This window comes from Acinetobacter sp. ANC 4218 (assembly GCF_002135245.1).
GTDB lineage: Bacteria > Pseudomonadota > Gammaproteobacteria > Pseudomonadales > Moraxellaceae > Acinetobacter.
In genome coordinates this window covers 1-57,671 of sequence record NZ_NEGD01000013.1, presented here as the reverse complement: position 1 = coordinate 57,671, position 57,671 = coordinate 1, and the positions used below count along the sequence as shown (strand labels likewise).

At 41.8% G+C, this 57,671-nt stretch carries 53 protein-coding genes (1 of these 53 running past the window's edge); 42 read left to right on the top strand and 11 right to left on the bottom strand.

Going from position 1 to position 57,671, the window contains the following annotated elements; genetic code table 11:
• From B9T38_RS13090 to B9T38_RS13045, 10 genes are all read left to right on the top strand, one after another.
• Nucleotides 1-442 carry the 3' end of a sulfate ABC transporter substrate-binding protein gene (locus B9T38_RS13090; RefSeq protein ID WP_086197218.1) on the top strand. The gene continues 560 nt to the left of window position 1, outside the view, so 442 of the gene's 1,002 nt are visible here — the last part of the coding sequence; its start codon lies off the left edge, out of view; its stop codon occupies nucleotides 440-442.
• 239 nt (nucleotides 443-681) lie between these two features.
• Nucleotides 682-1,701 carry a sulfate ABC transporter substrate-binding protein gene (locus B9T38_RS13085; protein ID WP_086197258.1) on the top strand — a complete coding sequence of 340 codons (1,020 nt, stop codon included), beginning with the start codon at nucleotides 682-684 and terminating at the stop codon, nucleotides 1,699-1,701.
• A gap of 311 nt (nucleotides 1,702-2,012) precedes the next feature.
• Nucleotides 2,013-2,936 (top strand): 16S rRNA (cytosine(1402)-N(4))-methyltransferase RsmH, encoded by a 924-nt coding sequence (rsmH, locus tag B9T38_RS13080; protein ID WP_086197217.1) that lies wholly within the window; start codon nucleotides 2,013-2,015, stop codon nucleotides 2,934-2,936.
• Complete coding sequence (gene ftsL / locus B9T38_RS13075) at nucleotides 2,936-3,268, top strand: cell division protein FtsL (protein WP_086197216.1); 333 nt, start codon at nucleotides 2,936-2,938, stop codon at nucleotides 3,266-3,268. The genes rsmH and ftsL overlap by 1 nt, the downstream gene beginning before the upstream one ends.
• A gap of 14 nt (nucleotides 3,269-3,282) precedes the next feature.
• Complete coding sequence (ftsI, locus tag B9T38_RS13070) at nucleotides 3,283-5,109, top strand: penicillin-binding protein PBP3 (RefSeq protein WP_086197215.1); 1,827 nt, start codon at nucleotides 3,283-3,285, stop codon at nucleotides 5,107-5,109.
• A 10-nt stretch (nucleotides 5,110-5,119) separates the two neighbouring features.
• A complete protein-coding gene (locus tag B9T38_RS13065) occupies nucleotides 5,120-6,616 on the top strand; it encodes a UDP-N-acetylmuramoyl-L-alanyl-D-glutamate--2,6-diaminopimelate ligase (protein ID WP_086197214.1) in 1,497 nt (498 codons plus the stop codon).
• 9 nt (nucleotides 6,617-6,625) lie between these two features.
• The gene (locus tag B9T38_RS13060) at nucleotides 6,626-8,035 is read left to right on the top strand and encodes a UDP-N-acetylmuramoyl-tripeptide--D-alanyl-D-alanine ligase (protein ID WP_086197213.1); all 1,410 of its coding nucleotides are present in this window, start codon (nucleotides 6,626-6,628) and stop codon (nucleotides 8,033-8,035) included.
• Entirely contained in the window at nucleotides 8,036-9,154 is a 1,119-nt protein-coding gene (gene mraY / locus B9T38_RS13055; protein WP_086197212.1) for a phospho-N-acetylmuramoyl-pentapeptide-transferase, read from the top strand.
• Nucleotides 9,155-9,235: 81 nt separating this feature from the next.
• On the top strand, nucleotides 9,236-10,039 hold the full coding sequence (locus tag B9T38_RS13050; protein ID WP_086197211.1) for a putative RNA methyltransferase: 804 nt from the start codon (nucleotides 9,236-9,238) through the stop codon (nucleotides 10,037-10,039).
• Between the two features lie 156 nt (nucleotides 10,040-10,195).
• The gene (locus B9T38_RS13045; RefSeq protein ID WP_086197210.1) at nucleotides 10,196-11,257 is read left to right on the top strand and encodes an RNA-guided endonuclease InsQ/TnpB family protein; all 1,062 of its coding nucleotides are present in this window, start codon (nucleotides 10,196-10,198) and stop codon (nucleotides 11,255-11,257) included.
• Nucleotides 11,258-11,270: 13 nt separating this feature from the next.
• On the opposite strand, the gene ponA is transcribed toward B9T38_RS13045, so the two are convergent.
• Nucleotides 11,271-13,799: a penicillin-binding protein PBP1a gene (gene ponA, locus B9T38_RS13040; protein WP_086197209.1), complete on the bottom strand. Its 2,529-nt coding sequence runs from the start codon at nucleotides 13,797-13,799 to the stop codon at nucleotides 11,271-11,273.
• Nucleotides 13,800-13,964: 165 nt separating this feature from the next.
• Between ponA and B9T38_RS13035 the strand changes: the two genes are divergently transcribed.
• The 14 genes from B9T38_RS13035 to B9T38_RS12970 all read left to right on the top strand — a co-directional run bounded on the left by B9T38_RS13035 (nucleotide 13,965) and on the right by B9T38_RS12970 (nucleotide 31,490).
• Entirely contained in the window at nucleotides 13,965-15,026 is a 1,062-nt protein-coding gene (locus B9T38_RS13035; RefSeq protein WP_086197208.1) for a pilus assembly protein PilM, read from the top strand.
• Nucleotides 15,026-15,679: a PilN domain-containing protein gene (locus B9T38_RS13030; protein WP_086197207.1), complete on the top strand. Its 654-nt coding sequence runs from the start codon at nucleotides 15,026-15,028 to the stop codon at nucleotides 15,677-15,679. The genes B9T38_RS13035 and B9T38_RS13030 overlap by 1 nt, the downstream gene beginning before the upstream one ends.
• On the top strand, nucleotides 15,676-16,410 hold the full coding sequence (locus B9T38_RS13025) for a type IV pilus inner membrane component PilO (protein WP_086197206.1): 735 nt from the start codon (nucleotides 15,676-15,678) through the stop codon (nucleotides 16,408-16,410). Before B9T38_RS13030 ends, B9T38_RS13025 begins: the two co-directional genes overlap by 4 nt.
• Nucleotides 16,411-16,412: 2 nt before the next feature.
• Nucleotides 16,413-16,940, top strand: a complete 528-nt coding sequence (locus B9T38_RS13020) for a pilus assembly protein PilP (RefSeq protein ID WP_086197205.1) — start codon at nucleotides 16,413-16,415, stop codon at nucleotides 16,938-16,940.
• Nucleotides 16,941-17,002: 62 nt separating this feature from the next.
• On the top strand, nucleotides 17,003-19,129 hold the full coding sequence (locus B9T38_RS13015; protein WP_171263240.1) for a type IV pilus secretin PilQ: 2,127 nt from the start codon (nucleotides 17,003-17,005) through the stop codon (nucleotides 19,127-19,129).
• Between the two features lie 36 nt (nucleotides 19,130-19,165).
• Nucleotides 19,166-19,714 (top strand): shikimate kinase AroK, encoded by a 549-nt coding sequence (gene aroK, locus B9T38_RS13010; protein WP_086197203.1) that lies wholly within the window; start codon nucleotides 19,166-19,168, stop codon nucleotides 19,712-19,714.
• A 17-nt stretch (nucleotides 19,715-19,731) separates the two neighbouring features.
• The gene (gene aroB / locus B9T38_RS13005; RefSeq protein WP_086197202.1) at nucleotides 19,732-20,817 is read left to right on the top strand and encodes a 3-dehydroquinate synthase; all 1,086 of its coding nucleotides are present in this window, start codon (nucleotides 19,732-19,734) and stop codon (nucleotides 20,815-20,817) included.
• A 3-nt stretch (nucleotides 20,818-20,820) separates the two neighbouring features.
• A complete protein-coding gene (locus B9T38_RS13000; protein ID WP_086197201.1) occupies nucleotides 20,821-21,666 on the top strand; it encodes a hypothetical protein in 846 nt (281 codons plus the stop codon).
• A 453-nt stretch (nucleotides 21,667-22,119) separates the two neighbouring features.
• A complete protein-coding gene (gene gltB / locus B9T38_RS12995) occupies nucleotides 22,120-26,595 on the top strand; it encodes a glutamate synthase large subunit (RefSeq protein WP_171263241.1) in 4,476 nt (1,491 codons plus the stop codon).
• A 73-nt stretch (nucleotides 26,596-26,668) separates the two neighbouring features.
• A complete protein-coding gene (locus B9T38_RS12990; protein ID WP_086197199.1) occupies nucleotides 26,669-28,090 on the top strand; it encodes a glutamate synthase small subunit GltD family protein in 1,422 nt (473 codons plus the stop codon).
• A 345-nt stretch (nucleotides 28,091-28,435) separates the two neighbouring features.
• Entirely contained in the window at nucleotides 28,436-28,858 is a 423-nt protein-coding gene (locus tag B9T38_RS12985) for a hypothetical protein (RefSeq protein WP_086197198.1), read from the top strand.
• A gap of 395 nt (nucleotides 28,859-29,253) precedes the next feature.
• The gene (locus B9T38_RS12980; RefSeq protein ID WP_086197197.1) at nucleotides 29,254-29,844 is read left to right on the top strand and encodes a LemA family protein; all 591 of its coding nucleotides are present in this window, start codon (nucleotides 29,254-29,256) and stop codon (nucleotides 29,842-29,844) included.
• A gap of 30 nt (nucleotides 29,845-29,874) precedes the next feature.
• Complete coding sequence (locus B9T38_RS12975; protein WP_086197196.1) at nucleotides 29,875-30,939, top strand: TPM domain-containing protein; 1,065 nt, start codon at nucleotides 29,875-29,877, stop codon at nucleotides 30,937-30,939.
• Nucleotides 30,933-31,490 (top strand): TPM domain-containing protein, encoded by a 558-nt coding sequence (locus B9T38_RS12970; RefSeq protein ID WP_086197195.1) that lies wholly within the window; start codon nucleotides 30,933-30,935, stop codon nucleotides 31,488-31,490. The genes B9T38_RS12975 and B9T38_RS12970 overlap by 7 nt, the downstream gene beginning before the upstream one ends.
• A 339-nt stretch (nucleotides 31,491-31,829) precedes the next feature.
• Here B9T38_RS12970 and B9T38_RS17095 read toward each other — a convergent pair whose 3' ends face one another.
• Nucleotides 31,830-32,198 (bottom strand): prepilin-type N-terminal cleavage/methylation domain-containing protein, encoded by a 369-nt coding sequence (locus tag B9T38_RS17095; protein ID WP_086197194.1) that lies wholly within the window; start codon nucleotides 32,196-32,198, stop codon nucleotides 31,830-31,832.
• A 378-nt stretch (nucleotides 32,199-32,576) separates the two neighbouring features.
• Between B9T38_RS17095 and B9T38_RS17030 the strand changes: the two genes are divergently transcribed.
• The 3 genes from B9T38_RS17030 to B9T38_RS12945 all read left to right on the top strand — a co-directional run bounded on the left by B9T38_RS17030 (nucleotide 32,577) and on the right by B9T38_RS12945 (nucleotide 35,462).
• Nucleotides 32,577-32,756 carry a hypothetical protein gene (locus B9T38_RS17030; RefSeq protein WP_086197193.1) on the top strand — a complete coding sequence of 60 codons (180 nt, stop codon included), beginning with the start codon at nucleotides 32,577-32,579 and terminating at the stop codon, nucleotides 32,754-32,756.
• A 227-nt stretch (nucleotides 32,757-32,983) separates the two neighbouring features.
• Entirely contained in the window at nucleotides 32,984-33,718 is a 735-nt protein-coding gene (gene tfpZ, locus B9T38_RS12950) for a TfpX/TfpZ family type IV pilin accessory protein (protein WP_086197192.1), read from the top strand.
• Between the two features lie 109 nt (nucleotides 33,719-33,827).
• Nucleotides 33,828-35,462 carry a PglL family O-oligosaccharyltransferase gene (locus tag B9T38_RS12945; RefSeq protein WP_086197191.1) on the top strand — a complete coding sequence of 545 codons (1,635 nt, stop codon included), beginning with the start codon at nucleotides 33,828-33,830 and terminating at the stop codon, nucleotides 35,460-35,462.
• Between the two features lie 63 nt (nucleotides 35,463-35,525).
• Here the strand turns inward: B9T38_RS12945 and bfr are convergent, their stop codons facing one another.
• The 6 genes from bfr to gmk all read right to left on the bottom strand — a co-directional run bounded on the left by bfr (nucleotide 35,526) and on the right by gmk (nucleotide 40,358).
• Nucleotides 35,526-35,990, bottom strand: coding sequence for a heteropolymeric bacterioferritin subunit Bfr (gene bfr, locus B9T38_RS12940; RefSeq protein WP_086197190.1), 465 nt, complete (start codon nucleotides 35,988-35,990; stop codon nucleotides 35,526-35,528).
• A gap of 249 nt (nucleotides 35,991-36,239) precedes the next feature.
• Nucleotides 36,240-36,434 (bottom strand): bacterioferritin-associated ferredoxin, encoded by a 195-nt coding sequence (locus tag B9T38_RS12935; RefSeq protein WP_086197189.1) that lies wholly within the window; start codon nucleotides 36,432-36,434, stop codon nucleotides 36,240-36,242.
• A gap of 165 nt (nucleotides 36,435-36,599) precedes the next feature.
• The gene (gene ridA, locus B9T38_RS12930) at nucleotides 36,600-36,983 is read right to left on the bottom strand and encodes a deaminase RidA (RefSeq protein WP_086197188.1); all 384 of its coding nucleotides are present in this window, start codon (nucleotides 36,981-36,983) and stop codon (nucleotides 36,600-36,602) included.
• Between the two features lie 69 nt (nucleotides 36,984-37,052).
• On the bottom strand, nucleotides 37,053-39,158 hold the full coding sequence (locus B9T38_RS12925; protein WP_086197187.1) for a RelA/SpoT family protein: 2,106 nt from the start codon (nucleotides 39,156-39,158) through the stop codon (nucleotides 37,053-37,055).
• A 218-nt stretch (nucleotides 39,159-39,376) separates the two neighbouring features.
• Nucleotides 39,377-39,658, bottom strand: a complete 282-nt coding sequence (gene rpoZ, locus B9T38_RS12920; protein ID WP_004896248.1) for a DNA-directed RNA polymerase subunit omega — start codon at nucleotides 39,656-39,658, stop codon at nucleotides 39,377-39,379.
• Nucleotides 39,659-39,734: 76 nt separating this feature from the next.
• A complete protein-coding gene (gene gmk, locus B9T38_RS12915) occupies nucleotides 39,735-40,358 on the bottom strand; it encodes a guanylate kinase (protein WP_086197186.1) in 624 nt (207 codons plus the stop codon).
• A 134-nt stretch (nucleotides 40,359-40,492) separates the two neighbouring features.
• Here gmk and ispH point away from each other — a divergent pair, with 134 nt between their 5' ends.
• The 12 genes from ispH (at nucleotide 40,493) to rplS (ending at nucleotide 51,589) form a co-directional block, all read left to right on the top strand.
• Nucleotides 40,493-41,443: a 4-hydroxy-3-methylbut-2-enyl diphosphate reductase gene (ispH, locus tag B9T38_RS12910; RefSeq protein ID WP_086197185.1), complete on the top strand. Its 951-nt coding sequence runs from the start codon at nucleotides 40,493-40,495 to the stop codon at nucleotides 41,441-41,443.
• A gap of 164 nt (nucleotides 41,444-41,607) precedes the next feature.
• Nucleotides 41,608-42,093, top strand: a complete 486-nt coding sequence (locus B9T38_RS12905) for a GspH/FimT family pseudopilin (protein WP_086197184.1) — start codon at nucleotides 41,608-41,610, stop codon at nucleotides 42,091-42,093.
• Nucleotides 42,093-42,641 carry a type IV pilus modification protein PilV gene (gene pilV, locus B9T38_RS12900; protein WP_086197183.1) on the top strand — a complete coding sequence of 183 codons (549 nt, stop codon included), beginning with the start codon at nucleotides 42,093-42,095 and terminating at the stop codon, nucleotides 42,639-42,641. Before B9T38_RS12905 ends, pilV begins: the two co-directional genes overlap by 1 nt.
• Complete coding sequence (locus B9T38_RS12895) at nucleotides 42,641-43,612, top strand: PilW family protein (protein ID WP_086197182.1); 972 nt, start codon at nucleotides 42,641-42,643, stop codon at nucleotides 43,610-43,612. Before pilV ends, B9T38_RS12895 begins: the two co-directional genes overlap by 1 nt.
• On the top strand, nucleotides 43,613-44,383 hold the full coding sequence (locus B9T38_RS12890; RefSeq protein WP_086197181.1) for a pilus assembly PilX family protein: 771 nt from the start codon (nucleotides 43,613-43,615) through the stop codon (nucleotides 44,381-44,383).
• 18 nt (nucleotides 44,384-44,401) lie between these two features.
• Nucleotides 44,402-48,382, top strand: a complete 3,981-nt coding sequence (locus B9T38_RS12885; protein WP_086197180.1) for a PilC/PilY family type IV pilus protein — start codon at nucleotides 44,402-44,404, stop codon at nucleotides 48,380-48,382.
• A gap of 14 nt (nucleotides 48,383-48,396) precedes the next feature.
• Entirely contained in the window at nucleotides 48,397-48,849 is a 453-nt protein-coding gene (locus B9T38_RS12880; RefSeq protein WP_086197179.1) for a type IV pilin protein, read from the top strand.
• Entirely contained in the window at nucleotides 48,843-49,280 is a 438-nt protein-coding gene (locus tag B9T38_RS12875; RefSeq protein WP_086197178.1) for a type IV pilin protein, read from the top strand. The genes B9T38_RS12880 and B9T38_RS12875 overlap by 7 nt, the downstream gene beginning before the upstream one ends.
• A gap of 143 nt (nucleotides 49,281-49,423) precedes the next feature.
• Nucleotides 49,424-49,681 carry a 30S ribosomal protein S16 gene (gene rpsP / locus B9T38_RS12870; protein ID WP_086197177.1) on the top strand — a complete coding sequence of 86 codons (258 nt, stop codon included), beginning with the start codon at nucleotides 49,424-49,426 and terminating at the stop codon, nucleotides 49,679-49,681.
• A 25-nt stretch (nucleotides 49,682-49,706) separates the two neighbouring features.
• Nucleotides 49,707-50,255, top strand: a complete 549-nt coding sequence (gene rimM, locus B9T38_RS12865) for a ribosome maturation factor RimM (protein ID WP_086197176.1) — start codon at nucleotides 49,707-49,709, stop codon at nucleotides 50,253-50,255.
• A gap of 40 nt (nucleotides 50,256-50,295) precedes the next feature.
• On the top strand, nucleotides 50,296-51,045 hold the full coding sequence (gene trmD, locus B9T38_RS12860) for a tRNA (guanosine(37)-N1)-methyltransferase TrmD (RefSeq protein ID WP_086197175.1): 750 nt from the start codon (nucleotides 50,296-50,298) through the stop codon (nucleotides 51,043-51,045).
• A gap of 169 nt (nucleotides 51,046-51,214) precedes the next feature.
• Nucleotides 51,215-51,589, top strand: a complete 375-nt coding sequence (gene rplS, locus B9T38_RS12855; protein ID WP_086197174.1) for a 50S ribosomal protein L19 — start codon at nucleotides 51,215-51,217, stop codon at nucleotides 51,587-51,589.
• A gap of 67 nt (nucleotides 51,590-51,656) precedes the next feature.
• Here rplS and B9T38_RS12850 read toward each other — a convergent pair whose 3' ends face one another.
• From B9T38_RS12850 to B9T38_RS12840, 3 genes are all read right to left on the bottom strand, one after another.
• On the bottom strand, nucleotides 51,657-52,622 hold the full coding sequence (locus B9T38_RS12850; protein WP_086197173.1) for an esterase/lipase family protein: 966 nt from the start codon (nucleotides 52,620-52,622) through the stop codon (nucleotides 51,657-51,659).
• Between the two features lie 171 nt (nucleotides 52,623-52,793).
• On the bottom strand, nucleotides 52,794-53,777 hold the full coding sequence (locus B9T38_RS12845) for an esterase/lipase family protein (RefSeq protein ID WP_086197172.1): 984 nt from the start codon (nucleotides 53,775-53,777) through the stop codon (nucleotides 52,794-52,796).
• A gap of 89 nt (nucleotides 53,778-53,866) precedes the next feature.
• Nucleotides 53,867-54,898 (bottom strand): lipase secretion chaperone, encoded by a 1,032-nt coding sequence (locus B9T38_RS12840; RefSeq protein WP_086197171.1) that lies wholly within the window; start codon nucleotides 54,896-54,898, stop codon nucleotides 53,867-53,869.
• Nucleotides 54,899-55,047: 149 nt separating this feature from the next.
• Between B9T38_RS12840 and truB the strand changes: the two genes are divergently transcribed.
• The 3 genes from truB to B9T38_RS12825 form a co-directional block, all read left to right on the top strand.
• The gene (gene truB, locus B9T38_RS12835) at nucleotides 55,048-55,956 is read left to right on the top strand and encodes a tRNA pseudouridine(55) synthase TruB (protein ID WP_086197170.1); all 909 of its coding nucleotides are present in this window, start codon (nucleotides 55,048-55,050) and stop codon (nucleotides 55,954-55,956) included.
• Between the two features lie 16 nt (nucleotides 55,957-55,972).
• Nucleotides 55,973-56,740 (top strand): sulfite exporter TauE/SafE family protein, encoded by a 768-nt coding sequence (locus B9T38_RS12830; protein ID WP_086197169.1) that lies wholly within the window; start codon nucleotides 55,973-55,975, stop codon nucleotides 56,738-56,740.
• A gap of 212 nt (nucleotides 56,741-56,952) precedes the next feature.
• On the top strand, nucleotides 56,953-57,671 hold a 719-nt coding region (locus B9T38_RS12825; RefSeq protein WP_086197168.1), incomplete at its 3' end, for an RNA-guided endonuclease InsQ/TnpB family protein.

Below are 57,671 nucleotides of genomic sequence, written 5' to 3'. Positions count from 1 at the left end.
CAAAGTGCTGGATTCTGGCGCACGTGGCTCTTTAACCACTTTTGCAGAACGTGGTATTGGTGATGTGCTATTGTCTTGGGAAAATGAGGCCTTGCTGGCGACTCAAGGCTTGGGCAAAGACAAGTATCAGATTGTCTATCCCTCCATTTCAATTCTGGCTGAGCCATCGGTGGCGATAGTCGATAAAAATGTCGATAAGGATGGCAACCGTAATTTGGCTAAAGGTTATCTCAACTATTTATATTCGCCAAAAGGTCAGGAACTGGCCGCACAGCATTTCTTCCGTCCGCGCAATTCCCAAGCGGCAGCGAAATATGCCGCACAATTTCCCAAAATCAAACTATTTACCATTGGTGATGTGTTTGGTGGATGGGCCAAGGCACAGAAAACCCATTTTGTGAATGGCGCTATTTTTGATCAAATTTATAGTGAAAAGAATTAAGCCAGATTTTCGATAAAAAAGTCAAAACGGATAAATTATTATCCGTTTTTTTCATATCCAATCCATAAAAATCTATATATCTTAAATAAGTATAATGTTATCGTCATTTTTTTATCTAAAACAGTAGATTAAGTAGAAAAACCTTTTATCTTGATCGGTTATGCCTAAGTTTGATGAATTGCAGATTATGACTTTATTTCATATAGTTAGCATTAATGAAGATAATTGATCTGTATGCCATGAAAACTCAATTTAAAGCCTTATTCAGTGCAGTATTGCTTGCTACTGGTATGACTTTTACTCCAACTTCTGCTCAGGCGGCAGAACGTGAATTTTTAAATGTATCTTATGATGCAACGCGTGAATTTTATGAAGAATTTAACAAGTCTTTTGGTGCTTACTGGAAAGAACGTACCGGCCGTACTGTCAATTTTAAACAGTCGCATGGTGGTTCAGGTAAACAGGCACGTTCCGTTGTGGATGGACTAAAAGGTGATGTGGTGACTCTGGCTCTTGCCAATGATATTGAAGAAATCGTCAAGTCTGGCCAGATTCAACGGGGTTGGCAAAAAGAGTTTCCGCATAACTCTGCGCCTTATACTTCCACCATCGTGTTTATGGTGCGTAAAGGTAATCCAAAGCATATTAAAGACTGGTCTGACTTAACCAAACCAGGCGTACAGATTATTACTCCGAACCCGAAAACAGGCGGTTTACCACGCTGGGTATACTTGTCGGCTTGGGGGTATGCGCTGAAACAACCGGGGGGTAATGAGGCCAAAGCCAAAGACTTCGTCGGTAAAATGTACCACAACGTTAAAGTGATGGACTCGGCTGCACGTGCTTCAATGACGACTTTTGCGGAACGTGGTATTGGCGATGTGTTATTGACCTGGGAGAATGAAGCCCTGGTGACGCAAAAAACTTTGGGCAAAAACAAGTTTGAAATTGTCTATCCATCCATGTCTATTTTAACTGAACCATCAGTTGCAATCGTAGATAAAAATGTAGAGAAAGATGGCAATAAGTGGTTAGCCAAAGGTTATATCAATTACTTGTACTCACCATTGGGTCAGGAAATGGCAGCAAAATATTACTACCGTCCGCGTAATCCTGAAGTGTTGGCTAAATATTCTGAGCAATTCCCGAAACTAAAAACCTTTACCATTGATGAGGTATTTGGTGGTTGGGCTAAAGCACAACAGACCCATTTTGTGAATGGTGCGATTTTTGACCAGATTTATAATAGCAAACGTTAATTCTGCGTGATCTAAAAAGCCAATCCTTTGTGATTGGCTTTTTTATTTTGAATGAAGCATAAATTTAAAAAAGATGAGTAATAGTTCTCTATTTTTATTGGTTCAGCAAAGTTTGGCAGATTTTAACAAACAATAAAGAGAAGAATCGGGTTTTTTAAATAATATGCATTTACAACAAAATTTGCTTCAATATCCCCAAAAACGGTTTTCTCTATGAAAAGTAATATTTCCCTACAAAAAGTCGTTTGGAGCTTTGTTAAAACAAGGTAATAATGTGCAGTTACATTTTTCCTAGTATTGATTGAACCCTTATGTCGCATATTTCTGTATTACTTCACGAAACTGTTGATGCCTTGTTGGCAGATCGCAATACAGGAATTTATGTCGATGGGACTTTCGGTCGCGGCGGTCATACCCGTTTATTGCTGTCTAAGTTAGATGAAAATGCACGTGTTTATGCTTTTGATAAAGATCCGCAAGCTTTGCAAACAGCGGCACTTTTGGAACTGGAAGATTCACGTTTCAAGATTATTCATGCCAGCTTTGCCGATTTAAAGCAGGAGCTGGAAGCATTGGGTATCGACCAGGTGGATGGAGTGATGGCAGATTTAGGCGTGTCATCTCCACAACTCGATCAGGCGGAACGTGGCTTTAGTTTTATGAAAGATGGGCCACTGGATATGCGTATGGATAATTCGCAAGGTCCAACGGCGGCCGAGTGGCTGGTGGATATTGAAGAAGAAGCCCTGGCAAATATCATTTTCCAGTATGGTGAAGAACGTTATAGTCGCCGTATTGCCAAAGCTATTAAAGCTGCCGGTTATATTGAAACCACGGCTCAACTGGCAGAGATCGTAAAGGTTGCTCATCCGAAATGGGAAAAAAATAAACATGCGGCAACCCGAACTTTTCAGGCTATCCGTATTGCCATTAATAAAGAATTAGATGATATTGAAGCATTCTTGCCACAGGCTGTGGAAGTTTTAAAACCCGAGGGACGTTTGGCTGTGATCAGTTTCCATTCCCTGGAAGACCGTTTAATTAAACAATTTATTCAAAAAGAATCGACTTTAGCGGAAGACACCAGTTGGGGTTTACCACAAAAACGGGAAGATACCCGTCGTTTAAAGAAAATTTCCCGAGTCCGTGCCAGTGAAGAAGAGGTGAAGGCCAACCCTCGTTCTCGTAGTGCATGGCTTAGAGTTGCAGAGCGCTTAGCTTCAAAAGGCGAATAATGAAAACTGAAGTTGTTGAAAAGAAAACCGACAAAAAACCGATGAAAAAATTCATCAGTTATATCATTTTGCTGCTGTTGGTCTTTGTCAGTGCAATCATGGTGGTATTTCAAGTGTTTGAATATCGTCATGACTACCGCGAACTCAGTTCTTTTATGCGGGAAAGGGATGATCTAAATGCAGAGTGGGGCCGTTTGCTGATTGAACAACAAACTTTTGGTGCGACGGCACAGATTGGCACGCGTGCGGTAACGCAATTGCGTATGTATTCGCCTCCTGCAGCACAGACGGTTGTAATTGCTTTACCAATGACTTCAGAAGATAAAAAATAGGGCTAGCTGTAATTATGGTGGACAAAAGAACAACACAGGCAACACGCAAAAAGCAGCAGCCGATTAGTGAGAAAAATGCCCTCAGTGTAGACATGTGGCGTTTTTATTTGATGTGGAGCGTGGTTTTATTCTGCTTTTTAGCTCTGGTGAGTCGTGCATTTTATGTGCAGGTGATCAATAAGGACTTTTTGCAAAACAAGGCCAATGCCAATATTTTAAGAACTGAAAAAATCAAGGCGATGCGTGGTGTCATCTATGACCGTCATGGTGTACCTCTGGCCATCAGTACGCCAGTAATGAAGGTGGTGATTGATCCGCGTGACTATTTTGAAACCAAAAAACAGTTTGACGAGATTACTGCTGAACTGGCCAAAGATCCCAATAATCGCAAACTGAAACGCCAGTTACCTGATAAAAATCTTAATCTGGATGAGCTTGCCGATGCAGTGGGCATCGACCGTGCCGAGCTGAAAAAGAAAATGAACGACAAACCTCGTTCACGTTATCTGGTGCTGCAAAAAGAAATTCCACCCCAGCAGGCAGAACTGATTGCCAAGCGTGAGTTCCAGGGGGTTTATACTGAGAAAAACTATAAACGTTACTATCCGCAGCCACAGCCCAATGCCCAGATTATTGGTTTAACTAATAGTGAAGGCGTGGGGATTGAAGGTCTGGAGATGCAGCTGAATAAGGCTTTGTCTGGTCATGATGGCGAACAGCAGATTGTGCGTGATAAAAAAGGCAACCGTTTTAAAGACCCTGAAATTATCAAGGAAGTCGAAGCTGGGGAAAATATCACCCTAAGTATCGATTCACGGCTGCAATATATTATGTACCGTGAGTTGACTGCTGCCGGTGTGGCCAATAATGCCCGCTCTGCAACCGCGATTGCGGTAGATGTCAAAACTGGTGAAATTCTGGCCATGACCAGCTGGCCTTCATATAATCCCAATGACAAAAAGAGTCTGGCTAATAAAGATGCCATGCGTAACCGCGGTGCCGTGGACTCGTTTGAGCCGGGTTCTACCATGAAACCGCTCACCGTAGCGATGGCGCTGGAAAGTGGCAAATATACCGCGAACTCTGTCGTCAATACTTCGCCGGGCAGTATGCGTATTGGTAACCATACCATCCGTGATACGCATAACTATGGCGCACTGACCCTGGGCGGTATTATCCAGAAATCTTCCAACGTGGGTGTGGCAAAAATTGCCTTGTCACTGCCTTATGCAACCTTACCGACTTTCTATAAACGCGTAGGTCTGGGACAGCGTTCTGCGGTGAAATTCCCGGGTGAAAGTGCAGGTCTGATTTTGCCGCCAAGCAAATGGAATGTCTCTGAAGTGGGTACTATGGCCTATGGCTATGGCCTGAATGCGACGGTACTGCAAATTGCCGATGCTTATGCCATGATTGCCAATAAAGGAGTCAAAGTCCCTTTAAGCTTATATAAATTAGAACAGCCACCGAAAGGCGAACAGATTATTGATGCAAAAATTGCCGATCAGGTGCTGTTGATGATGGAAGCTGTGACCTTGCCGGGTGGTACAGCACAACAGGCGAATATTCCAGGTTATCGTGTGGCGGGTAAGACCGGTACTGCGCATAAATTGCGTGCGGACCGTAAGGGGTATTCAGATAGTGAATATCGTGCGCTGTTTGCCGGTATGGCGCCGGTCAGTGATCCGCGTTTGGCGATGGTCATTGTGGTGGAAAACCCGAAAGGACAATATTACGGCGGTTTGGTGGCAGCACCGGTATTTGCACGTGTGATGCAGGAATCCTTACGTTTGATGAATGTGCCTTTAGATAAACCTTTAGATACTCCCAAAATCCAGTAACAGGTGATAAATGTCGATTACATTTCAAGATATCTACCATACTGAGAAAACCGCTGGATGGATGAGCAAGCCATTCACTGGCTTTAGTTTAGATAGTCGTAAAGTTGACGCAGGGCAAATTTTTATTGCCCTGACTAGTTTTTCTCAGCCTGAAAAAACCTTGCAGTTTGCCCAATCGGCTTTGGCAAGGGGGGCTCTGGCTGTGGTCAGCGAAACAGATTTAGGTCTGGAAAATAGTATAGTGGTAGCGAATGTCCGTCATTTGATGGGACAGTGGCAAAAACAGTATTTACAAGTGACCCAAGCTGTAAATGCCGCGCGCATTATTGCAGTGACAGGAACCAACGGTAAAACCACCATCTCGCGTTTAATTGCTGAACTGCTGATGTTGCAAGGCAAGAAATGCGCCGTGATGGGAACCACTGGTAACGGTATTTTACCGAATCTGGAAGCCTCTACGCATACTACGCTGGATGCCTTGCAGCTGCAAAATGCCTTACATGAATATGCGCAGGCCGGTGCTGAATTTGCAGCGATTGAAGCCAGCTCGCATGGTCTGGAACAGGGGCGTTTAAATGGCTGCGATATCGAAATTGCGGCATATAGTAACTTGAGTCGCGATCATCTGGATTATCACGGAACGCTTCAAGCTTATGCTGAAGCCAAGTCGCGATTATTTAAATTTTTGACTTTGAAAGTAGCCATTATCAACATTGATGATGAACATGCACAGGTCATGATTGACGCTGCCCAATCAAATCCTGCTCAACCGAAAATCCTTACTTACTCGACCACTCAGACAGCTGACTATCGGGTTGAAAATATTCAATATAGTTTAAACGGTGCCTGCTTTAAACTGATCACTGCGGATGGTGAATTTGAAGTCAATAGCCCATTGCTGGGTCATTTTAACGTAGAAAATCTGGTGGCGAGTCTGATTACTGCACAGCAGGCTGGCTTTAAGCTGACCGATTTGATTGCAGTTGCAGCACAACTGAAAGGTGCGCCGGGTCGTATGCAGGTCATTCGTGATGGTGAGCGCCTGTTTGTGGTGGATTATGCCCATACGCCGGATGCCCTGATCCAGGTGCTGACCACCTTAAAACGCCATGTAGCGAAAAATTTATGGGCAGTCTTTGGCTGTGGTGGCGATCGTGACCGTGGCAAGCGTCCGCTAATGACACAAGCTGCCCTGGACCATGCCAATGTCGTGCTGATCACTTCAGATAATCCGCGCACCGAAGACCCGGAACAGATTTTTGCCGACATGAAAGCAGGTATTGATTTTTCAAAGCATCCAGTACATGAAATTCATGACCGCCGTGAAGCGATCAAATTTGCAGTGAAACAGGCCCAGGCAGCTGATATTGTGGTCATTGCCGGTAAGGGGCATGAAAACTATCAGGAAATTGATGGCGTACGTCATTGGTTCGATGATGTGGTTGAAGTGCAGGCGGCCATTGATGCACAGCATCACTCACCAGATTCAGCTTATCCTGCGCAATAGGAAACCATCATGCATACATCAACTACCAGTACAGTACCTTTAGAACCGTGGACAGCCGTACAGCTTGCTGAAGCCACCCAGGGTTACTGGTTGAATGAGAAAGTGCCTCAAGGCGCAATCAAACGGATTTTGACCGATTCACGCTTTGCGGAAAAAGGCGATGCTTTTCTTGCTTTGCAAGGCGAACGTTTTGATGCGCATGATTTTGTTGCCCAAGTGGTGGCTAAGGGCTGTGAAATCGCAATTGTTAGCCATCCGGTGGATGCTGATATCTGTCAGCTTGTGGTTGCCGATACCCGTCTGGCATTGGGATATCTAGGGGCTTATCGCCGTGCGCAAAATTCACAATTGAAAGTGATTGCCCTAACTGGCAGTAGTGGTAAAACCACTACTAAGGAAATGCTCGGCAGTATCTTGTCACGTCTGGCACCGACCCTTATTACCCGCGGCAATCTGAATAACGATTTGGGCGTACCGATGATGCTGCTTGAGCTACGTGCTGAGCATCAGTATGCCGTGATGGAATTAGGTGCCAGCCATCAGGGTGAAATTGATTACACCTCAAATCTGGTGCAACCGCATGTCGCCGGGATTATCAATATTGGTACTGCACATTTAGGTGAGTTTGGCGGACGCGATGGTATCTGTCGGGCAAAATCGGAAATTTATCGTCATATTGATAAAGCAGGCACCTCAATTGTTCCTGCGGCAGATGATTTTACCGATATGATTCGCCAAGCGGTGCAAACTGAGAAGGTGTTGAGTTTCGGGCAGCATGATGATGTTTTTGCAACAGACATCGAGTTGCAAGCACAATCTTCCCGCTTTACGTTAAATACCCCGCAAGGTGTGCGTCAGATCAATCTGCCATTTGCTGGTGAGCACAATGTGCAGAATGCTACTGCCGCAGCTGCTTTTGCCTTGGCGATTGGTGTTGCGCTGGATGATATTGTGACCGGTTTGGAGCAGGCTAAAGGTGCGAAAGGCCGTTTGAACTTTATTCACACCGCAAAACATCTGTTTATTGATGATACCTACAATGCCAACCCGACGTCCATGCGCGCTGCAGCCGAAGTGCTGGCGCAACAGGAAGGCGTCAAAGTAATGGTGATTGGTGATATTGGTGAATTAGGTGTAAGTGCAGCACAGCAACACTATATGCTGGGGCGTGACCTGGTTTCGGTACCGGGAGTTCACTTCGTGGTTGCCGTGGGTGAATTTGCTCCGGCTACCCAGGAAGGGGCACGCAGTACCCAGTATGGCAAAAAACTGCAGGCCTTCTTGACCCAGGCACAAGCCCTTCCTTTCTTACTTAGTTTAATTGAAACGCATCAACCTCAATCCATGAGTTTCCTGTTCAAAGGTTCTCGTTATACCCACATGGAAACATTGATGGCTGATTTGATGGAGAAACTCTAAATGCTGTTATGGCTATTTGAACATTTGGCGGGCTTTGACAGCACGTTTCAGGTGGTTCGTTATTTAACTTTACGTGCTTTGCTCAGTGTCTTAACCGCATTGACCATTGGACTGGTTTTGGGTCCGGTGATGATCCGTAAGCTCCAGGCTTTAAAATACGGGCAGGCGGTAAGTTCTTTTGCTCCTGAAAATCATGCCAAAAAAATGGGAACCCCAACCATGGGCGGGATTCTGGTCCTGCTGTCGATTGGTATTTCAACCCTGTTATGGGCAGATTTATCTAATCCTTATGTCTGGATTGTACTGGGCGTGATGGTGATTTTTGGTGCTGTCGGCTGGGCAGATGACTGGATCAAGGTACGTTATAAAGACAATGCCGGTCTGCCTGCACGAAAAAAATTCTTCTGGACTTCAGTGGCTTCTTTGGGTGCCGGTATTGCCCTGTATGTGATTGCGACCCAGCAGGCTAATCCTGTGCATACCAGCAATATGCTGGATCTGTTGATTCCTTTCTTTAAAAATCTGACCATTCCATTATCTGTTATTCCTTTAGGGATTGGTTTCATTATCTTTACCTATTTGGTAATTAACGGTGCATCCAATGCGGTGAACCTGACAGATGGTCTGGATGGTCTGGCGATTATGCCGATTGTTCTGGTTGCTGCCGGTTTGGGGGTATTTGCCTATCTGGCCGGAGATGTCCGCTTTGCCAATTATCTGCATATCCCTTATGTAAAATATTCTTCTGAACTGGTGGTGATCTGTGCAGCCATGATTGGTGCCGGTTTGGCCTTTCTTTGGTATAACGCACATCCTGCACAAGTATTTATGGGTGATGTCGGAGCTTTATCCTTAGGTGCAATGCTGGGTACGATTGCAGTCATGGTTCGTCAGGAAATCGTGTTTGCAATTATGGGCGGGGTCTTTGTAGTAGAAGCCATTTCGGTGTTCCTGCAAATTGGTTCACTGCGTATGCGTAACAAACGTGTCTTCCTGATGGCGCCACTACATCATCATTATGAGAAAAAAGGCTGGCGTGAAACCCAGGTGGTAATTCGTTTCTGGATTATTACGATTATGCTGGTAGTTTTAGGCTTAATGACCTTAAAATTGCGTTAAGCAAATATTCGAAAAAAGCTGGCATTTGCTCCCACATCTGCCAGCTTTTTTATCGCCTGATTTCAGGCATTGGAGAAAAATATGAATCTGCTGATGTGTCCTGTCTGTCATGGAGTATTGAAACTGACTGGAAAAACATGGCACTGTGTGAATAATCACAGTTATGACGTGGCCAAACAAGGCTATGTGAACCTGCATGTAGTACAGCATAAGCACAGTAAGAATCCGGGTGATACACCTGAGTCGGTACAGGCGCGTCGTGCATTTTTAAGTGCCGGTTTTTATGCGCCTTTACAGCAGGCAGTGGTTGAAAAAATTCGTGAATTACGCATTGAAAATCTGCTGGATATTGGTTGTGGTGAAGGTTATTACACCAGTGCCATGCAGGCGGAAGTACTGCAATGTGTCGGTGTGGATATTGCTAAAAATGCGGTTCAGGTTGCAGCCAAGCTCAATAAAAATGTGACCTGGGTGGTGGGAACCGGAGCTACTGTGCCGATACTGGATGCTTCAATTGATTTATGTACCAGTTTATTCAGTCCGATTCCGAAACCGGAAATATTAAGGGTACTGAAACCGCATGCCTATTTGATGGTGGTGACCCCGGCGAAAGAGCATTTATATGCCATGCGTGAGGCACTTTTTGCAGAAGTGAATCCGCATGAGCCGCATAAGTTTGTCACTCAGTTGCAAGATGCTTTTGAGCTGGTGGAGGAAAGTGTGGTCGATGCCCCCCTTACCTTGTCACAAGCGGATTTAAAGCATCTGATTGCGATGACGCCTTATGCCTATAAAGCCAAGCCAGAGCGACGTCAGGTGTTAGAGCAGAAAGATCAGTTTGAGTTAAAGGCCCAATTTCAGATTTATTTATTTAAAAAGAAATAAGCCGCATAAAAAAACTCCCTCAAATGAGGGAGTTTTTTTATCCATTGGAGTGTAAAATCTCGGGGGTAGTCCGAGTATATAAGCGACACGACATGAAGTGTCGTTCAAGTTTGTTTGATGGTTTTTTTAAGACCATCAAAATATTAATATAAGCACATGAAGACACTTAAATTGCGTATCAAGGACAAACATTGCGAGGTGCTAGACCAATTGGCATCCGAAGTGAATTTTGTCTGGAATTATGTGAATGATTTAAGTTTCAAGCACCTTAAAAGAAAAGGTGAATTTCTAACTGCTTACGATATTGCCAAGTACACTAAAGGCACATCAAAAGAATGTGGGCTTCATAGCCAAACTATTCAGGCTATTACTGAAGAATTGGTCATACGAAGGAAACAGTTTAAAAAAACAAAACTGAAATGGCGTGTGAGCAACAAGAAATCAGCAAGAAGATCGCTTGGATGGATACCCCTCAAGAAAGTTGCCATCAAGTATGCTGATGGCTATGTACAATACGGCAAGCATCAGTTCAAGGTGTGGGATAGTTACGGTTTAAGCCAATACAGCATTAAGACAGGTTCATTCATTGAGGATAGCCGTGGGCGTTGGTATGTATGTCTAGTGGTGAATTCACCTAAGCAAGTCAAGCCGACAGCAACCAAAGCAATTGGCATTGATCTTGGTTTAAAGGCTATCGCAACGTGTTCCGATGGTACGATAATTTCGAATCCTAAATTCTATCGTCAATATGAGCATAAATTAGGAATTGCTCAACGAGCAAAGAATAAAAAACGTGTACGTGCGTTACACGCCAAGATTGCAAATAGTCGTAAAGATCATTTGCACAAAGCAAGCACTATGCTTGTAAGGGAAAATGCACTGATTGTTGTAGGTAATCTAAGTGCGAATAAACTTGTAAAAACTAAGATGGCAAAGTTTGTTTTAGATACAGGATTTTCAGCACTTAAAATAATGCTCAAGTATAAATGCGAGAACGCAGGGGTATTGTTTGAAGAAGTCAACGAAGCCTATACCACCCAAATTTGTTCGAGTTGTGGTGAAATATCTCACAGCAGCCCGAAAGGTAGAGCAGATTTGCGAATAAGAGAATGGGATTGTATGGTGTGCGGTACACACCACGATCGGGATTTAAATTCCGCCCTAAACATTCTTGCGCTTGGGCATAAGCGTCTAGCAGTAGGAATCCCCTTACTTTAGCTAGGGGAAGATGTCAATGAAATACATCAATCAGATTATCCAGAGCATCTGGTTTGCTGTTTTGTTTTTGCATATCTGGAGGATTTGCATTATCTGGAACGAGAATTTCTTCTTCCGGCAAGTCGTCAAAGTCGCTTTCCGGTGCCCGCACTGGGGCAGCAGGTGCCGGACGGTACAACGGACGAGCCAAAGGTGGAGAGGAGCGATCTGTCTGGACGGGTTCACCTATAGTAATTGTCTGGTTACGATTGGCTGGTGCTTTGGCATTTTTGTCAAAATGTACCCAAGCTGTTGGTGTACCTTTTAAGGCATTGCCCATAAAGTTGGTCCAGATTGGCAAGGCAGCAACACCACCGTATTCACGACGACCTAGTGTACTTGGTTGGTCAAAACCAACCCATGCTACAGTCACCAGTTTACCATTAAACCCTGCAAACCAGGCATCTTTGGCATCATTGGTGGTTCCTGTTTTACCGCCAATATCATCACGGCCAATTCTGAGTGCGGCACGTCCGGTACCATGCTGAATCACATCACGCAGAATATTGGCCATGTCATATGCCGAGCTTGATTTCAAGATACGCTGTGCCTGACGGTACTGGCTCTTCGTTTCATCCAGCTCAAGTTGGGCCAGCTGTTTTTCTTCTGGCAGCGTCTGATTGGTGACATTAATCACTTCATCATCAGGGGTCACAGGTTCTGCGGATGCAGTTTCTTCATCATTTTGATTGATGCAGGAAATACAAGCATATTCCGGATTGCTTTGATAAATCACTTTGCCATACGCGTCTTCAATACGGTCAATAAAATGTGGCTGAATGCGGTAACCGCCATTTGCGAAAGTGGCATAGCCTGTGGCCATTTGAATAGGAAGAACTTGTGGTGTACCTAAGGCAATCGTGTAATTTCGCGGGATCTGATTTTCATGCAAACCAAAATCCATCAGTAATTGTCGGGTACGCTCGATGCCCACCGTTTGCAGCAGGCGAACCGATACCGTATTTCGCGATAAATACAAGGCACGACGTAATGGAATCATGCCAAGATAACGACCATCGGAATTTTTTGGTGACCATTTGCCAATGGTGATCGGACTGTCATTGACCATGCTATAGGGGGTCATGCCACGTTCAAGTGCCAATGCATAAACAAAGGGTTTAATGGTCGAACCTGGTTGACGCCAGCCCTGTAAGGCACGGTTGAATTTGGACTGATAAAAATTGTATCCACCAACAATTGCTTCAATTGCACCATTGTTCGGGTTTAATGCAATCAGCTGGCCTTGTGCTTTAGGAATCTGTACCAGTGCCCAAGAGGTTTTATTGTCATTCGGGCGTAAGCGGATAATATCGTTTATTTTCACGATTTGTGCAGCTGTACGCGGAGCAGGACCAATGCTATTGGCATTTCGATAGGGAGCAGCCCAAGACATGCCTGACCAGGGCACAGTCACGGTAGAGCCATCTTGCATCAAAGCTTCAAAAGAGTTTTTCTCGACTTTAACCACCTTGGCAGGATAGGTATTTGCATAAGGGATGAAATCGCTCAGTGGTTTGTCATGTGCCTCGGCACCTCTCCAGCCGTGTCGGCGGTCATAGGCTTCGAGACCTTCCTGTACAGACTGTTCTGCGAAGGCCTGACGTTGGCTATTGATCGTGGTATAAACTTTATAGCCAGAATCAATTGCTTGTTCACCAAACTTTTCCACCAATTCTGAACGGACCATTTCACCGACATAGGGATATTTGTTATTGATGCCACGTTCTGGCATATCGAGGTTAACCGGTTCAGCAATGGCCTGTTTATACTGAGTTTGATTGATATAACCCAACTGCAGCATACGACCCAGAATCCAGTTGCGGCGTTCCAAGGCGCGGGTAGGATTGACGACAGGATTGTATTTTGAGGGTGCTTTGGGTAGGCCGGCAATCATGGCCATTTGAGCAATACTGAGCTGATCCAGATTTTTGTTGTAGTAAATTTTTGCAGCCGCAGCAATCCCGTAGGCATTTTTACCCAAGAAGATTTTATTTACGTATAAGGTAAGAATTTCTTCTTTGGTCAGGTTCTGTTCAATTTTGCGTGCCAGAAAAATTTCAGTCAGTTTGCGTTTTAATGTACGTTCAGGGGTTAAATAATAGTTTTTTGCCACTTGCATGGTAATGGTGGAACCACCAGTTTGCACATTGGAACCGGTGATGGTTTCACTCACCGCACGACCTAAACCTTTAAAACTGATGCCGCTATGTTCAAAAAACGATGAATCTTCTGCAGCAAGAAAAGCAGAGATAAAAGGTTTGGGAATCTGTTTGTATTCCACCGGGACAGATAACTTTCCGCCATACTCGGCAATCAGCTCATTATCTGCACTATATACTTGTAAAGGTTTTAATAATGGCGCCTTTTTTAAGGTGGTCATTTTAGGCAGGGATGGGGCAATATAGAGATACATACCATAAAATCCCATCGGAATTGAGACCAAGACTATAATTATGATCAAAAAAAATGGATGAACATGGCCCGAACAAGATAGCTTTTTCATAACAAGTAAGTTTTAATAAGAGCTAATGGCAAACTAATTGGCGGTCAGTATAGCCTTTACACATACAGATTGTTAGATGAGTTATTGTATCTGTATAAAATTATAGACCATCACTGATTAGTAAGTTACTTTTATTGGGGATAAAAAAATAATAGGAATTATATTGTGCTCAGGTTATATCGTAAGCCGAATAAGGGATTAATAGGAGTAGATATTAGTTCTACTTCTGTTAAATTGTTAGAACTTTCTGTTAAGAGTGGTAACAGGTATTGGGTAGAAAGCTATGCGCTGATTCCTTTGCCTGAAGGTAGTGTTGTTGAAAAAAATATTTTAAATCCAGAAGCAGTGGGTGATGCGCTAGAGCGAGCACTCAATCTTGCCAATACTCAATGTACAGCTGCAGCGCTCGCAGTCCCAACTTCACTGGTCATTACGAAAACCATTGAAATGGATGCGGATATGACGGATGACGAACGTGAAGTCCAGATTCGTATGGATGCCGAGCAATATATTCCCTTTCCTCTGGACGAAGCTAGTCTGGATTTTGAAGTATTGCCGGATCGTTTAGCCAATCCGAATCGGGTAAATGTGCTTTTAGTTGCAACGCGTCTTGAAAATGTAGAAGCACGTGCTGAAGTGCTGGAACTGGCTAACCTGACACCAAAAATTGCCGATGTTGAAAGTTTTGCGCTAGAAAATGCCTATAAAGTATTTTCCGATACTTTACCAATAGGTGTGAATACGGTGGGTATTTTAGATATTGGTCATACCATGACGACCTTATCTGTCATGCAAAATAATAAAGTGATTTATACCAGAGAACAGGTGTTTGGTGGTAAACAGCTGACTCAAGAAATTCAAAATCGTTATGGTCTGTCTTTTGAAGAAGCGGGCCGTGCCAAGAAAACCCGTTCATTGCCCGATGACTATGATGTTGAAGTCTTAGAGCCATTCTTGGAAGCTGTAGTTCAGCAAGCAGCAAGATCACTGCAGTTCTTCTTCTCGTCTTCACAGTTCAATGAGATTGACCACATTTTATTGGCGGGGGGGAATGCGAATATTCCAGGACTCGCGAAATTACTACAACAAAAACTGGGTTATCGCGTCACAATTGCCAACCCATTTTTGCAAATGGGGTTTTCTCCACAAATCGATATTAAAAAAATAGAGAATGATGCTTCCTCGCTCATGGTGGCATGTGGTCTGGCATTGAGGAGTTTTGATTAATGGCAAGAATTAACTTGCTCCCTTGGCGTGATGAGCTGAGAGAGAAACGGAAAAAAGAATTTATAGCAATTTGTATTGGGGCGGCATTCGTTGGCGCTTTGGCGGTTACATCCTCATGGTTTTATTATGACCATAAACTTGAAGACCAGGAACAGGCCAATCAGCTGATTACCAGCACCAATCAAAATCTTGATGTGCAATTAAAATCTCTGGAAGGTTTGGAAGCGCAGCGTAATGCTATTATTGAGCGTATGAAACTGATTCAAGGCTTGCAAGGGCAACGTCCGATTGCAGTACGTCTGATTGATGAACTGGTTCGTGTTACGCCAGCTAATTTGTACATTACCAAATTTGTGCGTACAGGCGATAAATTTACCATTGAAGGCAGAGCTGAAAGTCCAAATACCGTGGCAGAATTTTTGCGTAATTTAGAAGCATCTGCCTGGTATCGCAACGCTTTTATGAATTCTTTTTTAGCAGTTGAAGAACAAAAAGATAAAGAGCCAAGTTCCGTGATTCCGCGTATTGAAGAGGGCTATGGTTCATTTGTGGTGACTGCTGACTTAGATGAAATCGCCCAACCTGCTGCACCAGAAGCACAACAACAAGCACCATCCAATACAGCTAATTCAACCGTGGAGGCGACCGAATGAGTCTCGATGAATTTGATGAATTAAATCCAAATGAAGCTGTGGTGCGTAAAAAGAAAATGACGCTGGATAAGTTTCTTCAGCAGTTCAATACCTTAGATCCAAATAATTATGGTAGTTGGCCCTTATCCGTCAAAATCACCTGTTGGATTTTGATTGTTGTCATGATTGCTTTTCTCGGGTATTTTTTAACAATTAAAAGTAAATTGGATAATATTTCGAATGCTGCTGCTCAAGAGCAAAACCTACTTAACGAGTTTCGTGAAAAAGATTCTAAACTTCGCAATTTGCAGTTGTTGCAAGCACAGTTACAGGAAATGGAAGCGAATTTTAATCAGCAATTGGAACAATTGCCTAAAGAAACTGAAATTCCAGGACTGGTTGAAGATATCAACGTCACTGGTGTAAATTCTGGTCTGAAATTCAAAAATATCCGTTTAGAAAATGAAATAAAACAAGAGTTCTTTATTGAACAGCCAATTGCGATTGAGGCAACCGGTGATTATCATGCTTTTGGTTCTTTTGTAAGCGGGATTGCTGCACTGCCACGTATTGTGACTTTGCATGATTTTGAGATTACCGCCTCGGAAAATAAAGAGAAAAAATCTGATATTCCTCAAGTGAATTATAACGTTAAAGCAAAAACATACCGTTATATCGGTGCTGCGGATGCTCAAGCGACAGAAACGCAAGCTGAGAATGCAAATTCAACTGCTACGGCTGGAGGGAAATAGTAATGAAAATGCAAAAATTCTCTCTAAGCTTCATGTTGGGTTTATTGTTGGTGGGCTGTGATTCACGTATTGATGCCGTGAATGAGGAAATGGCCAATATTCGCAACCAGCCGCCATTGCCGATTGAACCTGCACCGGTTTTTCCACCTGTACCGACATTTGATTATGCTGCACACCAACTTAAAAGTCCTTTTTTACCGAGCTCACTAGCTGCTGAATTAAAAATTATGTCAGGAAAACGTGTCTATCCTAATTTATCACGTCAACTGCAACCTTTAGAAAGCTATGCAATTGAATCCTTGAATATGAAAGGAAGTATGCGTAGCCAGTCTGGACAGATCCTGGCATTAATTCAAACCCCGGATGGTGAAATTGAGCGGATACAGCGCGGCAGTTATATGGGCATGAATCATGGTCGTGTAGTCAATATCACGCCTACACAGATTGATCTCGTGGAAATTGTTCCAGATGGGCGAGAAGGATACGTGGAGCGTCCAAGAAGTCTAGTATTAATTGGACCGGCGCCTTAAGTTTAAAAGGAATAAAAATGAATAATAGGTTTAAAGATTTTATATTTGGGGATGGCAATACAATGAACCATTTGTTTCGTCAATTTTCTATGGGTGCTGTTGCGATTGCGATCATGCAGGTTGCAAATGCACAGGTGAGTATGACCAATATTGTACCGATGCAGATTGCAGGCCAAGGTACAGAAATTCGTGTGATGTTTAATGGTTTGCCACCACAACCTCAGGCTTATCAATTAGAGCAACCATCACGTTTAATTCTTGATTTTGATAAAGCCCAACAAAATTTAAGACAAAATAGTATTCTGGTTGCAACAAAAGAAGCGACTTCCATCGATGTGAGTTCTGATGCGCAACGCTCACGTTTAACCGTGAATTTGGCTGAAGCGGGTGCCTTTACCACGCGTGTCGAAGGCAATACTTTTATTTTAAAAATTAATTCTGCAGCTGCGAATGCATTTACCTCTCAGCCAGTTGTTACCCAAAAAGCTGCGCAAGGTATTTCCAATATTGGTTTCCAGCGCGGCAGTCAGGGTGAAGGTCAAATCGTTGTGGATTTATTGGGGAGCAATACTCCGGTAGATGTACAACAACAGGGCAGTAAAGTGGTGGTGCGAACTCTAGGTAATAAAGTTCCAACGCACTTGGCACGTCGTTTAAATGTCAATGATTTCGCAACTCCCGTATCTACGGTCGATGCTACCAATAATGGTGGCAATGGAGTGATTACGATTCAAACTTCTGGCAGCTATGAATATATGGCTTATCAGACGGATAATAAACTGACTATCAGCTTAAAACGACCTGAAGATAAGAATCCACTTAAACCTAAAGCCGCAAATGCTTATACAGGGAAAAAGATTTCTTTAGATTTTCAGGATATTGAAGTACGTCGTGTCCTTCAGTTGCTGGCTGACTTCACTGGTATCAATATGGTGACTGCGGATAGCGTGCAAGGCAATATTACCCTGCGTTTAAAAGATGTACCATGGGATCAGGCTTTAGATATTATTTTAAAAACCAAAAATCTGGATAAGCGCCGTAACGGAAATGTCATCTGGATTGCGCCAGTATCGGAATTGATTAAGGCGGAAGAGGAAGAAGCCAAAGCACTGGCTCAAAGTGTGAAATTGGCGCCAATACAGACCGAGTATATGCAACTCAGCTATGCAAAGGTTGCTGATATTGAAAAACTGATTACCCAAGCAAAATCATCAAATAATAGTAATTCTAGTAATTCTAGTAATTCTAGTAATGACAATAATAATTCTAGTGAAACCCTGCTAAGTCCACGTGGTACTGTTTCAGTTGATGTACGTACTAATACGCTGATCGTTAATGATACTGCACAAAATATTGATAAAGTCCGCAAGATGGTCGATTTACTCGATATTCCTGTGAAACAGGTCATGGTTGAAGCACGTATTGTTCGTGCTTCCACAGAGTTTAGTAAAGAGATGGGGGTGAAGTGGGGTATATTGTCGCAAGGCATTAATCAAAACAATGATTTGTTGGTTGGCGGTAGTGATACAACCTTATGGGATTTAAAAACACCGGATGATGAGGGTAAATATACCATTCAAAGACCAGATAACTTAAATGTGGATTTAGGCGTGACTAATCCAGCAGGTAAAATTGCCTTCGGTTTAATCAGCTTATCTGATTTTATGTTGGATCTAGAACTTTCTGCCTTACAAGCAGATGGTTATGGTGAAGTGGTTTCTACGCCAAAAGTATTAACCGCAGATAAACAGAAAGCTAAAGTAGAATCAGGTTTCCAAATTCCTTATCAATCTAGTGAGGGCGGTGGTGCTAATGCGGTATCGAAAACAGAATTTAAAGATGTTGTATTAAGTTTAGATGTGACTCCTAGTATTACTCCAGAAGGTAAGGTTCAAATGAATCTTAATATTTCTAGTGATAGTATTGCAGGAACTACTCCTCAAGGTGAATTTTATTTAGCTAAAAATAAAATTAATACCAATGTTTTGGTGGATAATGGTGAAACTGTGGTACTTGGTGGGATTTTTGAACAAGAGTCCATTAATAAGCAAACTAAAGTACCATTCTTGGGGGATATTCCTTACGTAGGCCGTTTATTTCGTAAAGATTTGAAGACGGATAATAAGCGAGAGCTATTGATTTTTGTTACACCACGAATTGTTAATGACAGTGTTTCAAGAAATCATTAATATATTTTAAATTTAGCAAAATAAATAGGTGACTCCTTGCCAAGCAATGAGTTTGAAACCCTGCCAAATGTCTATTTGGTAGGGCCAATGGGGGCTGGAAAAACAACTGTTGGTCGCCATTTAGCGGAACTGTTGGGACGAGAGTTTCTTGATAGTGATCAGGAAATTGAGCGTAAAACAGGTGCGACCATTCCTTGGATCTTTGAAAAAGAAGGTGAAAAGGGATTTCGTAACCGTGAAACAATGGTGATTGATGAACTCACAGCCCGTTCACACTTGGTTGTTGCAACCGGTGGTGGCGCAGTGACCCAGTTGCCTAATCGCGAATTTTTAAAACAACGTGGAATTGTTGTTTACCTCTATACTCCTGTTGAAATCCAGTTACAGCGCACTTATCGGGATAAGAACCGTCCTTTACTGCAAGTTGAAAATCCTGAACAAAAGTTACGTGATTTATTGGCAGTTCGTGATCCTTTATATCGTGAAATTGCAGATTATATTATTGAGACAAATCAGGGCGCTGCTCGAGATTTGGCGCAAAAAATCTTACAAATGATTGTTTCTGAAGAAACAAAGCTAGTCTAATTAACGGTTTTAATTTCATGCAAACTTTACATGTTGAACTCGGTGATCGCCGTTATCCTATCTTTATTGGCAGTGATTTGGATCCTCAATCATTGCTTGAGCCGTATATTCGCGGAAAACAGGTCATGCTGGTCACCAATACCACGGTTGCGCCTTTGTATCTGGAACATTATGTGACTGCAATCGAGCATTTGGGAAAAACAGTCGCAACATGTATTTTGCCTGATGGTGAGCAATATAAAAATATTGAACACCTGAACCTGATTTTTGATGCCTTATTGGAAGCGGGTTTTAACCGTGATGCCACTGTACTCGCTTTGGGTGGTGGCGTGATTGGGGATATGGCAGGCTTTGCATCTGCCTGTTTTCAGCGCGGCGTTTATTTTATTCAGGTGCCTACAACCCTGCTGTCGCAAGTGGATTCCAGTGTAGGCGGGAAAACTGGGATTAATCATCCACTCGGTAAAAACATGATCGGGGCTTTTCAGCAACCTCAGGTCGTGCTTGCTGATATGTCGCAGCTGTCGACCTTACCCGACCGTGAATTATCTGCCGGTCTGGCAGAAGTGATTAAATATGCCTTGCTGGGAGACCGTGATTTCCTGGTCTGGCTTGAACAAAATATGGATGGTCTGGTCGCGCGAGAGGCACAATTGCTGGCCGAAGCTGTTTATCGTTCCTGTGCCCATAAAGCACGCATTGTGGCGAATGATGAAAAAGAACAGGGCGAACGTGCCTTATTGAATTTAGGTCATACTTTTGGTCATGCGATTGAATCCTATCTGGGTTATGGGGTCTGGCTGCATGGCGAAGCTGTGGCTACCGGTATGGTGATGGCGGCTGATTTGTCACAGCGTATGGGCTGGATTTCACAGGAAGATCTGGAACGTACAAAAAAAATCATTCAACGTGCACATTTGCCAGTAAAATGCCCAGTGATTCCACTGCAAGAATTTCTTGGCTATATGGCACATGATAAAAAAGTGCTGAATGGACAATTACGTCTGGTCCTGATGAAATCGCTCGGGCAGGCTGTGATCAGCAAAGAATTTGATGTGGAATTGATGAAACAGGCGATTTTAGCGAATCAAGAAAAGGCATAAACCATGGCAACCTTCCGGACACAATGGCAACGTATTCAAAACTATATCTGGCTGGTGTGTGGGATGGTGTGCCTGTTTGCAGCACTGATCTTTTGGGCGATTACCGACAGTGAGGCTTTGGTTGAGGTGGAAAAGTCTGCTGAAACTGAATCTGAACTGCAAATTCAGCCGGAAAAGGTTGCTGCGACCAGCCTGCTGGGTGCGCTTCAGGAAGAGGTGCGCCCTTTACAAATGACTACACGGGTGGTGACCACAGGAAGTTATGAGCCAGAATTTCGTGGCAGCAAATTTATTAATGATAATAAAAATGCAAGTACTATCGAATTGTTTCGCGCAACTAAAGATGATGTGATTCGAAGCTTTCTGAAAAAACAGGCGAATCGCAACAACTTTTTTTATATTCGTTTGAGTGGTGAGAACCAGATTGAACAATATGTACTTCTTTATGGTATCTATCGAAATAAAGATGAAGCTCAACATGTATTAGAACAATTACCGCTACAATTTCCCAAGACTGTTCAGCCTAAAGTACAGGATATTGAGAATTATGTTTCTTTAGTCAATGACATGGGTGCAGATGAAATGGGCAGTAATCATAAATTGTATGCAGTCAATCTCAAATCAGTCCCTTTGCCAAAAGTGGATGAAAGTTTGCTGGTTTTGCCGAAGCCTAAGCCGGCTGCAGCTGAGACTGATCCTAAAAATGCAACCACGACCACCACAGTAACCCGGCGTGATGAACAGGGTAATGTGGTAGATATCCAGCAGTCACATTCAGGTGCGGATATTGCACCGAAACAAGGCGGAAACAAGATTTCGGAAAAAGAAATTAATGACCCATTTAATTAAAAATATAGTTCTAAAATAGAGCAATTTGAGTTATAAAATTATTTATATGCACAAATATAGTGCGAAATATGTTTCTTGAAAATTAATCTAAAGTTAATGAAATTTTAATATTTCTATATTTAAAACATTTAGCACTCTAATTTTTAAATTGGCATATTTTTTGCTTTATTGGTGCATGAATTGAGTTAATGTCCCTGTTTTGGCGCGAAAAGATTCAATGAGTGTGCGAAATTGTCAAATTTACCTGCTTTAAAAGAGTGCGTAAACGAAGCAAAACATTTTTTGCAATTCATCCATGTACAAAGATCAAAATCAGACTATCTTAGACAGGATGAAGAAGTTTTGCTCAACATTGATCTTGATGTGAGTGAATTGGACTAAATCGCAAAGAAGTTATTTGATTGTTAGATGCCCGCTTTATGGGCCATGTTGAAAGAAGGGTACGCTATGCACATGCCATCGCCTAATACTGTAGCTCCCGCTCAAGGTTTATACCAACCGGATGAGTTTAAAGATAACTGTGGTTTCGGTTTAATCGCCCATATGCAGGGTGATGCAAGCCATGATCTCGTTAAAACCGCTATGCACAGCCTTAGCTGCATGACACACCGTGGTGGTATTGCCGCAGATGGTAAGACAGGGGATGGTTGTGGCCTGCTTTTGGCAATGCCGAAAAAATTCTTCCGTGAAGAAGCCAAAAAACTCAGTGATATCACTCTAAGTGAAATTTTTGCTGTCGGTACGGTATTTTTAAATCTAGATCCGGCGATTGCTGCACATTCTAAACAAGTACTGGCCAAAGAGATTGAATCGGAAGGCCTTACAGTTTTAGCCTGGCGTGTTATCCCAACCAATAATGATGCGCTTGGTGAAATTGCAATGCAGTCTTTACCTGCATTCGAACAGATTATTGTCAATTGCCCGATGGGTGTGACTGAGGTTGAGTTTAACCGCAAATTGTTCTTGGCACGCCGTCGTGCAGAACAGCAGTTAAGCAATGATCCATCATTCTACGTGACGACTTTGTGTTCTACAGTGATTAGCTATAAAGGCTTGATGATGCCTGAAGCGATTGCTGATTTTTACACCGATTTAGCAGATGAACGCCTGGAATCCCATATTGTGGTGTTCCATCAACGTTTCTCGACCAACACATTACCACGTTGGCCTTTGGCACAGCCGTTCCGTTATCTTGCGCATAATGGTGAAATCAACACCATTACTGCAAACCGTAACTGGGCCATGGCACGTACACCAAAATTCGAAAACCCGTTATTGCCAGGTTTAACCGATCTTAATCCGATTGTGAACCGTACCGGTTCAGACTCTTCAAGTCTGGATAACATGCTTGAGATTCTTGTCGGTGGTGGCATGGACTTGTTCCGTGCACTGCGTATGCTGGTTCCACCAGCTTGGCAAAATGTTGAAACTTTAGATGCTGACCTACGTGCATTCTATGAATTCAACTCTAAGCATATGGAAGCTTGGGATGGTCCTGCTGGCTTAGTTATCCAGGATGGTCGTCATGCCATCTGTATGCTGGATCGTAATGGTTTACGTCCGGCACGTTGGGTCATTACTAAAAATGGTTACATTACTCTTGCATCAGAAATTGGTGTGTGGGGCTATGAACCTGAAGATGTGATTTCTAAAGGTCGTGTAGGACCGGGCCAGATTTTGGTGATTGATACCTTCACTGGCAAATTGCTGGATACCAAAGATGTCAGCAATCATTTGAAAAAAATGCGTCCTTACCGTGAATGGTTGCGTGAAAATTCTGTACGTGTACAAGGTAGCCCGGAACTTGAAGAATATTTATGTGATCAAGGCTTAAAAGGCGACGAGCTAAAAGCTTCACAAAAAATGTTCCTGGTGACTTTTGAAGAGCGTGACCAGTTGCTTCGTCCAATCGCAGAAAGCGGTCAGGAAGCTGTGGGTTCAATGGGTGATGATACGCCAATGGCGGTGTTATCTCGCCAGGTACGCCATGTATCAGATTACTTCCGTCAGCAATTTGCACAGGTGACCAACCCGCCAATCGATCCACTGCGTGAATCGATTGTGATGTCGCTGGAGACCTGTTTTGGTCGTGAACAAAATGTATTCGAGCAAAGCCCTGAGCATGCTGATCGTCTGATTGTCTCAAGTCCTGTGCTGTCAAATTCCAAAATGCATCAAATTCGTACCCTTGGGCGTCCAGGTTATGAAATTGCTGACATTGATTTGAACTATGCAGAAACTGAAGGTTTGGAAGCTGCCATCACACGTATTTGTGAAGAGGCTGCTCAAGCTATTCGTGATGGTAAAACTTTATTGGTGCTTTCAGACAAGAAAATCCGTCAAGGTTTCTTGCCAGCCAATGCACTCATGGCAACAGGTGCGGTGCATCACCACCTGATCAATGTCGGCCTGCGTACCGATGCCAACATTATCGTTGAAACCGGTCTGGCGCGTGATCCGCATCAATTTGCAGTCATCTTGGGCTTTGGTGCAACTGCAATCTACCCTTACCTGGCTTATGACGTCATCAATGACCTGATTGCCAAAGGTGAATTGTTGGGTGACCCGATTCATGCACAGGCGAACTTCCGTAAAGGGATTGAGAAAGGCTTGTTGAAAGTCCTGTCTAAAATGGGTATTTCGACTGTTGCCTCTTACCGTGGTGGCCAGTTATTTGAAGCCGTTGGTCTATCTGAAGAAGTGGTCAATAAATGCTTCACAGGTGTACCAAGCCGCATTAAGGGTGCAACCTTTGCCGATCTTGAAAATGACCTGAAAAAACTGGCTGATACTGCGTGGAAATCGCGTAAGCCAATCGATCAGGGTGGTATGCTGAAATTCGTATTCGACAAGGAATATCATGCCTTTAACCCGGATGTGATCAATGCTTTGCATAAATCGGTTCGTTCAGGTGAATACGCTGATTTTAAAGAATATGCTGAATTGGTGAACAACCGTCCGGTTGCAACCATTCGTGACTTGTTGAAACTTAAAACTGATAATTCAATTCCACTGGATCAAGTGGAATCTGTAGAAGATATTCTGCCGCGTTTCGACTCTGCCGGGATGTCTTTGGGTGCCTTGTCTCCTGAAGCGCACGAAGCGATTGCGATTGCCATGAATACCATTGGTGGTCGTTCCAACTCTGGTGAGGGCGGTGAAGATCCAGCGCGTTATGGCACCATCCGTAACTCGAAAATTAAACAGATTGCTTCAGGCCGTTTTGGTGTAACACCTGCTTATCTGACTTCTGCAGAAGTCTTGCAAATTAAAGTGGCGCAAGGTGCAAAACCAGGTGAAGGCGGTCAGTTACCGGGTGGTAAAGTGAATGGCTTGATTGCACGTTTACGTTACTCTGTACCGGGTGTAACCCTGATTTCACCTCCACCGCACCATGACATCTACTCGATTGAAGATTTGTCACAGTTGATCTTTGACTTGAAACAGGTCAACCCGCAAGCGATGGTGTCTGTGAAACTGGTATCTGAACCGGGTGTAGGAACCATTGCTGCCGGTGTTGCAAAAGCTTATGCCGATTTCATTACCATTTCCGGCTATGACGGCGGTACAGCAGCTTCTCCATTATCTTCAATTCACCATGCCGGTTCGCCATGGGAATTGGGTCTAAGCGAGGCACATCAAGCACTCCGTGTGAATGATCTGCGTGGCAAAGTCCGTGTACAAACCGATGGTGGTTTGAAAACAGGTCTGGATGTGGTGAAAGCGGCAATTTTAGGTGCAGAAAGCTTCGGTTTTGGTTCAACACCAATGATCGCGCTTGGTTGTAAATACCTGCGTATCTGTCACCTGAATAACTGTGCGACCGGTGTGGCAACTCAACAGGATCATTTACGTCAGGAACACTATATTGGTGAGCCTGAAATGTTGATCAACTTCTTCCACTTTATTGCGGAAGAAACCCGTGAATGGCTGGCAGCGCTAGGTGTTGCAAGCTTGAAAGACTTGATTGGCCGTACTGATTTGCTGGAAATGTTGCCGGGTGAAACTGAAAAACATGCTCATCTAGACTTAAGTGCATTGCTTGAATCCCATCCTGCAGCTGAAGGCAAGGCGCAATATTGCCAGGTTCAAGGCAATGCACCATTTGACAAAGGTATTCTGGCTGAGAAGATGGTGGCAGAAATGTTGCCAGCGATTGAAGCAGGCGTCAGCGGTGAATATAGCTTCACGATTGGTAACTGTGACCGTTCAATCGGTGCGCGTATCTCTGGTGAAATCGCACGCCGCTATGGCAACCTCAGCATGGAAGCGCATCCTGTTAAAGTCAATCTGACCGGTACTGCGGGTCAGTCTTTAGGTGTATGGAACGCTGGCGGTTTACATATTAAACTTGAAGGTGATGCCAACGATTATGTGGGTAAAGGTATGGCGGGCGGTCGCGTGTCCATCTTCCCACCTAAAGGTTCACCGTTCCAGACTCAGGAAACAGCGATCATTGGTAACACCTGCTTATATGGTGCGACTGGCGGTAAACTGTTTGCTGCAGGTACAGCGGGTGAGCGTTTCGCAGTACGTAACTCGGGTGCCTTTGCTGTGATTGAAGGTGCTGGCGACCACTGCTGTGAATATATGACTGGCGGTATTGTGACTGTACTGGGTAAAGTAGGTCACAACTTCGGTGCAGGTATGACCGGTGGTTTTGCTTATGTACTTGATTTGGATAACGACTTCGTTGACCATTACAACCATGAGTTAATTGAGCTCAACCGTATTTCTACAGAGGTGATGGAAGAACATCAAGAATTCTTGCTTCGCATTCTGGATGAACATATTGCCGAGACAGGTAGTGCTTGGGCGTACAAGATCCGCAATGAGTTTGATTATTACAGCCGTAAATTCTGGCTTGTAAAACCAAAAGCTGCTAATTTGCAAACGCTTTTGAAAACAACCAAAGCTGATCCACAATAATTCCACTACTTGCAGATATATAGGCAGGTGTAGCAGCTAAATCAACCGGCTACACCTACCCACGGAGAGAGACATGGCAGAGCGCCTAAACAATGACTTTCAATTCCTGGATGTCCCACGCCAAGAGCCAGAGAAAAAAGATCTAACTGTCCGCAAAGCAGAGTTTGTGGAAATTTATAAACCGTTTACAGCGGAAATTGCGGCAAACCAGACGCATCGCTGTTTAGGTTGTGGTAACCCTTATTGTGAATGGAAATGTCCGGTACATAACTACATTCCAAACTGGTTAAAGTTAATTGCTGAAGGTCGTATTTTTCAGGCAGCAGAACTGTGCCATCAAACCAATACACTGCCGGAAGTGTGTGGCCGTGTTTGTCCGCAAGACCGTTTGTGTGAAGGGGCATGTACCCTGAACGACGGTTTTGGTGCAGTGACCATTGGTAATGCGGAAAAATACATTAACGATACCGCTTTTGCGTTGGGCTGGCGTCCAGACATGTCACACGTGAAGTGGACAGACAAAAAAGTGGCCATCATCGGTGCGGGCCCTGCGGGTCTTGGCTGTGCGGACATTCTGGTACGTAACGGTGTTAAACCGGTGGTATTCGACAAACGTCCTGAAATTGGCGGTTTGCTGACGTTTGGTATTCCTGAATTCAAGATGGAAAAAGACGTGATGAAACGTCGCCGTGAAATTTTCACTGGCATGGGCGTTGAATTCCGTCTCAATACTGAAATTGGTACTGATGTTACGATTGATCAGCTGCTTGCAGACTACGATGCCGTGTTTATGGGTATGGGAACATACACGTACATGAAAGGCGGTTTTGCAGGTGAAGATCTGGATGGTGTTTATGATGCACTGGATTTCCTGATTGCCAACGTTAACCGTTGCCAAGGCTGGGAAAAAGATCCTGCTGAATACATCAGTGTAGAAGGTCAAAAAGTGATTGTACTTGGTGGTGGTGATACAGCGATGGACTGTAACCGTACTTCTATCCGTCAAGGTGCTGAATCAGTGATTTGTGCCTACCGCCGTGATGAAGAAAACATGCCAGGTTCTCGCCGTGAAGTGAAAAATGCACGCGAAGAAGGTGTGGAATTCCAGTTTAATCGTCAGCCAATCGAAATTGTCGGTGAAAACGGCAAAGTGACAGGCGTTAAATTTGTGACTACACAATTGGGTGAGCCAGATAGCCGTGGTCGTCGTAGCCCTGAACCTGTACCGGGTTCTGAGGAAATCTTGCCTGCTGATGCAGTTCTTTTAGCATTTGGTTTCCGTACCAGTCCTGCTGATTGGTTTAATGATGTGAAAATTAATCTGGATGGTTCAGGCCGTGTAGTTGCGCCAGAACAGCAAGAATTTAAATTCCAGACTTCAAATCCGAAAATCTTTGCTGGCGGCGATATGGTGCGTGGTTCTGACCTAGTGGTGACTGCAATCTGGGAAGGTCGTCAGGCTGCTGAAGGTATCCTTGATTATCTGGATGTTTAATTAGAGATTAAACATGAATAAAAAACCCGCTTCGGCGGGTTTTTTATTGCCGTGACGCATTGCCTGAAATGATGAGATTCATTTATATAAATTAACATTCTTGCTTTAAGGAAAAGTACGTTTTTCAGGGCATGAGTTTTGTTGAAGGAGAAAGATATGGCGTGAGTAGCTTCCCACCTCATCTTGTAATTTATTTAAAGTAATGAGATTGAATTGTTAAAAAGATAATCTGCTACAGCTTCTTTTTTTTACTTTTGGTATAAAAAGCTATATATTAAGGCACTAATTTTCCTTAGAATTACTTCACAATTTTCTTAAAATTTCCTATAGTAATAAGGCTAAAAAATGAAAAATATTTTTATTCTTGTCAGCAGTTTAAGTTTAATGGCATGTTCTTCTTTGCCAGCTCCATCAGGTTCAAAAAACTTATCCCAACAGACCCCTTCTTCTGCTTCAGGTAATACTGTAAAAGTGGCTTCGATTGATGGTAGCTATACTGGAGAGATCAGAGGAGACTATAAAAACTCGAAGTTTGCAAACTTGAAGATTGGCATGTCTAAACGCCAAGTCGAAGATATGGTTGGCATGCCATCAGATCAAAAAAACTACCAAACAGGTAAGGCTTGGATTCCAGTTGCAGGCATGTTTTCTCAAGATCAGTATCGTTTAGAAACGTATTATAAGAATGCAGGCCGTTTAGTATATGCTAAGAATGGCACTAAACTTTACCGTATTGAAGTAGATAAAATGGAAGATGGTTATCAATAATTGTTAATTATTGCATTACGGGCATTCGTGTCTCATCAAAGGGATCTTCATTGATCAGCTTAGTGCCAAGAATGTTAAGAAATAATCCGGTGCCATATTTGGTATCGGATTTTTTGCATCTCAGCCTGATATTTCTGGTTCTAGAGGATTGAGCAGCTCAGTTATGCTGTGAGGGGTGGAATAATGCAGATGATTCCGTCGCTTGTTTTTTTGTCTAATAGTATTCAGCATAAATACTATCATGCCCATGAACATTATCTCCGATTTAATGAACGATGGTGTTTGATGTTCAACTGGACAAAAAATTCATTAAAAAACTACATAAGCTTTAGAAAATACCGATAGAATGAAAAAATATTTAAACAAATATAAATAAATAATAGAGGAATATTTCAATGAATCTTATGAAGAAAACGTTTGTTATTTTGGCGCTAAGCAGTACTTTGATCCTATCAGGCTGTGGTTATAATACTTTACAGGTGAAGGATGAAGCGGTTACGGCTTCCTGGGCAGAAGTGCAAAACCAGTATCAACGTCGTGCCGATTTGGTGCCTAATCTGGTTAATGTGGTAAAAGGTTACGCCAAGCATGAAGAGCAAGTATTGACTGAAGTCACTCAGGCACGTGCTAACGTGGCAGGTTTAAAAGTGGATAAACAAGTGCTGGAAGATCCGGCTTTATTCCAGAAATATCAGCAAGCTCAGGCACAGATGACCAGTGCATTATCACGCTTAATTGCCGTTTCGGAAAATTATCCTGACTTAAAGGCGAACGAGCAGTTCCGTGATTTACAGGTGCAGCTGGAAGGGACTGAAAACCGCATTGCGGTGGCACGTAACCGTTATATTGCCTCAGTTCAAGATTTTAATGCCTATTCACGGCAGTTCCCGCAAGTGATGACGGCTAAAGTTATCGGTATGAATCCGAAACCGAATTTCAGTGCCGAACAGGGTGCACAAACAGCGCCTAAGGTTTCATTTGATTAATCGGGTAGCTGCATAAAAAAGGGTGCGCTGATGTTTGCTCCAGAAAATAAAAGTACTCTCGCTCTCATTGTGCAACTGCTAGTTTTGTGTTGTGCAATATTGTCCAGTCCATTCGCTTTAAGTGAAGTGGCAACAGCGACGGATAATGAAGATGCCGTGATTGCAGGAAAGGTCATTCAGGAGCAACAACAAGCCCATGAAGTGCAGCAAGAACCTTCATTACAGACACTCGTTCAGCAGCCGAAAATTACTAATGATATGGCTGAAGGTGAGTCTATCCGCGAACTGCCGACTTTAAATGAGCCGGTTGTAGACCAAGCCAATCTGTTGAGTGCCACTGAAAAGCAGGAGATCAGTCAACGGATTCTCAAGCTACATCAACAGGGCAAGGCGCAAATTGGTGTAGTGATTGTACCCACCACTGGGCAAGAAGATATTTTTGATTTTGCCATGCGGGTGGCTGAGAAATGGCAACTTGGATCTGCGAAACAGGATAATGGTCTGCTCATGGCGATTGCGGTGAATGACCGACGTATCCAGATTTTAACCGGATATGGCCTGGAAGGTGTACTGCCTGATATTGTCGTAAGCCGAATCATTCGTAATCAAATCACACCTTATTTTAAACAGGCCCAATATGCCCAAGGCATTGATGCTGGTCTGGCTGAAATTGAGCGGATTTTAAATATGGATCCTGAAGTTGCAGCCAATGCAGCGCAGGAGCTGAAAGAACGTCAGGAAAAAGCCTTGCATGAACAGCAGGCCAAAGAAAAAACTTTTAGTACAGCCTTGTTGATTTTAATCGCCGGGATTATTGGTTCATTTATTGTAGGCAAACCTTTAAGTGCTTCTACAGCGGCAGTCGCAGGCACTGTTGCGGGTTTGGTGAATGGTGCGGGATTACTCACCAGTTTATTGATTGGCGGCGGGATTTTCTTTTTACTCATTACTGCAATTGCGCAAACCATTTTTCAGCTGGTACTTTCATCTGCCGGTCGTGGAGGGGGTGGAGGTCGAGGTGGCTTTGGTGGCGGTGGATTTAGTGGTGGCGGCGGTGGCGGCTTTGGTGGAGGGGGAGCATCAGGATCATGGTAACAACAACAGATACGACAGAGATTGTCACACAAGCTAAAATGGAAGCAGTGAATCAGCCAAGTTTAAAGCGTTGGTTAAAGCATTTTTTATATATGCCTGCAACCAAACGATATTTCTCCAAACAGGATCAGGCAGCCATCGCTCAGGCAGTTAGCGAGGCTGAGTGTGGTCATATTGGGGAAATTCAGGTGGTGATTGAAGGTCATCTTCCTGTAAATCATGCCTATTTTCAAAACACCCGCATGCGTGCCCACCAGCTGTTTGCAGAACTTGGAGTATGGGATACCGAATATAATAGTGGTGTACTTTTATATATCAATTTATGTGAACGTAAAGTTGAAATTGTGATTGATCGAGGGATTCAGCAAGCAACCGAACAAGCGGTTTGGGATGAAATTTGTCAAAATATCATTGCTCAGTTGGCTCAGAAGCAGTTTAGGTTGGCTGTAGTAACAGGTGTAATGAACATTGGGGAAGTCCTCAACCGGTTTTATACGCACTCTATTCAAGAACACAATAATGAATTAGGAAATGATCCTGTGATTTTATAATAGGTGATAATAAGTGCAATTATGATTTATATACACGATCATATAAGCATACAAAATTAGAAAAAAGGTGCTGTCATTAATAATGACATGGTGGTGCTTGAAGCAGGATAAAATGTTCTTTCGCCGACACAACAGGTTAAAAAAGCTAAAAATAAGACTAATGCAGTTAAAACTGATTATGAACAGTTAAAAGAAGATTATGAAAAACTACTGGAAAAGGTGAATTCGCTATTGTTAGAAAATTTTGAGCTTAAACAAAAAACGCATCTATAGAGATGCGTTTTTTACTAATAAAATTAAGATTGGGTGTTATTTAAAACACTTCTTCAACTAAACTAATTATGGGTTAATTTTACAAGATGCTGTACCATCAACATCACAAGTAATTTCCTTACCTGTACCATTTACAGCACCATTCGCTGTTGTAAGTGTTGTCACGGCTGCTAGAGCATCAGCATCTGCTGGTTTTGTTACACCTGTACAATGTACAAGGCTATCAGCAGCTGGAATATTAGCTAAATCAGGATTTTGTGAAATTTTTTCAGCCACTACTAAGGATGCATATGACTTCATCTCAGATAAGCAAGATGCATCATTTGCTTTTTTCGTATAGTTTTGATAAGCAGGAATCGCAATTGCAGCTAAAATACCAATAATAGCAACAACAATCATTAACTCGATAAGCGTAAAGCCTTTTTGAGCGTTCATAACATTCTCCACAAATGTTTTGTTAATTTAATTATAAGCTTTGTAAGCTAGTTTATAGTTTGCACAAAGTGTGCCAAAGCATATTATCTAATTATTCTACATGAAATCAATACATTGTTTAATAGATTAAAAATTCTAAAAATACATAAAGTAAATTTGTGTAATTAAGTGACAAAAAATGTCAGTTTTGTTGATTTTGTGAGATGTCAAAATGCACGCTTTAGGTACTTGAAAAAGCTAAATGCTCAGCAGCTAAAAAAGCATACAATTATTGATATAGTGTAATAAACAAAATTTTCTAACAATAGCGAATTCACCTTTTCTAGCAGTTTTTCATGATCTTCCTGTAATTGCTCATAATCGGAATTTAAATAATTAATGATCGTAGTTGCAATTATTGGTATTATTGCTGCGATTGTAATTGCTACTTATCAAAATTATACGAAAAAAGCGAATGATGCTTTATATTTATCAGAAATCAAGTTTTTTTCTTACTTTAGTGTAGTTTCTAATAAAATGGCTCAAAACCCTGATATCAAATATTCTAGCTACAACTAATTTAATTCACTGTAGCGATGTGTCATGTGCTGATCCTATGGATAAAGGTTACTATATATCTGCAAGTTCAATTACAGTTAAAGGTACAGATGCTAGAATTTTTGTGATATTAATGAAAAGGTACTGTGTGAGATTTATTAATATTAAACCTCTTTCATAAATCATTTTAAATTTAATTTCTAATATGTTCTTTGAAATCAGTTTTATACTATTTAGGATTAGATGGAATGTCTAAACGCACAAAATTTTTCTTTGGTCATTTATCTGTTTCACTGGCTATTGCCTTATGTGCAAGTATTATCATTTTTGCCTTTTGGTACGATACCCCACTGGCAAAAGCGGTTGGGGTTATACCACTATTTTTAATGTTATTGGTGATTGATGTAATCATTGGACCACTATTTGGCTTATTGGTCTATAAAGAAGGTAAAAACACATTAAAATTTGATCTTGCAACAATTATTATTTTACAGATATGCGCATTTTCATATGGTTTTTATACACTTGCACAAGGTCGTCCTGCATGGATTGTATTTGATTCTCTAAATTTTACAGTGGTTAAAAATAGCGATATTGAAGCTAAAAATATTGATCAAGCTAAAGCAGAGTTCCAACAATCTTCTTGGTTTAAGCCTACTTTTGTTGCGACCCAATTTTCTTCAGTTCCTGCACAAAAAACACTTTTAAATAGTGCAACAAAACCGCAATCGAATTCGATTATTCGTTATCCCGCCTATTATATCAATATTGCCGATGTAAAGAGGAGAATGCAGTTAAGTGCTTTGCCTTTGGCTTTATTAGAGCAATATAATAATAAAGATACTGTGGATAAATTGATTGAAAAATATCCTCAAGCGGATGCGTGGATAGCGTTATCTGCTCCTGTTCAGGATATGGTCGTTCTAATTAACAAAGAAAAAGCAGAAGTGGTTAAAATTGTAGATTTAAGACCGTGGCATTAAAATTTATATTTATGACAAAAATACCTATTTAAACCCGAATAAAAAGCAGATTATCAATTCATCTGCTTTTTTATTATCATGTACCTATTCTATTTTCACTGATTTAATCATGAAATTTTTCTTATTGCTTTTAGCTAGCATCTTTATCTCCCTCGCCTGGCTCTTGCCTATCCATTACCGCCCTTGGGTTACCTATACGGGTGAACTTTTTGCTTTTTTATCTCTCTTTGCGCTTGCTGCCATTTATTTAAAAGACAAAATTAAATTGCCAGTGATCAGCCTGCCGTTATTATTTTTCGCGGTTATCCCTTTGGTTCAGTATGGAGCAGGTGAGCTCTTTTTCTTTGATAAAGCCCTTATTTGTACATTGTTTGTACTTGGATTCTGGCTGAGCATGGTGGTTGGCTATAACCTATCGAGCGAGAAAGCAGACCGGACTAGCATTTTTAACGGACTCAGCTATGTGTTTCTCATGGCTGGAACAGCGACGGGTGTGATAGCCATTTGTCAGTGGCTCACCCTGGATGCTTATATTCCCGGAATGGTGGATATGCAACGTGCTGTGCGTCCTTATGCCAATTTTGCCCAGCCAAATAATATGGCTACTTTTTTACTCATGTCTCTTTTGGCCTGTTTATATTTATATGAAACCAAAAAAGTTCAGACCAAATGGTTAGTTCCTACAGCATTCATTATGTTGATGAGTGTGGCATTAAGCCAATCCCGAACCTCTTGGGTGGCTTGTGTCTTTATTCTGGTTTATCTAGCCTATCAGCAATTTAAAGGCTATATCCATATTAAAAGGCATTACCTGGCGGCATGGTTGGCTGTATTCATAGCATTCGTCCTAGTATTGCCCGTCATTGGGAGCTATTTAACGCAATTATTGGATATACAGGTTAAAGCTGTTGATGTCGCCAGACGTGCAACAGGAGATATGTCGCGTTTAGTCATTTGGCAGCAAATGCTGCATGCCATTGCTGACCGTCCATGGTTTGGCTATGGCTGGAACCAAACCAGTGTTGCGTATACTTTGGTTAGTGATCATTTTCAGGGGCCAGTATGGATTCGTAGCGCACATAACTTTATTCTCGATTTTATCTTGTGGAACGGTCTCATTATCGGACTTCCTTTTCTGGCCTACTTTGGTTATTGGGGTTATAAGCTAAATAAGCAGGTCAATTCAGTTGAATCCGTGATCGGGATTTTAATGGTAGGTGCAGTATTGATTCACTCCATGCTGGAATTTCCACAGTACTATGCGTATTTCCTGCTTCCGGTGGGTTTCATTATTGGTCTGATTCAGTCGCAACAGGCTGATACCAAAATCCTGACCCTTTCACCCAATTATATGCGCGTTGCTTACGGATTATTTTTCTTGCTGTTGATTTTGATTGTGCGAGATTATGCAGTGATGGTTCCTAAGCTCAATCAAACACTACGCTATGAAAAAACACCGGAAAAAATCACCAATCAGGATCAGGTTTATTTGCTGGAAGAATTTAACCGTCGTATAGACTGGATTCGTATGAATCCCTATAGCAAGGTGAGTGCACAACAGCTTGAGGAAATTAGGGAGATGGTGCTCAATTATCCGACTACCTATGATTTGTATAAATATGCAAAAATACTGGCTTTTAATGGTTATGAGCAGGAAGCCAAGCATCAGCTCTGGTTGTTAAAAAAATTACGTAAAGTTGATCTGGATTATGCATCATTGGCCCAGCCTGTTGTGAAGCAGTAAGGTTTTAAAAAAAGCGAATCTTATCAATAAAACAGCCAGTCAATTGACTGGCTGTTTTTAAACTTAAAGCTGGTTTTGAATATAGTTTTCGATGCCCACTTTCTCGACCAGATCAAGCTGGGTGGTGGTCCAATCCAGATATTCTTCTTCTTTTTCCAGGATTTCCTGAACCAGATCGCGAGTTACATAATCCATTTCCTGTTCAGCCAGGCTGACCGCTTTTTGCAGGGCCTCAATATTTTCATTGACTTTGCGTACATCGCAATTTAGGACTTCAACTGTATGCTGGCCGATGTACAACTTGCCTAAATTTTGTAAATTAGGCAGGCCTTCAAGGAATAAAATACGTTCAATAATTTTATCGGCATCTTTCATTTGCTGAATCGATTCTTTGTATTCTGCTGAGCCCAGCTTTTCAATTCCCCAATCATTGAACATACGTGAGTGCAGGAAATACTGGTTAATGGCAGTCAACTGGTGATAAAGCACCTGATTTAACTGATTAATGACATCACGATTGCCTTTCATTATAAGTTCTCCATTAACAATTTCTGCCTTAGCTATATGTCAGGCAATCAAAAAATATTATTTCAATTATCTTAAACAACAAGCTACACAATGGCGAGTAATTTATTGAACAGCAAATGAAAATCGCAATCAAGAATGATAATGGGCGCTATATTATACGGCATGCATAAAAAAACCGCCGAGAGGCATAAGCGGGAGGGGAGAAAATGATCTTTTGATCATTCAGTTTGTTATTAGGATGATCGGGTTTTAAGCCGCTACGGAGATACGAGCTGCAATTTCTGAAAGTTCTTTACTAATGATGGAACGTGCTTCAGGTGCACAACGACCACAACAGGTACCTAAATCAAGCAGGTTACGAATTTCACGATAGCTTTCTGCGCCATTTGCGACAGCATTTTTAATATCTTGATCGGTAATACCACGACATAAGCATATGTACATTTGAACTCGCCACACAAGAGTGAAATGGGATAAGTGATATTATTGATAATTATTATCTTTTGTCAATGAAATTCATTTGAAATATTATCTATTGTGATTGAGTTTTTAAATAAAAAACACCACTTGATCGGTGGTGTTTTGTACAATTTTATAACTGATTGAAAATTATTTATTAATAATCACAATACCATCCATTTCCACCAAAGCCCCTTTAGGCAAGCTGGCTACACCTAATGCTGCACGGGCAGGGTAAGGTTGGGCAAAATATTCACCCATAATCTGGTTAACCAGTTGGAAATGGGAAAGATCAGTCAGGAAAATATTGAGTTTGGCGATATCTGCCAATGAGCCACCGGCTGCTTCACAGACTGCTTTTAAGTTATCAAATACACGGCGAATTTGCGCTTCAATGCCTTCAACCAGTTCCATACTATAAGGATCTAAACCAATTTGACCTGAAAGGTATAGGGTATTTTCAATTAAAATTGCTTGAGAATATGTACCAATGGCTGCAGGTGCATTTTCAGTATGGATTACTTGGCGGGACATCGATTTCTCCTTGTATCATCTCTATGCATCATAGCGTAAATTGTTCAATAAGAGTTGCTTATGTTTGAATTAACTGGCTTTAGATGCTTCGGCAATATTAATAGGCTGGGCTAAGCGGCTAATGCGTGGAAAACCGAAGTGCATACGTAAATCACGAATAATCTGCGCAATTTGCTTACGGTTATGCACCACAATATGCACGTAGGTTTTATCTTCATGGCCATGAACCATTTCTACACCGGTTTTTTCTTTCCGACATTGATAAATCAGGTCAGAAATCTGTTCATCATTCATCAGCATGTCAATACTTAAATAAGCAGTGAAACTGATGTCATCGACATCTTCAGATGTCCAGTGCAAGGGCATAATGTTTTCTGGATGCAGATGCTGTTCATGCAACAGATTATGACAACGTGCGCGATGCACAATTAAACCGCGACGTGAGAGATGTCCCTGAATGGGGTCACCAAGTACAGGGTTGCAACAATGGGCATATTTGACATCTACACCTTCAGTGCCTTGAATAAGACGGGTAGAAGACTGGTTATCCAGACTTTGTCCTTGTGCAAACAGGTGGTTAGCCACTAATTGAGGTAACAGGTCACCCACGGCAATCTGTTCAAATAAGTGTTCCTTAGATTCGATATGTCGCCATTGCAATATATCGATCCAATCTGCTTCGGTTAAATCTTTGATGGAGCGATTAAACAGCTTCAGCGCACGGTTCAGCGCTTGCTGCCCCACCAGTTGTTGTTCTTCAATATCCTGATCACGCAAAATATTTTGGATGGCACGACGCGCTTTTTGGGTGTTAATGAAGCTGAGCCAGTCTGGATTTGGTGTCGCCAGGACATCAGTAATAATCTCGATGACTTGCCCACTCACCAGTGGTGTGGAAAGAGGCCGGGTTTCCCCATTAATTTTTGCCCCGACAGCATGGTTACCTAAAAACAGGCTGGCTGAGTAGGCAAAATCGACTGCTGTGGCCCCTTGGGGAAGTTCGTGCAAATGGCCATGTGGGGTATACACCCAGATTTTTTCCTGATGTAAATAATCCAACAGATCGCTAAAAGTAGTTTTGGCACATTCGCCATCCACCAATACATTCAGGTTCTGCATGGAAGCTTGAATGGCTGAACGGCAGGCTTGCGGTGCATTTTCACCCAATACGACGCCGAAACGGGCGGCTTTACGCATTAGCTCGGTCTGAATAGTTAGGGAGAGCGTGGTTTTCTCGCCTTTTAAACGCATCATTAAAGACTGGTTGCCACCCGGCAATGGACGGCGGATATGATCTTCATAATGCAGAATCTGGAAGTTTTCGCGCAGGATTTCTGCCAAGCGGTCACAGTCGGCAATGCTTTGCAGAATAATTTCAAAAGCATGGCTGTGGGTGAGCTCCTGCAGATCAATATCGTTTTTCACAAAGTGACGCAGCAATTCAATATTGTTATTTTTCTTTTTAATGCGGCCAGTAATCTGGTGCTGTTGTAGCAGTTCAGTCAGGTTCTTTTCCCAGATGCTCTGATATTCACAACGTTTAGGCTTGGTTTGTAATAAGGCATCTTGAACATTGTTAAACATATCCAGGTCAAGATTTTGATAGCATAGATGTTCCAGGTTGTCCGCCATCTCGTTCATGCCGACAATACGTGCCATAGGTACAAAAATATCAAAGGTTTCCTGAGCAATACGTGCCCGTTTATCGGGGCGCAACGAACCTAAAGTGGTCATGTTGTGATAACGGTCGGCCAGTTTAATAATAATGACACGTGGATCTTGTAAGGTAGCTTGCAGAATTTTACGGAAGGATGCGGCTTTATTGTATTCTTTATCACTGGAATGGCTGAGTTTGGTGACACCATCGACCAGTTCTGCAACCGTACGCCCAAATTTTTCAGCGATGTCTTCCTTGTTAAAGTCGGTATCTTCAATGACATCATGCAGCAGGGCGGCCATCAGGGTTTCGGCATCCAGACGCATATGCGAAAGAATGCTACTCACGGCAATCGGATGCAGGATATAAGGTTCGCCACTTTTACGGGTGATGCCGTCATGGGCAATATCAGCATAATCGCAGGCCACAAGCACGCGCTCGACATCACTTGCACTTAAGTACGCATCGATAATAATTTTGAGCTGTTGTTTGGCTTGGCTGACCTGTGGGCCTGGCATATAACACCTTTACTACTTCAGTTTTTACAATTTAAATCGCTAGAGCTCTAATGAAAAGCATATTGCATGACTTGTCAATTTTTTCGTCTAAAAAAGCAAAAAGATAAATCCTAAATCACCTATCTTTAATCTTATGTTATAACGGTTATTCAGCCAATATTAAAGTTGTGCAATAAAAAAAGCCTAGTTAAAACTAGGCTTTTTTACGATATTTTTTCTTATTGGAAAGAAAAGCCATCTAAATTCAAATTGTTTGCAGACAGTGCAAGGTCAAGGCTAGAGGTTTGATAGTCTTGATCACGTTGTTTCAGGATATCTTTAGAAACATGACCTACTGCAATTTCACGTAAAGCAACCACAGTTGGTTTGTCGTTATCCCACTCTACAGTTGGTTCAATGCCTTGACGTGCCAATTGACGCGCGCGTTTGCTTGCCACTAGTACAAGCTCAAAGCGGTTGTCTACATGGTCTAAACAATCTTCAACGGTTACGCGTGCCATAAGAATTCTCGTTTGAATATTAAATTTGAACAGACTCGACAGTATAAAATGCTTTGCCTGCAGACTCAAGTTTTAATCACGGTTCAACAGGAGTAATTAATTTTTCAATCAATTCCTGATGACGGGTTGCCTGCTGTGAAATCACTAAACGATTGGCAATAATCACACATTCAAGATCATGCAGTGCCTTATTAAAGTCATCATTAATAATGACATAATCAAAGTTTGTATACTGCTGCATATCTTCAACTGCACAGCCCAAGCGGCGCTCGATCACTTCAACGGAGTCAGTGCCACGGTTAGATAGACGCTGGCGCAAATCAAACTGGCTAGGCGGTAAAATAAAAATTTGTTTGGATTCAGGAAAAAGTTTGCGGACTTGATCTGCACCTTGCCAGTCAATTTCAAGTAAAACATCATGTCCTTTGGCAAGCTGCTGTTTTACAGTCGCTTGAGCCGTACCGTAATAGTTGCCAAACACTTCTGCATATTCAATAAAACCGCCTTGCTCAACCAAGGCAATAAAATCTTCTTTTGTTGAAAAATGATAATGGATACCGTCAAGCTCACCGGGACGTTGGCCACGCGTGGTGTGAGAGACAGAAACGTGCAGATTGGTCACACGGTCGAGAAGGGCTTTAACGAGGGATGTTTTGCCTGTTCCAGATGCAGCAGAAACGACAAACAAGAGACCCGACATGATATTTTTCCTGATATGATAAAATATCTTCTCTATTTTAGAGCAGACTAAGGTCAAACTAAATAGCTGATCGTAGTTTGTTTGCATTTATTTCAAATTATTCCGCTCAACTTCGGGTGAACATTGAGGATCTTATGGAAATTGTATTGGCCAATCCACGTGGTTTTTGTGCAGGTGTCGACCGAGCAATTGCGATCGTCAACCGGGCACTGGAATGCTTTAATCCGCCTATTTATGTGCGTCATGAAGTGGTGCATAACAAGTTTGTGGTTGATGATTTACGTCAGCGCGGTGCAATTTTTGTTGATGAACTGGATGAAGTTCCCGATGACAATATCGTGATCTTTAGTGCACATGGTGTGTCGAAAGCGGTACAAATTGAGGCGGAGCGTCGTGGTTTAAAAGTCTTTGATGCCACCTGTCCGCTGGTCACCAAGGTGCATATAGAAGTGACCAAATATGCGCGTGAAGGAACGGAAGCCATTTTAATTGGTCATGAAGGTCACCCGGAAGTGGAAGGCACCATGGGGCAATATGACAAAAAAAATGGTGGTGAAATCTATTTGGTTGAAGATGAGCAGGATGTAGCGGCTTTAAAAATACAGCATCCTGAAAAAGTGGCTTTTGTCACTCAGACCACATTGTCAATTGACGATACCGCCAAAGTGATTGATGCTTTACGTACAAAATTCCCTCATATTCAGGGGCCACGTAAGGATGATATCTGCTATGCCACGCAAAACCGCCAAGATGCGGTACGTGACTTGGCAACTCAATGTGATGTGGTTTTAGTCGTCGGATCTCCTAATTCATCAAATTCAAACCGTTTGCGCGAGCTGGCGGAACGTATGGGGAAACATGCCTATTTGGTGGATAATGCCGATCAGCTTGATCAGGCCTGGTTTGATGAAAATACCAAAATTGGGGTAACTGCTGGTGCATCGGCACCCGAGATTTTAATCAAACAAGTGATTCAGCGTTTACAGGACTGGGGCGCCAAAGCGCCGCAAGAACTGGCTGGTCGTGAAGAAAATATTACGTTTAGTTTGCCGAAAGAGTTACGTATTCCTGTAACTCAAGCTTAAAGCGTGAATGATTTAACATTCTGAAAATTTTAAAAAATTGACAGATAATTGTATTTTGGCAATTATCTGTTTTTTTATGCCTTTTATCCTTTTGTGTGTTTAATTTGTAATTAAGTTCGATATTATTTTAAATAGGGTAAAGTTTTGTTGCCTAGAGGAAGGTTATGCATAAAAGTGGTGGATTTACTTTAATTGAGCTGATGGTGACAATAGCTGTAATAGCAATCGTGTCTATGATTGCAGCGCCAAATATGAGTAAAGCGATCGATAAAAGACAAATAGAAAGAACCACCACTGACTTTGAGAAAGCTCTTACACAGTCAAGATCTGATGCCGTTTTGAGCCGCAAACAAATTACTATTCATTTAGGCACATCAGGAACAGATACTCCTACTGACCGTTATTGGAGTATTCCTGAAGATGTTGATTTAAGCTTTAATGAAGGAACTTGCAATAGTGGTAGTTGGGAGACATCAGTAATCACCCCATTATCTACCATTGTTTTTTTACCTCAAGGGAATGTTGCTACTTTGCCAACAAATTTAGAAATCAAGTTGACAAGAAATCAAGTAGATCGATTTATTTATTTAACGAGTTTTGGTCGTGTTTCATCAAATGCCAAATCAGCTTTTGAGGGGAAATGTACATAATGAATATATTAAGTCAAAAAGGTATTGGTTTGGTTGAAGTAATTGTTGCATTGCTCCTTTTATCGATTGGTGTATTAGGTTTTGCAATGCTGCAAATACGGGCAATGGATGCTTCTATGGATGCGTCAAAGCGTATTCAGGCAATGAATTTGGCGCGAGATTTATCAGAAAGAATGAGGGCCAATAAACAAGGTCTTTCTAAATCTATCATTGTTGGAAAGGGAAGTGATGCCAAGTTGGTGGATGCTTATGCAAATGCACTTGCTGGTAAATATTACATCACAAGCTATTCTGCTTCTTGTGCAAATACAGCAAAATGTAATAGTGAAAATTTTGCTAAGGAAGATGTAAACCAGATTCTATTTAAAGCATATACAATGGGAATGAAAGTAGCATTGAATGATTGTCCAGGTAGTGCTAGCAATCGATATTGTGTATTTGTTGCTTGGGATGAAACTTTACCTATAGATGGATCTTCAGATACAAGCTGCACGAACAATGGCAGTTTTTTGGCGAGTTCAAAGTGCATTGTGCTGGAGGCATATTAATGAAGTATTCAAAAGGTATTACATTAGTTGAATTAATGATTGCTTTAGTCATTGGCCTAATAGTAATTGGGGCTGCCCTACAGTTATTTTTAACGGGTAGCATTAATTACAGTTTACAAAAAAATTTGGGTGAATTGCAGGATAATGGCAATTTTGGGCTTAATTTTATAATTAAAGATATTAAGCTGGCAAATTTAGATGCAGATTTGTCCGTTATTAATGACCGCAATAAATATAGTGGAATTGTTTTGACCAGCCTTAAAAGCTATGCATCATTAACCCCTGAAGAAGCGCAAGTTCACTCAGCAAATCTTCCCTTAAATTTGACTGATAGCACTGTAAATATTGCAAACCTTACATTAGCAAAAGTGGGGCCAAGCAATGTAGATCAAGCTAGTGATCAGCTAGTGATTCAATATAAAGCATTTGATCCTAATGGATTTGACTGTGAAGGCAATGCTTTTACACAAGAAGAGATAAATCAAGGTACATTTGTTGTACAACGTTATTATTTGCGCCCAGATGGCAAAACTTCAGATTTAGCTTTGGTATGTGATGCTGGGCGTTATAAAACGATGGTAGAAACAGCAGAATTACCAACTGGAATTTCAGGTTTAGGGCAACGAAGCCAAATCATTATGCGCCGAGTCGATTATTTTCATGTGTTATTGGGTGTCAAGCAGAATAATACAGATGAATTCAGTTATATGACGATCGATCAGTACATGGGGGTCAACAATCAATTAACAAAAAATGGCTCTCCGCGTCCTCGAATTATGTCTGTCCAGCTGGGTGCTTTGGTCCGCGGATATGATTCGATAGCAGGTAATGATACTTTGCCAACAGCATTTAAAGTCTTGAATAATGACGTGACTTTAACTGATTCAAGCGCCAAGGAAAAGTATGCTCGTGAAGTAGTAAGCCAAACAATAGCTTTAAGAAACGGTTATGGTCTCATGGAGGATCTATAAATGAAGCTTTATCAAAAAGGGGCAACATTAATTGTTGTTTTGTTTGTGCTGATATTTATGATCCTGATAGGTACATTAGCTGTCAAGCAAAGTCTAGTAGGTTTAAATATTGCAACAAACAGCCAAATTCAAAGCCTGATGAGGCAAACGGCAGATGCTGTATTTTTCTCTCTTGAGCGGGATAATCAAGATTCAGCTACTTTTCAGAAAAACTTGAGTTCATTGGGTTTGTTTGGAATGGTGAAATCTGATGCTTTTTTAGAAAAGGAATTGGTGTTCTGTTATAGACCGAAAACCCAAGAAAAAGTATTTAGCCTGCAAAACGCCAGTATAATTTACCCTTCAAATGAAACAGAAGTGAATAATTCTGAGCTTGGGGTAACGGGGTTTTGTAAATATGCATCAAGTGATTACAGTAGCGGACGGGATTTCATGATTTCTCAGGTTGCTGTGAAAAAAAGCAGTTTACAAACTGATGTGCCATTTAAATTTTATCCGTTGGGTACGGATACATCCACAGTACAATTAGATCAAGTCCAGCCTATTCAAATTATTGTGACAACAATTATACCAGGAGCTGCAAGCAGCACAGGTTCGGGGTGGTCGAGTTTTGAAACTCAAATTAATGATTGTTTTAAACTTCATATCAATGACAAATCAACTAAATATCCAAATCAAAAAACTGTTGCAGAATGTTTTAGTGACCTTGGAGTGCCTTATAGCCAGCAGGTTATGGATTATGCCGTCATTAGCTATGCATCAAAAAGTTAAGGAATTGGGGAGATTGAGATGAAAATGAAATATAAAAAACTGGTTGTTGCCATTCAATCTGCAACGATGACATCACTTATTTGTTCGGCATTACCAAGCTATGCAAGTGATATCGAGCTTTATAAAGCACCGAAATCAAGTGAAACCACACTTATGTTTATGTTGGATGTCTCTGGTAGTATGAATCCTGGTAGTAATTCATATAACGAAAATCGTCTAAAAAGTTTGAAAGATGGTATGATTACTTTGCTACAAGGAGATTCAAGTAAAGGGATTTCACCATTGCCTGATAGCTTGGTGGTTGGTATTTCAACATTTAATGACAAGACAGGGCGAATTAAATTGGAGGCAAAACCTTTAGGTGGGCCTTCTCCTCTTTCAGGTCAACGTTCAGTTTACAGAACAATAATTAATTATAAGCAAGATATTAGTCGAACTGAGACAGTCACCAAGACATCAACTCAAGATCAAATAAGAACACAAACCTCCAATAGTAAAAGAGATTGTGTATTCATATTCTTTTGTGGTGATTATGAATCTACAGGAGGTTGGACTCCTGGTGATTTAAATACAGGTTGGACAGCTTCAACCGGAACACCAATCGCAGATATAACAACAAGAACAGATTGGGTGCTTAATGGTGCTGCTCAACAACAAGGAAATATCATTGCCCAAGAATGTGTTGATTGGAATAATGATGCTACTTTAAGTTGTAAGACTTGGGTTGCTAGTAGCAAATTGCCGTTAGACTTTCCATTAGCCATTCCTACGCCTGTCAATTCAACTTATATTCAAGGTTCGGTGAGTAATGGTAATACTACGACTACTGGTCCAGTAGATGGTTCTTGGGGTGATCCAGAAGTTGTACCAGGGAGTCAGGTGTGTAAATCATCAGGATGTACAAGAAAACAAACTCGGTCTAAAAAGGTTGAAACCAAAAGTGCTACTTTACAAAACTCATCTTGGGCATATACAACGACTACCACATATGGAGGAATTGCTTATGAAACGCATCGAAAAAAACTACTTCGTGAAGTGAATGCTTTGACAGCAAATAGCGGTACTCCCACTGCTTTTGCTTATGCAGAAGTAGCTGCGTATTTGTTGGGGCAGTCTACTTTGGGTAAATCGGGTACAGGGTTTACAGAATCGAGTGAAGGCGATATTAGGACCAGTAGTGCTTATAAAAATCCTAGCCAAATTGATAAAGATAAACAGTGTAATACACAAGGAATTTATTTTTTAACTGATGGTGTTCCTGAGTATTCAAATGACACAAGTGCGCAAGAAATAACACAATCTGCTTTGAATGATTCGGCTTTTGAGTGTACTGATACAGATTTAACAGCAAGTCGCAACTTTTATGATGATTGTGCGGAGTTTAATAAAAACAAGACATCATGTAATAAATGGAAGTCGAATAGTTTATCAAAAACGAACTGGCAATGTATGGCTGGTTTAGCTAAACGTCTAAAAAATGGAACTGTGAGCGATACAAATCAAGCTTTAAATAATCCTAAAGGTGTTTCTATTCTAACTGCTGTAGTGGGCTTTGGTAGTACTTTGGGCGAAACATCAGGTATTTATGCGAATGATGTCGCAGCTGCAAAAGAATGGGGAGCATTGGGGGGAGGAAAATATTATTCTGGTAATAATTCTGAATCCGTTGTTGCAAGTGTGATTGCTTTCTTGAAAGATCTAGATAAATATATTCCTCCTGTCACTACAGGTTCGGTCACTATTCCAGTTGATGCTTTAGATACGCAAAATATTCAACCATGGGGGTATTTCCCACAATTTGATCCTAAGCCAGACGCTGTAAGTGCATCCGGTGTATCGACATGGTTGGGCAATTTAAAAAAATATAAAGTTGTAAACAGTGTTTTATATGATCGTGATTCCAAAACAATCACAAACTCAAATGGTTTGATGAAGGATGATATTAATGATTACTGGGCAGATATTAGTATTAAAAAACTTATTAATAAGGAAGTAAATGGGGTTAAGCAAACATTCAATGTGAAAGTTGGTGGTGCTTTGAGTCAAATGGCTTTGGGGTATGATGCTACACGTTCTCCGAAGGAAAGACGTATTTTTACAGATAGGACTATTGTTCAAGATAAAATTGATGCTAACCAAAATATATTAGGCAGCATAAGTTCAGGTGAGTTAACTCAGATTGGGCGTGATGACTTTATTTCAACAAGTACTAATAAATTTAAAGAAGATCCTAAGCGTGCTTATTTATTATCACTTTTGGGTTATCCAGTTGGAAAAGATTTAGCTTATAACATTGATTTATATCCTAAAGAACAAATTTATCAAAATGAATTGCAACAGGTGCTTAATCAAAAAGTGGAAAGAGATTGGTTAATGGGTGCAGTCATGCATTCACGACCAATTTTATTAACGCAACAAGGTACAACAAGTTATGAAAATAATGTCTTAACTTATACTAACCGAGATGATTTGATAGTCTATGGTAGTACTCAGGGGATTCTTCATGTTGTTCGTGCTGGTAAGGATGGTTCTGATAGTAATGCAGGAAAGGAAGTATTTGCATTTGTTCCTTCAGAAATGATTGAAAGTCAACCCAAAGCTTTTCTATCACAAGATAATCAAATTTCTGAATTGAAGTATGGAATTGATGGTCAATGGACTGCATATACTGAATATGTAACTAAATTGACTAGCGTTACAAATACAAATCCTACTGTAACTGTAGATGGCGGTAAGCAATGGTTGTATGGTGGATTACGAATGGGAGGTAAGAGTTATTATGCTCTTGATCTTTCAGGTGTTACTTCAACTACAGGTAAACCAAAATTAAAATTTAAAATTACACCATCTGGTACTTGTAGTACAACTAACCCACTTGGTTGTATGGGTCAGAGTTGGTCCAAACCCACAATTACTTGGGTAAATTGGCAAGGTAAACGTAAGCTTGTGATGCTAGTAGGTGGGGGATATGATAAACGTTATGAATCCTCAGTGGACTACAATTCTTCAGAAATTGATGAAGGCGCAGGGATCTACATGTTTGATGCAGATGATGGCACGTTACTTTGGTGGGCAAGTTCGAATGTAGGATCCGCTAACTCATCAACGAATAAATCTTATCATGCAAATTTAAACAAAAGTGTAGTAGGAGGAATTAAAGCGATTGATCGTAATGCTGACGGTATAACGGATCACCTATATTTTGGTGATTTAGGTGGTCAATTATGGAGAGTTGATCTGAGTAACCACATTAATGCAGGTGTTTCAGGCAGCGAAGGAGAGAACTTCGCAAAACATGTGGTAAGAATACTAGACATGTCTGGAACAGATGCACCGAGATTTTATTCAACACCAACCTTCACCATTCATAACTCGAATAATACCACATTTGGGGCGGTCTCAATTGGATCAGGTAACTTAAGTTATCCGATGTCAGCTAAGGATAATGCGACAGATGCTGTGTATGTTGTTTATGATAAAGATGTTGCACGTCGAAATCTTATGGTATTAAAAGACAGTATTTCTTCAACAGAGCTTTATACCAAAGATGTAAAAACAAGTGCGAGTGGTGGAACGCGCCTAATTAAAAATGTAGATGGGAACTCGTTTGTGCCTCTTTCTAATGGGGGGTGGTATTATGTGCCTGGTAATAGCAAACGTATCTTGAATGATCCAGTAGCAATTGATAGTGATCTCTATGTCAGCATCTTTGATGCAACGAAAGATATTACAAATGTGGGCTGTTCGGGTGGCGTGCGTGGAGAAAGTAATGTTGCTCAATTCTGTTTGCCATTTGGTCAATGTGTTGTGAAGAAAGGAACTTCAACTGAAGTAGAGCAAAGACCGAGCGATATATTTTTGGGTAAAGGTAATATAGGTATTAGTTTTGGTGGTATCGACACGAAACGTGGCTTAGTACTGAATTTGCCGACAGATAAACCATTAAAATCGTATCAAGGTAAAACGAAGTTTATTTCACAACGTTGGTATGAACGTTAATTAGGGGGGATTCAATGAATAAAGAAAATGGATTCACTTTGATTGAACTTATGATTGTGGTGGTAATCCTAGCGATTATTGCTGCAATCGCTTTACCAAGTTACCAAAGTTATGTGCGGAAAAGCACTGAAAGTAAAGTGCAGCAAGAAATTCTTAAAGTTTCAGAACAACTTGAAAATTATCGTGCTCGAAATTTTAATTACCGAAATTTTACTGCGAACTCTGTGCAAATGCCTGATGGATATAGTTTAGATATCTATGATATTGATGACACTTCAAAAAGTTTGACTTCAGGCGTGCAGGGGCGAGGCTGGTATATTAAAGTTACACCACCAGGTGATCCCAAAGATTATTACTTTTTAATGGGAAGTAATGGCTTGAAATGTAAGTCGCATTTAGCAAGTGATGTTGATTTTAAATGTGAGCCTTGGGATGAAACTGGACCGAGTGGAAGTCAATCATGGTAAAGAATAAAAATGGTTTTACTTTAATTGAGTTGCTTATTGTTGTGGCAATTATTGGCATCTTAGCTGCAATAGCCTATCCAGCTTATACGCAGTATGTGATCAAATCTAACCGTATAGATGTGCAAACTGAATTGGCGCGAGTTGCTTCAGTGTTGCAGCGTTATAAAATGTTGAATTCAACCTATTTAAAAGCTGGGCAACCGATAACGTTGTCGGACCTGGGAATTTCACCAGATTATCCAAATTCAGCAAAAAAGTTATATGAGTTAGAAATTTCAAACGTCTCTGCTGGTACTTGGACCTTAACGGCAACACCTGAAGGAGCACAAGTGGGGAATGGAGAAGTAGTGTTGAATCATAATAGTCAAAAGTGCTGGACAAAAGGTTCCTCATGTATTCCTTCTGCTACGACAAACTGGGACGGCAAATAATCCAAATTCAAAACTGTGGATAAACAAAAAATGATCTTTCATTCGGGGCAAACTTCACGTAAAATACTGCCCTCTATGAAAGGGGTTTGAAATGTATCGGTGGTCGGTGCAGGGATAATCCGTAAAAACTATAAGGTTCTATCATGGTTGTTATTCGTCTTGCACGCGGTGGTGCTAAAAAACGTCCGTTCTATCAAATCATTGTGACTGATAGCCGTAATGCACGTGACGGTCGTTTCATCGAACGTATCGGTTTCTTCAACCCTACAGCCCAAGGTAAAGCAGAAAAACTTCGTTTAGATGCTGACCGTTTTGCTCACTGGGTAGCACAAGGTGCTCAACCTTCTGAACGTGTTGCTTCTTTAGCTGCTCAAGCTAAGAAAGCTGCAGTTGCTGCATAATTTTTTATAAATTAGGTAGTTGCCCATGACACCAACACAGAATGTTCCCGAAGATCGTATTCAGATTGGACAGTTACGTTCAGCATATGGATTAAATGGGTGGCTCTGGGTCTATTCCAATACAGAACCCATGAGCAACATCTTTGACTATCTGCCTTGGTACATTGAGACCAAGGCGGGTTGGCAAATTGTCGATGTAAAACGTTGGAAACCACATGGCAAAGGCCTGGTTGTGTCGCTAAAAGGTGTGAGTGATCGCACTGGCGCAGACGAACTGGTTGGCTCCAATGTCTGGATTTCAAAATCGCAGCTTCCACAAGCAGGTATGGATGAGTATTACTGGACAGATTTGAAAGGCTTAACAGTGTTAGGTTTGGATGACGCTGAACAGGAAGTCAATCTCGGTAAAATCCATGAAATGTTTGAGACGGGTGCCAATGATGTCATGGTGGTTCACGCAACACCAGATAGCGTTGATGCTGAAGAGCGTATGATTCCGTGGCATAAAGATGTGGTACAGCGAGTTGATCTTGAAGCTGGTCGTATCTACGTGAATTGGGGCGTAGATTATTAATCCTTTAAGGATACGCAGCAGGAAAATAGAGGAGTCTGCGATGTTTTTTGCAGTCATTACGCTTTTTCCTGAAATGTTTGAAGCGATTACAGCCTACGGTATCAGCGGGCGTGCGGCAAAACGTGAAATAGTACAAGTCACTTGTATTAATCCTCGCGATTATGCTGAGGGCAACTACAAAAGAGTGGATGAACGTCCATTTGGTGGTGGTCCTGGTATGGTGATGATGGCAGAGCCTCTGGCTAAAGCAATTCACCATGCTAAAGAGCTTGCAAAGCAAGCAGGATGTGATCAGGTTCCTGTGGTGTATATGTCGCCACAAGGAAAAACCTTAAACGAACCTGCAGTACAGCAGTTTGTCGAATATGACGGATTGATTGTGTTGTGTGGACGTTATGAAGGCGTCGATGAACGTTTGATCCAGCATTATGTTGATCAGGAATGGTCAATTGGAGATTACGTATTGTCGGGCGGTGAACTGCCTGCGATGGTTTTATTGGACAGTATTATCCGGAGACTTCCGGGTGCCATGTCAGATGAACAATCTCACGTGCAAGACTCATTTGTGGATGGTCTGTTAGATTGCCCACAATATACTAAGCCAGACCATTTTGAAGGTTTGGATGTGCCTGAAGTACTTAAATCCGGGCATCATGCAAATATTGAAAAATGGCGGTTTTTGCAGCGCTATCAACGCACCTTGGAACGCCGGCCTGAGCTGGTTGAAAAGGTAGAGTTGACCAAGCAGCAAAAAAAATGGCTCAAAGATTCGCAAGAACAGAGTAAATAAGCTCAGTTTACGCAAATATACGACAAGCATGTCGCTTGAAGTATTTAATAGGCTCTTTATGCATTGAAGCGGTCAAGCATGAAGGGAAAGTCAATCGGGCCTATGCGCTTTAGCCTCTAGTCCCAGTGGATATCAGACCTCTTCTGACCCACATTATTGGAGATACCCCATGAGTGGTAAGCATCCTTTAGTACAAGCTGTTGAAAATGCTCAGCTTAAACAAGACATCCCAGCTTTTGCACCAGGTGACACAGTAGTTGTCCAAGTAAAAGTAAAAGAAGGCGACCGTGAACGTCTACAAGCGTTCGAAGGCGTTGTAATCGCTAAGAAAAACCGTGGCTTGAACTCTGCGTTCACAGTACGTAAAATTTCTAGCGGTGTTGGTGTTGAGCGTGTATTCCAAACTCACTCACCAATCGTTGCTGGTATCGAAGTGAAACGTCGTGGTGACGTTCGTCGTGCTAAACTTTACTACCTACGTGAATTGTCTGGTAAAGCTGCACGTATTCGTGAAAAATTACCAGCTCGTAAAACTAAAGCTTAATTGTAAGTTTTATACGAGTAAAAAAATGCGCCTGTTGGCGCATTTTTTATGTCTGAAATTTGAGTGGTTATAAGCCTTGCTGTTTTAAACGGTTGGCATGCTGACGGTAAACATCTACCGGATCCGGTGCAAATAAAGATTTAAGACCAAATACTTGATTGACTTCATCTAAATGGTTCCAGTTATAGTTATCGCGGATGGTTTTACCAAACTTGGCACTGCAACGTGACACCAGGCCATCATTTTCTTTACCGCCATCAATTAGCCAGCTGGTTACTTGTAAGGCTGAATCCGGATCAAGTACATTGGTCACAGTGCTGGTACCTGTAAAGGAGTAGTTGTATATGCCGTTGTCAAGAAGTTTACCTTCCCCACAGGGTGTGGTGGGTAGACCGATAGGGAACTTGGCATTAAACTGTGCAGCGCCTGCACGGGTTAAACTTGTTCCTCCTGCAAGTGAATCATGCGGAAAACTCTTCGGGTCAAGCCCTTGTGCCCAGGTAATTGCTTTGGAAACAAAATTGATGATACCTGCCAGTGGACCTTCTATAGCTGTACCTTCAGCAGATAAAATGAGGTCTGCCACAGGCGAGCCTGTATTTGGAGCACCTACACCTGTCATGGAGGCAACTTTGTCTGGCATTGCGCCGCCCACATAGCGAATAGTTGGACCGCCATGCGAATGGCCAATCAGATTGACTTTCTCTGCCCCGGTTAATGCCAGAATCTCTTCGACTTGTTGTACCAGTTGTTCACCACGAATTTCAGACGAGTTAAATGGCGATACACGGGTGGCCCAGACATTGGCGCCGTTTCGTGCCAAGTCGGGCAAAATCTGATACCAGTAATCAAGACCAAACTGGTCTGTACCTACGGTAATGAAACCTGCCATACCGTGACTAAAAACAATCGGATATTTGGTTTTTGCATAAGTTGAGACCGCTTTAGCTGTCACTTGTGAGGTGTTGGATGCCTGAGCAGTACCCAATAGTGTGCCGGTGAGTAAACCAGCGAGTAATAGTCCGTATTTCATAAAAAATCCTCATTTTTTTTGTTTTATGTATCCCTGCATATGCTAAATCCGGGGTGCTAAATACCAGACTCAGCGCATGATTTAAAAGTTGCAGCTCTGACCCAATCGTTAAGTGAGGTCCTGAACGATAAAGAAAATACATAAGAATATGATTTCTGATGCTTTTAGTTGTTATAAACCTTGCAGTTTGAGACGGTTGGCGTGTTGTCTGAACAGGGCAACCGGATCAGGAGCAAACAATCCTTTCAGGCCAAACATCATATTCGCCAGATCGGTATGGTTCAGATTGTAATTGTCACGAATGACCTGACCAATATGCGAACTGCAACGGGCCACCATGCCATCATTGTCTTTGTTGCCATAAGACAGTGGACCGAGTTGCATCAGAATGCTATCAATGTCCAGAAGATTGGTGGTTTGAGCTGTACCGCCCCAAGAATAGTAGTAAATATTCTTATCGACTTTTGCACCGCTTTGGTTACAGTCTGAAGCCAAAGCAGCAGTGGGGAAACGTTTATTAAAGTTTGCAGATTCCACTTCAGTCAGAGACTTCATTGAAGCATCAAAGTTCACGGGAATGTCCGGATTGGCCTGAGCCCAAGTCATCAGTGGTCCAATAATGTATTGTCCCAAAATATTGAACGCAGTGCGGCTAATCGTATTGCTTTGAATATCATCGGCGACCTTAGAGCCGCGATAGGTTCCGCCCACGCCGGTGACTGATGCCACATATCGTGGTTCTACCGCTGCGACATATTGTACGGTTGGACCGCCATGACTGTGGCCAATCAGGTTCACTTTATCCTGCCCCGTAATTGCGAGTACTTCTTCGACTTGAGCAATTAGCTGTTCACCACGGAACTCGGTGGTATTGGCAGGGGATAGCTGCGCGGCAAAAACAGTTGAACCATTGCGTGCCATATCAGGCAAAATCTGGTACCAGTAATCAATATTGAAACTGTCATCGCCAATGCGTGACCAGCCTAACCAGCCATGGGTCATGACAATGGGATACCGGGTCTTTGCATAGTCAGATTTGACCGTTTCTTGAATTTGCAAAATTCCTTTTGCTGCCTGTGTTTCAGCTGCTAGCCCGAGTATCAGGGTCATCATGACAGCAAGCATGGTCGTTTTTTTACTTTTTAAAGTTTTCATCAACTTTTTCCTTAAATATTTTTGTTTTTATTCATATCAGTACAGCCATAAGTTGATTAATCTAATCTTCTTATTGGCTTACAGTGCGATTAATCGCCATACGGTAATTTTCCTCCCTGATCATGGATGGTTTCAAAAGTCCCGACTCGAAGTTGTTGTTGTGGTTTATTAAAATGCTGGGTGCGTAATTTTTGCACGGCTTCCTGCTTGGCTTCATCACTCATGCCGCTTTTCATGATGCTGTCCCGTTCATCCAGATACTGATTGACCTTGTCTTTCCAGTCATTGCGTTGTTCATCTAAAGCCTCTAAACGTTGAGTGGCTTCAGGACCGACCAGATTCATGCGCATCTGATGAATATCTTGTGCTGAACCGCCCCGGGCTTTAATGTCTGCCGTAAGTTTGCGCAGGTCTTCCAGTTTATTGAGCTGTTCGAGGTTTTCTTTCCAGTCTTTAGGTAACTGGTTAAAAAGATCTTTTAGTTTTTGTGCTTTTTGTGCTTCGGTCAAGCTCTTGTCTGCCAGAACGGTCATGCGATTGAGAGTGTATTCATGGTAGGTGTCTTCCGTACCAAATAGGCCTTCAATTTCGTAATTAGAGAACAACTGTTTACGCAGATTTTTCATATTGGCGAAAATACTTTGATAATATTGAGGATCTTCCTTGTCGATATTGGGAGGCTGCAAATCGCCCAGTTTTTCCCGGTAATTGATATAGCGATTCCACAAATCAATAATTTGCCCTAGAGCGGGTTGCTTATAGTTTTGCTGTATATAAGTTTTAAAATCATGTTTAATTTGTTTAAGATCTTTTTCGCCATACTGGGTAATGAAATATTCAAAACAGTTGCGGGTCTGCTCATTTACGATTAAACGGTTGGCATTGTCCAGACGTAACTGACAGTTCACTTCAGTGTCTTGCTGGCTAGGACTGACGAAAGCCTGATTCTGATCTGTAGGGGCTGGTATAGACGATGTTAAGAGATGATTCTGCACCTCAGTATTTTGAACAGTTTCTGTTTGTTCTGCTGTGGATTGGGAAGGTGCGAGCCAAAATAACAGCACAGCCAAGCACACTATAATAACAAGCAAAATAATCCATAATTTATGATGTTTATGCATGTCCTATGCAACCTTCTTTATTGTGTTTTTTAAGGTTCTAAAATTGAATTCAATTTGCCATAAAGAAAGTGAATAAAACGTAGAAAAGTTGTAAAAAATGACAAGCGGTTGTTAACATAGCAGCCGTTTGAACTTGTTTGATTTTCACTATGAAAAAAACGTCACCTAAAATTCAACGCCGGCATATCAGCGGTGTATTTTTACTGAATAAGCCTTTGGGTCTCAGTTCAAATGCGGCCTTGCAAAAAGTACGCTGGTTGTATCGGGCACAAAAGGCCGGACATACCGGAGCGCTTGATCCACTGGCCTCAGGTTTACTGCCCATCTGTTTGGGTGAGGCAACCAAATTTTCCCACTATTTACTTGATTCGACCAAGCGTTACCAGACCACCATTCATTTGGGGCACAGTACCACCACTGGTGATGTAGAAGGTGAAGTGTTACTGGAACAGGCTGTGCCTGTATTGTCTGAAGAGAAAATTACCCAGGTGCTGGAAAAATTTGTCGGCGATATTCAGCAAGTGCCGCCGATGTATTCCGCTTTAAAAAAGGAAGGCCGTCCGCTGTATGAGTTGGCGCGTAAAGGGATAGAAATTGAACGGGAATCACGTCCGATTCATATTTATGCCATCGAATTACTTTCTTTTACTGAAAATAGTATTAGCCTGGATGTGACCTGTTCTAAAGGCACCTACATTCGTGTACTGGGCGAAGATATTGCCCAAGCCTTGGGTACATATGGTTATCTGACTTATCTGCACCGGATTAAAACCGGTCATTTTGACCTGATTCCTGAATACACGATCGAGTATTTGGAGAGCCTGACTGAGCAAGAGCGTGAGGCTTTGTTGTTGCCTGCCTATGCACCGGTCGATCATTTCCCTAAAGTTCAGGCGCCTGAAGGACGTGCTGAATATTTTAGCCGTGGCATGGAAAGCAATATTGAACATGCAGCTGAAGCTCAAGTGCTGGTGTTTGAAGGTGAAAAATGTTTAGGTCTGGCCGAAATTACCGACAGTAAACGTCTGGTTCCGAAACGTGTGTTAAATCTCGAATAATTGTTGAAATAAATATATGGAAATTGAAATTATCTTAAGCCTTCTGTTTTTTGCATTTTTTGCCGGTGCGATTGATGCAGCAGTAGGAGGTGGCGGATTAATTCAAATTCCGGCCATTATGAATGCGATGCCGCAACTGTCGCCTGCGACGGTATTTGGTACCAATAAATTGTCATCGATCTGCGGTACCGCATCGGCAGCTTATTCATTTGTACGTAAAGTCAAATTGCGCTGGAAGCTGCTGGCGATTATTGCCAGCTGTGCTTTTGTCAGCTCTTTTGCCGGAGCGGCTTGTGTCAGCATGATTCCCAAAGAAGTGCTGCGTCCTTTTGTACTGGTGATGCTGATTGTGATTGCTATCTATACCTTTATGAAAAAGCAGTTTGGGCAAGTACATGTGCGGCAGGAACTGACACCGAAAATCTTGCTGCTGGCTGCTGCAGGTAGCCTCGCGATTGGTTTTTATGACGGCATTTTTGGTCCGGGCACCGGCAGTTTCTTCATTTTCTTTTTTATCCGTTACCTGCAAGCGGACTTTCTGCATGCTTCGGCATTGTCCAAGGTCGCCAATTTAACCACCAACCTTGCTGCACTGAGCTTTTTTGCTCCTACTGGTCATGTCCTGTTTGGCTTGGGGTTGATGATGGCTGCCGCCAATGTAGTCGGTTCAATAGTCGGTGTGCGGGCTGCATTGAAATATGGCAGCGGCTTTATTCGCATTCTGTTTTTAATTTTGGCCAGTATCCTGATTGTTCGTTTGGGATATCAGACCTTTTTTCCATAAATCATTCTCGACATTAAAATTTTTCATACAAATTCTCCTTATAAAAGTTCCTAAATATTTGCTCATGAAACAAACGGCTGAAGACCGTTATTTTTATCAAATCAAGCGTAAAACTCTGTCCTTCAGGTCAGAGATATAAGCGACACGACATGAAATGTCGTTTAATTTTTAAGAATCAATACTTTTAATTTAACATGAGCTAATATAAGCCTATGAAAACGCTTAAATTACGCATAAAAGACAAACATTGCAAGGTGCTAGAGCAATTAGCATCTGAGGTGAACTTGGTTTGGAATTATGTGAATGATTTAAGTTTTAAACACCTGAAAAGAACAGGTGACTTTTTCTCAGCATTTGATATGACTAAATACACAAAAGGAACTTCAAAACTGTGTGGTTTACATAGTCAAACAGTGCAAAGGATAACAGAAGAATATGTTGACAAAAGAAGACAGCACAAGAAAGCAAAGCTGAAATGGCGTGTAAGCAATAAGAAATCGGCAAGACGTTCACTTGGTTGGATACCTTTTAAAAAAGTAGCGATTAAATATGCTGATGGATATGTGCAATATGGCAAGCATCAATTCAAACTGAGGGATAGCTACGGTATAGGCAAATACAGCGTTAGAACAGGCTCATTTGTTGAGGATAGTCGTGGGCGCTGGTATGTGTGTCTTGTTGTGGATAGCACTAAAGCTGAGAAACCTACCGCCACCAAAGCGATCGGGATTGATCTGGGCTTAAAAGATATAGCCACCTGCTCAGATGGTACTGTGATTTCAAATCCTAAATTCTATCGAAAATATGAAAAGAAATTAAGGATTGCCCAACGAGCAAGGAATAAAAAACGTGTTCGTGCATTACATGCCAAGATTGCAAATAGTCGTAAAGATCATTTGCATAAGGCAAGCACTCTGCTTGTGAAAGAAAA

What these genes read in the sequence shown, in the direction of transcription:
- B9T38_RS13085 (WP_086197258.1), top strand. Translation starts at nt 682, where the DNA reads ATGAAAACTCAATTTAAAGCCTTATTCAGTGCAGTATTGCTTGCTACT.
- rsmH (WP_086197217.1), top strand. Translation starts at nt 2,013, where the DNA reads ATGTCGCATATTTCTGTATTACTTCACGAAACTGTTGATGCCTTGTTG.
- ftsL (WP_086197216.1), top strand. Translation starts at nt 2,936, where the DNA reads ATGAAAACTGAAGTTGTTGAAAAGAAAACCGACAAAAAACCGATGAAA.
- ftsI (WP_086197215.1), top strand. Translation starts at nt 3,283, where the DNA reads ATGGTGGACAAAAGAACAACACAGGCAACACGCAAAAAGCAGCAGCCG.
- B9T38_RS13065 (WP_086197214.1), top strand. Translation starts at nt 5,120, where the DNA reads ATGTCGATTACATTTCAAGATATCTACCATACTGAGAAAACCGCTGGA.
- B9T38_RS13060 (WP_086197213.1), top strand. Translation starts at nt 6,626, where the DNA reads ATGCATACATCAACTACCAGTACAGTACCTTTAGAACCGTGGACAGCC.
- mraY (WP_086197212.1), top strand. Translation starts at nt 8,036, where the DNA reads ATGCTGTTATGGCTATTTGAACATTTGGCGGGCTTTGACAGCACGTTT.
- B9T38_RS13050 (WP_086197211.1), top strand. Translation starts at nt 9,236, where the DNA reads ATGAATCTGCTGATGTGTCCTGTCTGTCATGGAGTATTGAAACTGACT.
- B9T38_RS13045 (WP_086197210.1), top strand. Translation starts at nt 10,196, where the DNA reads ATGAAGACACTTAAATTGCGTATCAAGGACAAACATTGCGAGGTGCTA.
- ponA (WP_086197209.1), bottom strand. Translation starts at nt 13,799, where the DNA reads ATGAAAAAGCTATCTTGTTCGGGCCATGTTCATCCATTTTTTTTGATC.
- B9T38_RS13030 (WP_086197207.1), top strand. Translation starts at nt 15,026, where the DNA reads ATGGCAAGAATTAACTTGCTCCCTTGGCGTGATGAGCTGAGAGAGAAA.
- B9T38_RS13025 (WP_086197206.1), top strand. Translation starts at nt 15,676, where the DNA reads ATGAGTCTCGATGAATTTGATGAATTAAATCCAAATGAAGCTGTGGTG.
- B9T38_RS13020 (WP_086197205.1), top strand. Translation starts at nt 16,413, where the DNA reads ATGAAAATGCAAAAATTCTCTCTAAGCTTCATGTTGGGTTTATTGTTG.
- B9T38_RS13015 (WP_171263240.1), top strand. Translation starts at nt 17,003, where the DNA reads ATGAACCATTTGTTTCGTCAATTTTCTATGGGTGCTGTTGCGATTGCG.
- aroB (WP_086197202.1), top strand. Translation starts at nt 19,732, where the DNA reads ATGCAAACTTTACATGTTGAACTCGGTGATCGCCGTTATCCTATCTTT.
- B9T38_RS13000 (WP_086197201.1), top strand. Translation starts at nt 20,821, where the DNA reads ATGGCAACCTTCCGGACACAATGGCAACGTATTCAAAACTATATCTGG.
- gltB (WP_171263241.1), top strand. Translation starts at nt 22,120, where the DNA reads ATGCCATCGCCTAATACTGTAGCTCCCGCTCAAGGTTTATACCAACCG.
- B9T38_RS12990 (WP_086197199.1), top strand. Translation starts at nt 26,669, where the DNA reads ATGGCAGAGCGCCTAAACAATGACTTTCAATTCCTGGATGTCCCACGC.
- B9T38_RS12985 (WP_086197198.1), top strand. Translation starts at nt 28,436, where the DNA reads ATGAAAAATATTTTTATTCTTGTCAGCAGTTTAAGTTTAATGGCATGT.
- B9T38_RS12980 (WP_086197197.1), top strand. Translation starts at nt 29,254, where the DNA reads ATGAATCTTATGAAGAAAACGTTTGTTATTTTGGCGCTAAGCAGTACT.
- B9T38_RS12975 (WP_086197196.1), top strand. Translation starts at nt 29,875, where the DNA reads ATGTTTGCTCCAGAAAATAAAAGTACTCTCGCTCTCATTGTGCAACTG.
- B9T38_RS12970 (WP_086197195.1), top strand. Translation starts at nt 30,933, where the DNA reads ATGGTAACAACAACAGATACGACAGAGATTGTCACACAAGCTAAAATG.
- B9T38_RS17095 (WP_086197194.1), bottom strand. Translation starts at nt 32,198, where the DNA reads ATGAACGCTCAAAAAGGCTTTACGCTTATCGAGTTAATGATTGTTGTT.
- B9T38_RS17030 (WP_086197193.1), top strand. Translation starts at nt 32,577, where the DNA reads ATGATCGTAGTTGCAATTATTGGTATTATTGCTGCGATTGTAATTGCT.
- tfpZ (WP_086197192.1), top strand. Translation starts at nt 32,984, where the DNA reads ATGTCTAAACGCACAAAATTTTTCTTTGGTCATTTATCTGTTTCACTG.
- B9T38_RS12945 (WP_086197191.1), top strand. Translation starts at nt 33,828, where the DNA reads ATGAAATTTTTCTTATTGCTTTTAGCTAGCATCTTTATCTCCCTCGCC.
- bfr (WP_086197190.1), bottom strand. Translation starts at nt 35,990, where the DNA reads ATGAAAGGCAATCGTGATGTCATTAATCAGTTAAATCAGGTGCTTTAT.
- B9T38_RS12935 (WP_086197189.1), bottom strand. Translation starts at nt 36,434, where the DNA reads ATGTACATATGCTTATGTCGTGGTATTACCGATCAAGATATTAAAAAT.
- ridA (WP_086197188.1), bottom strand. Translation starts at nt 36,983, where the DNA reads ATGTCCCGCCAAGTAATCCATACTGAAAATGCACCTGCAGCCATTGGT.
- B9T38_RS12925 (WP_086197187.1), bottom strand. Translation starts at nt 39,158, where the DNA reads ATGCCAGGCCCACAGGTCAGCCAAGCCAAACAACAGCTCAAAATTATT.
- rpoZ (WP_004896248.1), bottom strand. Translation starts at nt 39,658, where the DNA reads ATGGCACGCGTAACCGTTGAAGATTGTTTAGACCATGTAGACAACCGC.
- gmk (WP_086197186.1), bottom strand. Translation starts at nt 40,358, where the DNA reads ATGTCGGGTCTCTTGTTTGTCGTTTCTGCTGCATCTGGAACAGGCAAA.
- ispH (WP_086197185.1), top strand. Translation starts at nt 40,493, where the DNA reads ATGGAAATTGTATTGGCCAATCCACGTGGTTTTTGTGCAGGTGTCGAC.
- B9T38_RS12905 (WP_086197184.1), top strand. Translation starts at nt 41,608, where the DNA reads ATGCATAAAAGTGGTGGATTTACTTTAATTGAGCTGATGGTGACAATA.
- pilV (WP_086197183.1), top strand. Translation starts at nt 42,093, where the DNA reads ATGAATATATTAAGTCAAAAAGGTATTGGTTTGGTTGAAGTAATTGTT.
- B9T38_RS12895 (WP_086197182.1), top strand. Translation starts at nt 42,641, where the DNA reads ATGAAGTATTCAAAAGGTATTACATTAGTTGAATTAATGATTGCTTTA.
- B9T38_RS12890 (WP_086197181.1), top strand. Translation starts at nt 43,613, where the DNA reads ATGAAGCTTTATCAAAAAGGGGCAACATTAATTGTTGTTTTGTTTGTG.
- B9T38_RS12885 (WP_086197180.1), top strand. Translation starts at nt 44,402, where the DNA reads ATGAAAATGAAATATAAAAAACTGGTTGTTGCCATTCAATCTGCAACG.
- B9T38_RS12880 (WP_086197179.1), top strand. Translation starts at nt 48,397, where the DNA reads ATGAATAAAGAAAATGGATTCACTTTGATTGAACTTATGATTGTGGTG.
- B9T38_RS12875 (WP_086197178.1), top strand. Translation starts at nt 48,843, where the DNA reads ATGGTAAAGAATAAAAATGGTTTTACTTTAATTGAGTTGCTTATTGTT.
- rpsP (WP_086197177.1), top strand. Translation starts at nt 49,424, where the DNA reads ATGGTTGTTATTCGTCTTGCACGCGGTGGTGCTAAAAAACGTCCGTTC.
- rimM (WP_086197176.1), top strand. Translation starts at nt 49,707, where the DNA reads ATGACACCAACACAGAATGTTCCCGAAGATCGTATTCAGATTGGACAG.
- trmD (WP_086197175.1), top strand. Translation starts at nt 50,296, where the DNA reads ATGTTTTTTGCAGTCATTACGCTTTTTCCTGAAATGTTTGAAGCGATT.
- rplS (WP_086197174.1), top strand. Translation starts at nt 51,215, where the DNA reads ATGAGTGGTAAGCATCCTTTAGTACAAGCTGTTGAAAATGCTCAGCTT.
- B9T38_RS12850 (WP_086197173.1), bottom strand. Translation starts at nt 52,622, where the DNA reads ATGAAATACGGACTATTACTCGCTGGTTTACTCACCGGCACACTATTG.
- B9T38_RS12845 (WP_086197172.1), bottom strand. Translation starts at nt 53,777, where the DNA reads ATGAAAACTTTAAAAAGTAAAAAAACGACCATGCTTGCTGTCATGATG.
- B9T38_RS12840 (WP_086197171.1), bottom strand. Translation starts at nt 54,898, where the DNA reads ATGCATAAACATCATAAATTATGGATTATTTTGCTTGTTATTATAGTG.
- truB (WP_086197170.1), top strand. Translation starts at nt 55,048, where the DNA reads ATGAAAAAAACGTCACCTAAAATTCAACGCCGGCATATCAGCGGTGTA.
- B9T38_RS12830 (WP_086197169.1), top strand. Translation starts at nt 55,973, where the DNA reads ATGGAAATTGAAATTATCTTAAGCCTTCTGTTTTTTGCATTTTTTGCC.